56 protein-coding genes and 4 pseudogenes (2 of these 60 only partly in view) are annotated in these 56579 nt (G+C 53.9%); 28 read left to right on the top strand and 32 right to left on the bottom strand.

Translation table 11 applies throughout. The annotated features are described in order from the left end of the window. Window positions 1-434, top strand: partial view of an SDR family oxidoreductase gene (locus D8767_RS11750; protein WP_016711376.1) — the 3' portion only. Its footprint begins 892 nt before the window's first position; the window shows 434 of its 1326 coding nt (coding positions 893-1326); its start codon lies beyond the left edge, outside the window; the stop codon is at window positions 432-434. A 56-nt stretch (window positions 435-490) separates the two neighbouring features. On the opposite strand, the gene D8767_RS11745 is transcribed toward D8767_RS11750, so the two are convergent. Next, entirely contained in the window at window positions 491-769 is a 279-nt protein-coding gene (locus D8767_RS11745; protein ID WP_004573953.1) for a hypothetical protein, read from the bottom strand. A gap of 266 nt (window positions 770-1035) precedes the next feature. Here D8767_RS11745 and D8767_RS11740 point away from each other — a divergent pair, with 266 nt between their 5' ends. Further along, window positions 1036-1434: a response regulator gene (locus D8767_RS11740; RefSeq protein WP_004573952.1), complete on the top strand. Its 399-nt coding sequence runs from the start codon at window positions 1036-1038 to the stop codon at window positions 1432-1434. 201 nt (window positions 1435-1635) lie between these two features. Next, window positions 1636-1854 carry a general stress protein gene (locus tag D8767_RS11735; protein WP_004573951.1) on the top strand — a complete coding sequence of 73 codons (219 nt, stop codon included), beginning with the start codon at window positions 1636-1638 and terminating at the stop codon, window positions 1852-1854. A 376-nt stretch (window positions 1855-2230) separates the two neighbouring features. On the opposite strand, the gene D8767_RS11730 is transcribed toward D8767_RS11735, so the two are convergent. Beyond that, entirely contained in the window at window positions 2231-3778 is a 1548-nt protein-coding gene (locus D8767_RS11730; protein ID WP_016711377.1) for a sensor histidine kinase, read from the bottom strand. A 183-nt stretch (window positions 3779-3961) separates the two neighbouring features. Here D8767_RS11730 and D8767_RS11725 point away from each other — a divergent pair, with 183 nt between their 5' ends. After that, the gene (locus D8767_RS11725) at window positions 3962-4342 is read left to right on the top strand and encodes a response regulator (RefSeq protein WP_004573949.1); all 381 of its coding nucleotides are present in this window, start codon (window positions 3962-3964) and stop codon (window positions 4340-4342) included. A gap of 15 nt (window positions 4343-4357) precedes the next feature. On the opposite strand, the gene D8767_RS11720 is transcribed toward D8767_RS11725, so the two are convergent. Further along, window positions 4358-5692 (bottom strand): sodium:proton antiporter, encoded by a 1335-nt coding sequence (locus D8767_RS11720; protein WP_004573948.1) that lies wholly within the window; start codon window positions 5690-5692, stop codon window positions 4358-4360. Between the two features lie 166 nt (window positions 5693-5858). Here D8767_RS11720 and D8767_RS11715 point away from each other — a divergent pair, with 166 nt between their 5' ends. Beyond that, window positions 5859-6275, top strand: a complete 417-nt coding sequence (locus D8767_RS11715) for a low affinity iron permease family protein (RefSeq protein ID WP_004573947.1) — start codon at window positions 5859-5861, stop codon at window positions 6273-6275. On the opposite strand, the gene D8767_RS11710 is transcribed toward D8767_RS11715, so the two are convergent. The 7 genes from D8767_RS11710 to D8767_RS11685 all read right to left on the bottom strand — a co-directional run bounded on the left by D8767_RS11710 (window position 6272) and on the right by D8767_RS11685 (window position 9664). Then, entirely contained in the window at window positions 6272-6706 is a 435-nt protein-coding gene (locus D8767_RS11710; RefSeq protein ID WP_004573946.1) for a response regulator, read from the bottom strand. The two genes, D8767_RS11715 and D8767_RS11710, sit on opposite strands and share 4 nt — an antisense overlap. Window positions 6707-6796: 90 nt before the next feature. Then, window positions 6797-7222, bottom strand: coding sequence for a hypothetical protein (locus D8767_RS11705; RefSeq protein ID WP_004573945.1), 426 nt, complete (start codon window positions 7220-7222; stop codon window positions 6797-6799). After that, window positions 7219-7443 carry a DUF2188 domain-containing protein gene (locus tag D8767_RS11700; protein ID WP_004573944.1) on the bottom strand — a complete coding sequence of 75 codons (225 nt, stop codon included), beginning with the start codon at window positions 7441-7443 and terminating at the stop codon, window positions 7219-7221. Before D8767_RS11700 ends, D8767_RS11705 begins: the two co-directional genes overlap by 4 nt. Before the next feature lie 16 nt (window positions 7444-7459). Next, on the bottom strand, window positions 7460-7618 hold the full coding sequence (locus D8767_RS28715; protein WP_004573942.1) for a hypothetical protein: 159 nt from the start codon (window positions 7616-7618) through the stop codon (window positions 7460-7462). 45 nt (window positions 7619-7663) lie between these two features. Next, window positions 7664-7948, bottom strand: coding sequence for a DUF6555 family protein (locus D8767_RS11695; protein WP_029380192.1), 285 nt, complete (start codon window positions 7946-7948; stop codon window positions 7664-7666). A gap of 103 nt (window positions 7949-8051) precedes the next feature. Then, on the bottom strand, window positions 8052-9107 hold the full coding sequence (locus tag D8767_RS11690; RefSeq protein ID WP_016711381.1) for a peptidase M42: 1056 nt from the start codon (window positions 9105-9107) through the stop codon (window positions 8052-8054). A 32-nt stretch (window positions 9108-9139) separates the two neighbouring features. After that, entirely contained in the window at window positions 9140-9664 is a 525-nt protein-coding gene (locus D8767_RS11685; protein ID WP_016711382.1) for a hypothetical protein, read from the bottom strand. Between the two features lie 196 nt (window positions 9665-9860). On the opposite strand from D8767_RS11685, the gene D8767_RS11680 reads away from it, so the two are divergent. Beyond that, window positions 9861-10718, top strand: a complete 858-nt coding sequence (locus D8767_RS11680; protein ID WP_016711383.1) for an SDR family oxidoreductase — start codon at window positions 9861-9863, stop codon at window positions 10716-10718. A 53-nt stretch (window positions 10719-10771) separates the two neighbouring features. On the opposite strand, the gene D8767_RS28710 is transcribed toward D8767_RS11680, so the two are convergent. Beyond that, window positions 10772-10933, bottom strand: coding sequence for a hypothetical protein (locus D8767_RS28710; RefSeq protein WP_162998278.1), 162 nt, complete (start codon window positions 10931-10933; stop codon window positions 10772-10774). A gap of 153 nt (window positions 10934-11086) precedes the next feature. On the opposite strand from D8767_RS28710, the gene D8767_RS11675 reads away from it, so the two are divergent. The 3 genes from D8767_RS11675 to D8767_RS11665 are packed head-to-tail and all read left to right on the top strand — an operon-like array spanning window position 11087 to window position 12560. After that, window positions 11087-11590: a CinA family protein gene (locus tag D8767_RS11675; protein ID WP_016711384.1), complete on the top strand. Its 504-nt coding sequence runs from the start codon at window positions 11087-11089 to the stop codon at window positions 11588-11590. A 10-nt stretch (window positions 11591-11600) separates the two neighbouring features. Further along, window positions 11601-12107, top strand: coding sequence for a hypothetical protein (locus D8767_RS11670; RefSeq protein ID WP_029380193.1), 507 nt, complete (start codon window positions 11601-11603; stop codon window positions 12105-12107). A gap of 9 nt (window positions 12108-12116) precedes the next feature. Continuing rightward, on the top strand, window positions 12117-12560 hold the full coding sequence (locus tag D8767_RS11665; protein WP_016711386.1) for a DUF421 domain-containing protein: 444 nt from the start codon (window positions 12117-12119) through the stop codon (window positions 12558-12560). 27 nt (window positions 12561-12587) lie between these two features. Here D8767_RS11665 and D8767_RS28705 read toward each other — a convergent pair whose 3' ends face one another. Then, window positions 12588-12728, bottom strand: a complete 141-nt coding sequence (locus tag D8767_RS28705; RefSeq protein WP_016711387.1) for a hypothetical protein — start codon at window positions 12726-12728, stop codon at window positions 12588-12590. A 340-nt stretch (window positions 12729-13068) separates the two neighbouring features. Between D8767_RS28705 and D8767_RS29450 the strand changes: the two are divergent. The 3 genes and pseudogenes from D8767_RS29450 to D8767_RS11650 all read left to right on the top strand — a co-directional run bounded on the left by D8767_RS29450 (window position 13069) and on the right by D8767_RS11650 (window position 15704). Then, window positions 13069-14823, top strand: a pseudogene (locus D8767_RS29450) (glycoside hydrolase family 15 protein). 90 nt (window positions 14824-14913) lie between these two features. Beyond that, window positions 14914-15378 carry a hemerythrin domain-containing protein gene (locus D8767_RS11655; protein WP_016711390.1) on the top strand — a complete coding sequence of 155 codons (465 nt, stop codon included), beginning with the start codon at window positions 14914-14916 and terminating at the stop codon, window positions 15376-15378. A 77-nt stretch (window positions 15379-15455) separates the two neighbouring features. Next, complete coding sequence (locus D8767_RS11650) at window positions 15456-15704, top strand: hypothetical protein (RefSeq protein ID WP_016711391.1); 249 nt, start codon at window positions 15456-15458, stop codon at window positions 15702-15704. 91 nt (window positions 15705-15795) lie between these two features. Here the strand turns inward: D8767_RS11650 and D8767_RS11645 are convergent, their stop codons facing one another. Further along, window positions 15796-16935, bottom strand: coding sequence for a glutathione-independent formaldehyde dehydrogenase (locus D8767_RS11645; RefSeq protein WP_016711392.1), 1140 nt, complete (start codon window positions 16933-16935; stop codon window positions 15796-15798). 283 nt (window positions 16936-17218) lie between these two features. Between D8767_RS11645 and D8767_RS11640 the strand changes: the two are divergent. Together D8767_RS11640 and D8767_RS11635 are read left to right on the top strand one after the other, a co-directional pair. After that, window positions 17219-18048, top strand: a pseudogene (locus D8767_RS11640) (IS3 family transposase); the annotation flags it as partial. Between the two features lie 106 nt (window positions 18049-18154). Continuing rightward, a complete protein-coding gene (locus tag D8767_RS11635) occupies window positions 18155-18841 on the top strand; it encodes a DUF2971 domain-containing protein (protein WP_023048447.1) in 687 nt (228 codons plus the stop codon). Between the two features lie 52 nt (window positions 18842-18893). Here the strand turns inward: D8767_RS11635 and D8767_RS11630 are convergent. The 4 genes and pseudogenes from D8767_RS11630 to doeB all read right to left on the bottom strand — a co-directional run. Next, window positions 18894-19395 (bottom strand): annotated as a pseudogene (locus D8767_RS11630) (DUF4113 domain-containing protein); the annotation flags it as partial. Window positions 19396-19621: 226 nt separating this feature from the next. Beyond that, window positions 19622-21013: an aspartate aminotransferase family protein gene (locus D8767_RS11625; protein WP_010955129.1), complete on the bottom strand. Its 1392-nt coding sequence runs from the start codon at window positions 21011-21013 to the stop codon at window positions 19622-19624. Between the two features lie 21 nt (window positions 21014-21034). Continuing rightward, a complete protein-coding gene (locus tag D8767_RS11620) occupies window positions 21035-22507 on the bottom strand; it encodes an NAD-dependent succinate-semialdehyde dehydrogenase (protein ID WP_010955130.1) in 1473 nt (490 codons plus the stop codon). A 259-nt stretch (window positions 22508-22766) separates the two neighbouring features. Then, complete coding sequence (gene doeB / locus D8767_RS11615) at window positions 22767-23762, bottom strand: N(2)-acetyl-L-2,4-diaminobutanoate deacetylase DoeB (protein ID WP_010955131.1); 996 nt, start codon at window positions 23760-23762, stop codon at window positions 22767-22769. 202 nt (window positions 23763-23964) lie between these two features. Between doeB and D8767_RS11610 the strand changes: the two genes are divergently transcribed. Continuing rightward, window positions 23965-24432, top strand: coding sequence for an Lrp/AsnC family transcriptional regulator (locus D8767_RS11610; protein ID WP_010955132.1), 468 nt, complete (start codon window positions 23965-23967; stop codon window positions 24430-24432). A gap of 50 nt (window positions 24433-24482) precedes the next feature. Here D8767_RS11610 and ehuA read toward each other — a convergent pair whose 3' ends face one another. From ehuA to ehuB, 4 genes are all read right to left on the bottom strand, one after another. Next, window positions 24483-25250 carry an ectoine/hydroxyectoine ABC transporter ATP-binding protein EhuA gene (gene ehuA / locus D8767_RS11605; RefSeq protein ID WP_010955133.1) on the bottom strand — a complete coding sequence of 256 codons (768 nt, stop codon included), beginning with the start codon at window positions 25248-25250 and terminating at the stop codon, window positions 24483-24485. Window positions 25251-25348: 98 nt separating this feature from the next. Continuing rightward, window positions 25349-26005 carry an ectoine/hydroxyectoine ABC transporter permease subunit EhuD gene (gene ehuD / locus D8767_RS11600; RefSeq protein ID WP_023048450.1) on the bottom strand — a complete coding sequence of 219 codons (657 nt, stop codon included), beginning with the start codon at window positions 26003-26005 and terminating at the stop codon, window positions 25349-25351. Beyond that, entirely contained in the window at window positions 26005-26661 is a 657-nt protein-coding gene (gene ehuC / locus D8767_RS11595) for an ectoine/hydroxyectoine ABC transporter permease subunit EhuC (protein ID WP_023048451.1), read from the bottom strand. The genes ehuD and ehuC overlap by 1 nt, the downstream gene beginning before the upstream one ends. A gap of 70 nt (window positions 26662-26731) precedes the next feature. After that, window positions 26732-27586 (bottom strand): ectoine/hydroxyectoine ABC transporter substrate-binding protein EhuB, encoded by an 855-nt coding sequence (gene ehuB, locus D8767_RS11590; RefSeq protein WP_010955136.1) that lies wholly within the window; start codon window positions 27584-27586, stop codon window positions 26732-26734. A gap of 246 nt (window positions 27587-27832) precedes the next feature. Between ehuB and D8767_RS11585 the strand changes: the two genes are divergently transcribed. From D8767_RS11585 to D8767_RS11550, 8 genes are all read left to right on the top strand, one after another. After that, entirely contained in the window at window positions 27833-29230 is a 1398-nt protein-coding gene (locus D8767_RS11585; protein ID WP_029886623.1) for a PLP-dependent aminotransferase family protein, read from the top strand. Between the two features lie 106 nt (window positions 29231-29336). Further along, on the top strand, window positions 29337-30329 hold the full coding sequence (eutB, locus tag D8767_RS11580) for a hydroxyectoine utilization dehydratase EutB (RefSeq protein WP_010955138.1): 993 nt from the start codon (window positions 29337-29339) through the stop codon (window positions 30327-30329). 11 nt (window positions 30330-30340) lie between these two features. Further along, window positions 30341-31333: an ectoine utilization protein EutC gene (gene eutC, locus D8767_RS11575; RefSeq protein WP_029886622.1), complete on the top strand. Its 993-nt coding sequence runs from the start codon at window positions 30341-30343 to the stop codon at window positions 31331-31333. Between the two features lie 49 nt (window positions 31334-31382). Continuing rightward, window positions 31383-32573 (top strand): ectoine hydrolase DoeA, encoded by a 1191-nt coding sequence (doeA, locus tag D8767_RS11570; RefSeq protein ID WP_023048454.1) that lies wholly within the window; start codon window positions 31383-31385, stop codon window positions 32571-32573. 498 nt (window positions 32574-33071) lie between these two features. Beyond that, entirely contained in the window at window positions 33072-34364 is a 1293-nt protein-coding gene (locus D8767_RS11565; RefSeq protein ID WP_104148364.1) for an MFS transporter, read from the top strand. 494 nt (window positions 34365-34858) lie between these two features. Further along, window positions 34859-36157 (top strand): D-amino acid dehydrogenase, encoded by a 1299-nt coding sequence (locus D8767_RS11560; RefSeq protein ID WP_023048456.1) that lies wholly within the window; start codon window positions 34859-34861, stop codon window positions 36155-36157. Then, the gene (locus D8767_RS11555; RefSeq protein ID WP_010955143.1) at window positions 36132-36485 is read left to right on the top strand and encodes a RidA family protein; all 354 of its coding nucleotides are present in this window, start codon (window positions 36132-36134) and stop codon (window positions 36483-36485) included. Before D8767_RS11560 ends, D8767_RS11555 begins: the two co-directional genes overlap by 26 nt. A 93-nt stretch (window positions 36486-36578) precedes the next feature. After that, window positions 36579-37754 carry a M20 aminoacylase family protein gene (locus tag D8767_RS11550; RefSeq protein ID WP_023048457.1) on the top strand — a complete coding sequence of 392 codons (1176 nt, stop codon included), beginning with the start codon at window positions 36579-36581 and terminating at the stop codon, window positions 37752-37754. A 29-nt stretch (window positions 37755-37783) separates the two neighbouring features. On the opposite strand, the gene D8767_RS11545 is transcribed toward D8767_RS11550, so the two are convergent. Beyond that, complete coding sequence (locus tag D8767_RS11545; protein ID WP_023048458.1) at window positions 37784-38308, bottom strand: GNAT family N-acetyltransferase; 525 nt, start codon at window positions 38306-38308, stop codon at window positions 37784-37786. A gap of 68 nt (window positions 38309-38376) precedes the next feature. Here D8767_RS11545 and D8767_RS11540 point away from each other — a divergent pair, with 68 nt between their 5' ends. Together D8767_RS11540 and D8767_RS11535 are read left to right on the top strand one after the other, a co-directional pair. Then, window positions 38377-38937 (top strand): XRE family transcriptional regulator, encoded by a 561-nt coding sequence (locus D8767_RS11540; RefSeq protein ID WP_029886620.1) that lies wholly within the window; start codon window positions 38377-38379, stop codon window positions 38935-38937. A gap of 178 nt (window positions 38938-39115) precedes the next feature. Continuing rightward, window positions 39116-39580, top strand: coding sequence for a hypothetical protein (locus D8767_RS11535; protein ID WP_029886619.1), 465 nt, complete (start codon window positions 39116-39118; stop codon window positions 39578-39580). Window positions 39581-39724: 144 nt separating this feature from the next. Here D8767_RS11535 and D8767_RS11530 read toward each other — a convergent pair. From D8767_RS11530 to D8767_RS11505, 6 genes and pseudogenes are all read right to left on the bottom strand, one after another. Beyond that, a pseudogene (locus D8767_RS11530) lies at window positions 39725-40042 on the bottom strand (DUF4113 domain-containing protein); the annotation flags it as partial. 119 nt (window positions 40043-40161) lie between these two features. Next, on the bottom strand, window positions 40162-41145 hold the full coding sequence (locus tag D8767_RS11525; RefSeq protein ID WP_121757667.1) for an IS5-like element IS2000 family transposase: 984 nt from the start codon (window positions 41143-41145) through the stop codon (window positions 40162-40164). A gap of 687 nt (window positions 41146-41832) precedes the next feature. Further along, window positions 41833-42258, bottom strand: a complete 426-nt coding sequence (locus D8767_RS28700; protein WP_134792786.1) for a hypothetical protein — start codon at window positions 42256-42258, stop codon at window positions 41833-41835. Window positions 42259-42343: 85 nt separating this feature from the next. After that, window positions 42344-44098 (bottom strand): bifunctional diguanylate cyclase/phosphodiesterase, encoded by a 1755-nt coding sequence (locus tag D8767_RS11515; protein ID WP_122048299.1) that lies wholly within the window; start codon window positions 44096-44098, stop codon window positions 42344-42346. Between the two features lie 9 nt (window positions 44099-44107). Then, a complete protein-coding gene (locus D8767_RS11510; RefSeq protein ID WP_031312112.1) occupies window positions 44108-45673 on the bottom strand; it encodes a PAS domain-containing methyl-accepting chemotaxis protein in 1566 nt (521 codons plus the stop codon). Window positions 45674-45709: 36 nt separating this feature from the next. Then, window positions 45710-46591 (bottom strand): LysR family transcriptional regulator, encoded by an 882-nt coding sequence (locus D8767_RS11505; protein ID WP_063977457.1) that lies wholly within the window; start codon window positions 46589-46591, stop codon window positions 45710-45712. Between the two features lie 1646 nt (window positions 46592-48237). Here D8767_RS11505 and D8767_RS11500 point away from each other — a divergent pair. Then, the gene (locus D8767_RS11500) at window positions 48238-49218 is read left to right on the top strand and encodes an IS5-like element ISPa41 family transposase (RefSeq protein ID WP_003117291.1); all 981 of its coding nucleotides are present in this window, start codon (window positions 48238-48240) and stop codon (window positions 49216-49218) included. Between the two features lie 1041 nt (window positions 49219-50259). Here the strand turns inward: D8767_RS11500 and ltrA are convergent. Continuing rightward, on the bottom strand, window positions 50260-51546 hold the full coding sequence (gene ltrA, locus D8767_RS11495; protein ID WP_023048465.1) for a group II intron reverse transcriptase/maturase: 1287 nt from the start codon (window positions 51544-51546) through the stop codon (window positions 50260-50262). Between the two features lie 665 nt (window positions 51547-52211). Between ltrA and D8767_RS29600 the strand changes: the two genes are divergently transcribed. Next, a complete protein-coding gene (locus D8767_RS29600; protein WP_081259055.1) occupies window positions 52212-52457 on the top strand; it encodes a transposase in 246 nt (81 codons plus the stop codon). 165 nt (window positions 52458-52622) lie between these two features. Here D8767_RS29600 and D8767_RS29595 read toward each other — a convergent pair whose 3' ends face one another. Continuing rightward, window positions 52623-53060 carry an ABC transporter substrate-binding protein gene (locus tag D8767_RS29595; protein WP_023048466.1) on the bottom strand — a complete coding sequence of 146 codons (438 nt, stop codon included), beginning with the start codon at window positions 53058-53060 and terminating at the stop codon, window positions 52623-52625. Continuing rightward, the gene (locus D8767_RS11480; protein ID WP_063977458.1) at window positions 53042-53440 is read right to left on the bottom strand and encodes a hypothetical protein; all 399 of its coding nucleotides are present in this window, start codon (window positions 53438-53440) and stop codon (window positions 53042-53044) included. Before D8767_RS11480 ends, D8767_RS29595 begins: the two co-directional genes overlap by 19 nt. A 1147-nt stretch (window positions 53441-54587) precedes the next feature. On the opposite strand from D8767_RS11480, the gene D8767_RS11470 reads away from it, so the two are divergent. Next, window positions 54588-55826 carry an SH3 domain-containing protein gene (locus tag D8767_RS11470; RefSeq protein ID WP_031312115.1) on the top strand — a complete coding sequence of 413 codons (1239 nt, stop codon included), beginning with the start codon at window positions 54588-54590 and terminating at the stop codon, window positions 55824-55826. Between the two features lie 108 nt (window positions 55827-55934). Here the strand turns inward: D8767_RS11470 and D8767_RS11465 are convergent, their stop codons facing one another. Beyond that, a protein-coding gene (locus tag D8767_RS11465; RefSeq protein WP_016711397.1) for a UvrD-helicase domain-containing protein crosses the window boundary here: on the bottom strand, window positions 55935-56579 show its 3' end. Its footprint extends 1020 nt past the window's final position; the window shows 645 of its 1665 coding nt (coding positions 1021-1665); its start codon lies off the right edge, out of view; it ends in the stop codon at window positions 55935-55937.

Below are 56579 nucleotides of genomic sequence, written 5' to 3'. Positions count from 1 at the left end.
TCCATGTCTGCGATATCTATCCAGCAGTCATGGACACACCTGGCTTCCGAGACGGTGGCAACTACACCGGACATACGCTGACACCGCCAGGCCCCGTATACGATCCCGAGATGGTGGCAAAGGCTATGGTGGCCTGCGCAATCTTGCCTCGTGCTCACACCACGGTTGGCGCTGCGGCGCGCCTCGCGCATTTGGCCAGCTACCTGATACCAGGCCTGCCTCTGTTGTCAGGAAGGCTGACGCGCTGGGGGATAAATCGCAGCCCCATAGCCGAAGCATCATCAGGCAACCTCTTTGATCCTCCAAGTGGCCGGAGGGGTATCGACGGAGGCTGGAGAAAGCCGAAAGACAAAACGCCGCTGCTGATCGGCGCAGCGGCGCTGGGAATCCTTGTAGGTTTTACACTCACACATTCACGACGCAGGGATAGCTAGAGGAGGTCTGCGTACCGAGAATGAGCATGGTTTCATTGCGAGATCACGTTCGATCCCTACTTTGCTGACGAGCTCGTGGGATTAACCGGGCGATAGTCCTCCCCTGCTACCGCTCTCAAGTAAGCAGCGTCAGCCTCCAGACGAAGATCGCGCCATTCCTGCCAGCAGATAATCCCTCGACGATCCATCTCATCGGCCTGGCGAAGCAATTCGTCATGATATTCGTCTGGCGAATCCATTCGGAAGGCCCTGCTTTTCAGCACGCGGTACCAGTCTGCCAGACAGTTGAGCTTCAGCAATTGGGCGGCAGAGAGGTTTTTCTCGAACGTTCGCATCAGGAGGCCTCACACGCTGATGGAGGGTTGAGTCACGAAGATTCCAGAGGTTCAGTAAAGCGGTGTCAGCGGCGTCGATGTGTCCAGAAGGTCGCCCCGTTATGGTTCCGCTCACGGATGGGTATGGACGGCACTGACTCAAGTTGGAGTGAATTTCTTGAACGCTGGCGATGTCGTAGTGATGGCGCGCTGCTACGTCTTGCTGGAAGAAAGCAAGCAGACCTGGATGTCCCTCCCTTCCTGCAGCCGCATGTCCGAGTACCCATATGAAAGAGCTGCTTTCCGCTGCGAAGATAATTCGCCCAACTGTTCTCATCGTTGAGGACGAACCCATGATTCGAGAGCTTTTGACCCTGTACCTGGAAGAATGGGGGGCCATGGTGACAGCGGTGGCGACTGCCGATGACGGCAATGAGGCGTTGAGGAAGCAAAATTGGACGCTGCTGATAACGGATGTGCAAACGCCTGGTTCACTCAATGGGGTCGATCTTGCCTGGATGGCAAGCCAGCAAAAACCTCAGACGCGCATCATTGTCATGAGCGGATACTACGAATTTGCAGGGAGAGTGTTGCCGCCAGGTGCCCGGTTCCTTCCTAAGCCGTGGCCAATAACCCAGCTCCAGGAACTGCTCTGCGCTCAGCTTAACCACGCCGGCGGAGGCTGAAAATTCGGCGTCTGCAGACGGGATGCGAGCTTGATCCTTCCCAAACGTTCGCGAACAAAGCTTAAGGACGCCACACACGCCTGCACCAGTTCTTTCGCGCAACCCGTCGGCCTCGGCAAGAACCCACGGAGTAAACACCCCACGCCCCGACGTCCGAGTTGAACACAGACTTTCCTGTGTGACGACATGAGGTGAAAGATCATGGCTAACAACCAAACCAATCGTGGCCATCAAGGTGGTACTGCTCAGAACAATCCTGGCAATTTTGCCAATGATCGCGAGAAAGCGTCGGAGGCAGGTCGCAAAGGCGGGCAGAGTTCAGGCGGCAATTTTGCCAACGACCGTGAGCGCGCCTCAGAGGCAGGCCGTAAAGGCGGTCAAAACAGCCACGGCGGCGGGCGCGGTAGCGAAAACCGGTAACTTGAAATGAGGCTGGCCGGGGTGCCTGGCACTCTGGCCACTTTTTGAGAAAATGAAAGCGGTCTTAAGGAGACAGCGAAATGGGCAACAAGGGTTTGCTTCTCGCTCGAAGACGACCACCAACAAGCACCAGCGCCAATGACGCTGCCGCTAGCAATAGGCTCACCCCTAGCATCTGGCTAGTGAGGTTATGAAACCCTGAAACCGCAGCGCCGATTATGGCTAACATTCCTGAAAGCCCAGCGTAGCCTACCGCAGTCATCAGCCATCCCCAGTTACGCATCCCCTACTCCTCCAATGATGATTCCAGGTCTCGAATCAGCCTGATTACGACTATACGCATTTGGCTAAGTGCCATCGGTGTGCGCAGGCGCGCCTAGAGTTTGAAGCGTACATGGATACAACTTTTACTATCCTGCCGATCAACCACCACTGCCGCGCTACCGTAGCCGGAATAGCTTTTGACCAATCGCATGCCAAGCCCCGTACCTGTCGGCTTAGGATAATTATCAGGAAAGCCGTCGCCCTCATCCCTGACGGTGAGCTGAGCATGATCGCCGGCATGCTTGACGATCACTTCTATGGATCCTTTGCCGTACTTAAGGGAGTTGGTGATCAACTCAGAGATCACTAACCCCAAGGGAGCCATTCTTTCAGGTGGCAGGACGAAGTCGTCAGCCTCCAACAGAATTTGCCGGTCGGCCAAAGCCTTGCCCAGATCACCCAACAGGGCACTTAGGTAATCGCGAGCGCGTACTTCTTGGTCTTCGGCGGCCTGGTATAGTCTCTCGTGAACACTGGCAATGGTCACCACTCGCCCTGCGGCAGTTTCGAGCTGCAACTTAACAGCCGCATCTGGCGTGAGATTGGCTTGAAGTAACAGCAGGGTGTTTACAAGGTGGAGGCTATTTTTGACGCGATGATGGATTTCTTCGAGATAAAGGTCGCTTCGATTTTGCCTGCTGTTCTGCGCCTCAATGAGAGAGAGCAGCTGAGCTTCGTACTGGTGCCGTTCAGTGATATCCCGTGATACCGCTATGATCCGTTCGACCTGACCATCCGTGCCCATGATTGGCGCCACAGTCACGTCCCACCATTTGGGTTCATCGGGAGCGATTGGGCAGTACGATTCGAACCTCATGGTTTCGCCAGCGCTAACTTTAGCTACCGCCTCCCAAACAAGTGATCGCGACTCCTCAGGCCACAAGTCATACCATCGCTGACCTTTAACACTGGTCAGTTGGGTATCCAGGAATTTCAGCCCGGCTTCATTCATGAACTCGATCTCGCCGCTCGGGGCCAGGATATCCACCCAGTCAGGGCTTGCGTTCAGAATGGTCTCGGAATAAGGGTCGGGAACTGGAACATCCACGCCTGCAGATATTCTTTCGACAGCCATGGAAATGACGTTCGAGATGCCTTCCAGAAATACCAGATCGCTCTCTACGAAATCGTCCCCGTTGCTGCTGTCGGCTTCCAGTACACCAAACGGGCTGAGCACACCCCGGATCGGGACATTGATGGCCCGCTCGATTCCATATTTTTTGAGCAGTTCCGGCGTTCGAAAGCGATTTTCCATACCCAAATGATTCGAGAGTACGGGCCTATAGGTGGCCAATGCATAGCCTGCGGGACTAGCCACATCGCCGCCCACGGTTGCCCGCACGATGTCAGAAGCATCCCAGCCAACGCCATGGGTCAGAACAAACCCTTCCCCGTCCTCTGCTGGCTGGAGCACCTTGGAAAAACGAGTGCACATTCCTTCAGCGACTACTTCACATGCACGGGTCAGCAACAGATCCAAGTCCGCAGCCTTCAGGGACATTACGCCAAACTCGACCACGAGCTCATGTTGGCGGTGCAAGCGCGTATGAGTCTTTTTCAAGGCCGCTCGGATTGTTTCGTCCACTGGTAGCTGCTGCATAGTCTTCCCTTCCGGATTAACGGGAAACGCCCAGAATCCTTTCAGGGCGTACAGGCGGTTCGCTTACCGCTTTCCTACCATAGCCGCTAATCCATGACGGCGCCTAGCGCACCACTCATCGCCCAGTAGCAACGGCGTAGAGGCCCAGAGCCCTAATGCATATGACCCGCGAGCAAACCCTACATGCCGAAAACCATCCTCATTGTGGAAGACGACGACCTCCTAAGAGACCTAACTGCCGAGAGCCTCTCGTCACTCTACGCCGTTGCTATGACGTGCTGCGCAAATGCTGACGAGGCGTTGCATTACCTTTGCAATAAGGAAGTCCCTAGCTTGGTGATGACCGATATCCATATGCCTGGAAGCATGGACGGTTTAGGCCTTGCACACGAGATTTGGCGTCGATGGCCTACCCTGCCAGTGATTCTGACTTCGGGCGACGCAATAATCGACACCGGTTTGCTGCCTGCTCGGACAGCATTTCTCCCCAAACCTTGGGAGATTTCTGATCTCGCCTCGCTGATCAACAAATTAGTAACGCTCCCGCCGCAAGTTGAAACCTGATCCAAAGAACACTGCCTATCCCTTCCATGCTTCGTATTTGGCTAGCAGCGGTTGAACGCTCAACCCATGCAGCAGAATGCTCAACGCCACCACGGACAGCACCAGGTTGATGCTTTGCGCGGCCAAGGTGGGAAGCAGCCCATGATTGAGGGCATAGAACAGGTAGTAGAAGCTGCCGATACCTCGGATGCCAAACCACCCTAAAAGTCCACGCTGGCGGATATCCAGCATTCCTCGAGCCGGGAACAGCAGGATGCTGATGGGGCGAATGACAAAAAACAAAGCACCGGCAACAAGCACTGCCCGCCAGTCCCAATGCTCAATGAGCACTACCCCGAGCAGGGTCACCAGAAATACTTCCATTGCCCGTTCGATCAGGCTACCGAACGCCAACATGTCACCCAACATGATCCCCGCTGCTACCTGCGAGTCGTCGAGCCCTTTCAGATCGCCTTTGACTGCTAGCTCCGGTGCCACGTGCTGGTGACCTACCACAGGCTGTACCAAATGTTCAGCAGCCGGCGCTTCAGGGCTATTGGCGGTCTGCACCTCCGCCTGACGTAAACCAAGTCCCGCAGCGAACACCGCGAGGAACCCATAAGCCTGTATCGACTCGGCGCTCACGTATGCCAACGCAATCAGGGCAAGGGCCAGATAGTCATTGGGCGAGACGGTGCTGTCGTCGTTGCGCAGACGCAAGAACAGCGTGAGCTTGCCCAGGCCGCGCCCCATCCAGTAGCCAAGCACTAGACCTGCGGTTACTGCCCACAGCATGTCCTTGAGCAACCAGTCACTGAACCAAGTCTGGCCATTGTCCTGTTGCAGGAACAGTCCGAGCATGACGAAGGGAAACGCCACGCCGTCGTTGAGCCCTGCCTCACCCGACAAGCTGAAACGGACAAGATCATCGTCCCGGGCATCAACCACCTGCACCAGGGTTGCGAGCACGGGGTCAGTGGGTGCGAGGATCGCTCCGATCAGTAGCGAGACGCCCCACCCCAAGTTCAGGCCGTAGTGCAGCACCAGCGTTACCCCACCGATGCAGAGCAACATCACCGGCCCGGCTAGAAAAAAGGCGCTGCACCAACGGCGGTTGTGCAAGGGCAGGCGCAATTTCAAACCACTGAAGAACAGCGAAAACAACACCGCGACTTCTGTGAGGTGCTCCATCCACTCGCTCGACTTGCTCACGTCCAGTTGAAGAAAACCCAGCCCCGATGTCCCCAGGACGATGCCCAGGGCAAGGCACACTACAGACGAGGTCACAGGGATCCAGCGTAGGTAGGAGGATGAGAGTGCGAGCAGCAGCAAGACTGCGCCCAGCATGGCGAACCAGACGATGAAGGTCATCTGTGCAGAAGCCTTGGGAAAGTTTTCGAGTATTTTTTTGACTTTCCGGCAGGCCACGTCGTTCCGCTGCGCTTGGTGGGCTCACCCAATACCTCGGTGAAATGTAAAAAAAGATTTCAGCGCTCCACTGCGGTCAAACCCTATAGATCGCAGTGGAGATTACGTCATGAAATTCGCCCAGTTCTGCCAATGGCTCGCCAACCACGCCGGTAAGCCGAGCACCTTCTTGATCGCCGTGGTGTTGATTGCCATTTGGGCGGCCTCTGGGCCCTGGTTTCACTACAATGATACCTGGCAACTTATCGTCAACACGTCGACCACCATCATCACATTTCTGATGGTTTTCCTGATCCAGAACACCCAGAACCGGGATAACGACATCATCCACGTGAAGCTCGACGAACTGATTCGCGCTACGAAATCTGCGGAGCAGTCGGTATTGGATCTCGAAGCGCTCGATAACCGGGAAATCCATAAACTTCGCAAGCAATATCAGGCGATGGGCAGCGAATGTGATCCCCAACATCAGGCGCCTGCTGAGCATCAGACGGACGATGTGGCTCGGGATAACCTACAGCGCTAGAGACCTTGTTGGTGGCCCAGCAGAAGAGTTGAAGGTACGTCTGCAGGGGGAAGCGCTTGGTCAATAGCTTGAGCGAGCTCCTCTATCGACCACGGCTTGAAGAGGTAGGTAACAGGTGGTGTGACCTGAGAAGCATCCAGCTGATAGCCCGAGGTCAGAATGGCGGGTAGCCCAGGCCACCTTTCGTGTGCCATGGAGATGAATTCCATACCTTTGATGCTTCCCGGAACACCGTGATCGACAACGATCAACGAGCAGTCGCTCTTGAGTCCCATCAAGTGAATCAAAGCATCTTCTGAGTTATCGAACGCATCGCAGGTGGCGCCCAACTCGATCAGGATTTCCACCAGAAGGGCTTGAAGCGTTGGATCATCCTCTACGACAACTACTGTCTTCCCTGACAGCGACAAACCCTCAATGTCGAGCTTCATCACCCTCTCCAGTACGTAATCCAATGGTCGAGTGTTTCACTCTTCCGGACATGCGTCGATGGGGGCTAAAGGCCACCAAACTCAATGGCCTTACAACTTCGTCAAATGGGACAAGCCTTCACGCATGAAAATCTCCACGGTCTTTGGGCCTACGCCCTCTAAACTCAGTAGCCAGCGCTTAAATCCCTCAGCATCTGACCCCTCCTGCAGTGCCTCAAGTTGGGCAACCAGTTCCACTTCTACCTTGTTGCCAAGATCATGCAGTCGTCGGGCAGTGGATTCATCGTAGCGCGCATAGCCGGCCTGGCCGAGGAGTTTGACCAGCGTGGAATGAGAAGTCTGGGCAAGCTTAATCGGCGTATCCAGGCCCTGCTGATCGACAAGCGTCCGGTACGCCTGCACTGCTACGGTGGCGCGGATGCGCTTCCCCATGAGAAAGCTGGCCAACAACCATCTGAACACGCCAAGGGCATCCGTGACCTCAATGTCGAGGTCACAGGCAGTTATAGTCTTCAACCTTTGCTACGGCGCGGGTCAGCTGAACGTGGATAGGTGCGTTCCTCCTCGAGAGTGCCGTCCGCTTTGTGGATCTTCACGGACGCCGTCTTATCCTCGAAGACATCTGCAAGGACACTGACAAGCTCCTGCTTCGTGGCGGCTCGTTTTGAGGCTCGCTCAGCACCGACTTTCTTCAATTCCCAGCCATCCGAAGTCGGGCTGAGGTGATAACTATCCATCAGCTGGTTCTCCTCTCTAAAGGGATTGGCCATCGTCCTGAAGGTCTTCTTCAGGCTCAGCCGCATCCGTGGCATCAGCGTCATTCAGTGGCGGCGACGTGGGCTTTTCCGGATCGTTAATGAAAGGCACGTCGCTTGGGCCTTTTTCTTCAGAGCCTTCGGTTTTAGGCTGCATGGCAACACCTCCAGGCACGTTGATGGAATACCGGTCTCAGGCCCCTTAGGTAGCACCTGAGAATTTGCCGACATCGATAGGTTGCGGAACGAATTCGGGGCCCTCTCCAGCCAGCCTCCACTTCACCTTGGCAATGCCATACCGCTCAGCCATCGGGCGACTTACCAGTTTGATGTTCTGCTGACTGAAACGCGGAATGATGCCCACGCCGGCATCACAGCTGGCCCAGTGCCATGCGGCGCCGTTGTCCATTTTCTCCAGACGGATAATGAATGTCCGAGGCTCACTGTGAAGCTCGTACTCAATTACATAGAGTTGCTGTCCGATCACCAGAATTCCCTCCCTAGTCATGCGTTATTGAGCAAACCAAGGAAGAAATAATTCCATCGAAATGGCAGGTGGTAAGCCACTGCGCATAGTCGACGCGCCGGGGCTATGTGTCCTGACTACCTGTAAGAAATTCGAACAAGGTCTCAGCGCAGGCCGTAATCCCCTCCAGAAGCACCATTTCGAAGCCATGGGTATTCTCGGTGGGTATCGCAATGCAACCAGCCCGGGCATCGATCCCGGCGCTCATCACCGCGCTTGCATCGGATGCAAAATCGACGAGCAATGCCGACTGGGGCTTAAAACCGGCCTTTAGGCCAGCGGCGATCAGGCCCTGCACCACGGTGCGGCTGTAGTATCCCTTCTGGTCGCCGGTATTGATGATCGGATTGGCCGAAAGCTCCGTGCCATATTCCTCAAGTACAGGGCCGACCTCGACAGCGATTGTGGTGTCGCCGGGCAGCCGGGAAGCTGCGTACATGGCGCCGGCATTCGACTCTTCCTCCAGCGTCGTAAGCACGAACCAAACGTCTTGCTTCAGTTTCTCTCGCCGTTCACTCAGTAGCTTCGCACAGAGAATGACAGCGCTCAGCGGAGCTCGGTCGTCGAGGAAGTGAGCGGCAATACAGTCATGTACCTTGAAGGGCTTACGCCAGTGCTGACTCAGCACGACTCGAGTACCAGGCCGAACGCCAAGCTTCTGGAGCTCTGACTTGCTCTTGCGCGTGACGATATAGACATCTTTCCACTGAACATTTCCTGCCAACACGTCTCTTCCATTCGAAGTACGACCGCTGTTGTGCATTGAACCGTAGGACAAAACACCCGGCAGGATGTGTTCATCGCCCAGGATATCGACAGGGCACACGCCGAAGCTTATCGGTTGCGCCCCCCCTAGAGCGAGCACCTCCAGGGTGCCGTTCTCCAGCACATTTTTGACGATCATCGCGATCTCATCGAGATGGGCCATAACGCGTATGGCTGCCTCTGGGCTACCAGCGCGGCCCCCACGAATTACCCCCACCACATTGCCAGCAGGGTCGATGTGCGTGTCATCACAGAATAGGCGCAGCTCGCGCAGACAAATGGCCCGTACTTCATCTTCTTGTCCGCCCGGCCCTCGGGCGTTGAGGAGCTCGGTCAGTAATGCCTCAGTCTTCAAAATGTTACCCCCATGTTCGCACGCAGACGTGTTCAGGCCAGCTGGATGTAAACCGAGTAGCTACCCAGTAACACCCAGAACACCAGAAAGATCCACGGCGTCCGTAGCGAGAACAGCAATGACTTTCGATGCCCTGCACGCGAGGTTTCCGCCTCACAGAAAAGCGGCGGCTCGTCGTAAGCCAACCCCATCAACGGCTCGCTGCGCAGTAGGTGGCTCTGTTTGAGCTGCCAGTGATCGATGATGTTGTAGGCCGCCCGAATGCCAGGCCAGGCGTTGAGCGAGCTCAGTACCCCGAGCAAGGCGAGGAAAGCGGGCACGATCAGTGTGAACATCTCGCCCCATCCTTGATTGAGGTTCCCCATGGAGGAAACGAAGGCGATGACCAGGAATGACTGAGCCGCCAGGTAGGCATCCGTGCGGTTGGCCAGGATGCTGGTTTCGTACTGGATCTCACGCCGGTAAAAATCCAGACGCTCCTTAGGAGAGCCAAACATCCTGGCATTGTGCTCGCTGATCTCGTGCTCAGGGGTCGTTGGGGTAATGATTCGAGGCACTCGCTACTCCGGATATTGGGCTCCGAGCGAAGAGATGAGACTGGAGCTGAGTCCGGTAGAACAGGCGATGGGGCATGGAATTCAATTGGATTGATATCCCGCACCGCTCGTCGTACCAACCGCAGATTGAAACCAACACGAGGAGGCAGGGCCTTTCGAACCGGTATGAACGTTCTCAACTGCAGGAGCTTCTACCATGCGAGACTTCCCTACCCCGCCCTTCCCTTCGCAGCCTCAAAATGTCCCTGGCTCACAGCGCAAGATGGAGCCCTACCCGGATTGTGGTGAGCAGTCGTATACCGGCCACAATCGCCTCGAAGGCAAGGTTGCACTCATCACCGGAGCAGACAGCGGCATCGGGCGGGCAGTGGCGATTGCCTATGCCCGTGAAGGCGCCGACGTCGCCATCGCTTATCTGAATGAGCATGAAGACGCGCAAGAAACCGCGCGCTGGGTTGAGTCCGCAGGCCGTCAATGCCTGCTGTTGCCCGGAGACCTGGCGCAGAAACAGCACTGCTACGACATCGTCGAAAAGACCGTTAGCCAGTTCGGGCGTATCGACATCCTGGTCAACAACGCGGCGTTCCAGATGTCCCACGAAACCCTGGAGGAAATCGACGATGACGAATGGGTGAAGACTTTCGATACCAACATCACCGCCATCTTCCGTATTTGCCAGGCGGCCCTGCCTTCCATGCCCAAGGGCAGTTCGATTATCAATACGAGCTCGGTCAATTCCGACGATCCATCCCCCAGCCTGCTGGCTTATGCCACGACCAAGGGGGCCATTGCCAACTTCACTGCTGGCCTGGCTCAGTTGCTAGGCAAGAAAGGTATTCGGGTCAACAGCGTTGCGCCAGGGCCTATCTGGACGCCTCTAATTCCTTCCACCATGCCAGAGGAAGCGGTTACACACTTTGGTTCCAAAACACCATTGGGTCGTCCCGGACAACCGGTGGAGGTCGCTCCGATCTACGTGCTGCTGGGCTCCGACGAAGCCAGTTACATCAGTGGCTCACGTTACGCAGTGACTGGCGGCAAACCGATCCTCTAGTGAAAAGAGGCTCGCCGTGCTGGCGAGCCTGACTCTCTTTTTGCGTGGCAGTTTCAGCGTTTGTGCTGATCGTGATCACGGGCCGTTTTTTGCGCTGTCGAGTCATGTGATGTGCCGGTGGATCCATCCGGACGATGAGCATCGTTATCTCGCTCCTCTTCCCCATGCGGCCTTGTCTGCGCACCTTCTTTTTGGCTGACGCTCACTTTCTTCATGTTGCTCTCCTCCCATTGCCTTTGAACAAGGGAAGCCAATCTACGGGGCAAAGTTCAGGTCAGTGACACTTCAGGAGATGGGCGGGCAACACGGGCGATGAACCAATTACCCCAGGCTCGCGTCCACCGCAAAACAAGCGAGTCGATTCTGGAATGGAAAACGACCCTGTACTGTCCGCCCTCGGCTATCTCAAAAACAACAAACTGATTTTGAGCACAGCAGAATCGTGCACTGCAGGCTGCCTTGTGGCGTTGTTGGCGGCGGTACCGGGTACCGGAAAGGTGCTGGAAAGCGGCTATGTCGTCTACTCACCCAGCGCCAAGAAGCGGCTGCTGGGGGTCAGCGCCGAAACCATCGAACGATACGGCCTGACCAGCGAAGCAGTAGCTTGGGAAATGGCCTTGGGCGCCTTGAGGGACAGCGATGCGAATGTGGTGATCGCCACCACCGGTATAGCCGGGCCGGCGCCCGAATCCGGGATACCACCGGGGACGATGTGCTTTGCGTGGGCCTTCGCCGGCGAGCCAATTGCCGTTTTCACGCGCACTCAACGCTTCTTCGGCGAGCGGCCTGAAGTCATGCGCCAAGGTGCCCTGTTCGGGTTGACCCGGCTTTCCCACTATCACCAGCGCTGGCTACGCGGTGAGCGCGCCTGAGGGGGTGATCATGTCGGAAGATGAACTGCTATCCAGGCGTCATCCTGTTAAAGAAGACATGCCGATGCAGCAGCGTGTTTGGCGCTTCGAGCGCGTGGGGTGGTACGTGCTCGTGGCCATCGTATTGCTTGCCTTGGCAGGCCTGTTCGGTAATGGCCCATTGAGCGATGCGGAGGTGGTGAGCCCGAATGGACGGGTACGGGTTGAGTACCAGCGCCTCAGCCGAAGCGGCACGACGGACAGCCTTTTCATCACCGTTCAGGGTATCCCTGGTCAGCCGGTGGAGGTGCAACTCGAGGGATCATTGCTCCGTGACGCCAGTATCGAGACGTTGCAACCGGAGCCACAACAGTCGATGTCGCATGGCCAGGCCATGCTGTTCCAATTGGGTACTAAGCAAGATGGGGTCGCCACCTTGTACTTGACCCTTCGAAATGAGCACGTAGGCACTCTAGAGGGCAGCGTCAGGGCTGGCCCTGAAAGCGCCGTTCACTTCTCCACATTCCTTTACCCCTAGGAGTGCGTCATGGATTCGATCCTCCGCGCAGCCGGGATGTACGTCGCACTTATGCTGCTGTTTCGCGTAGCCGGACGGCGCTCACTGGCCGACCTGACGACCTTTGACTTCGTCTTGTTGCTGATCATTGGGGAAGCCACCCAGCAGGCACTTCTGGGCGAGGATTTTTCATTCACCAATGCCATGCTGGTAATTGCCACGCTGATCGTTTTGGACGTCGGCCTTTCACTCGCGAAGCTCAACTCCAAGTCCTTGGCCAGGTTTCTGGATGGGCACGCTACCCTGGTTGTTGAAAATGGGCGCTTCCTGCATCACCGCATGCGTCGCGCACGACTCACGGAGGACGATATCCTTGAGTCAGCGCGGGACAGCCAAGGCATCGAGAACATTGAGCAGGTAAAGTTCGCTATCGTCGAACGCAATGGAAAGATTTCGATCATTCCTGCCGAATAAGGCACGGAGCTCCACCTCTCAGGCCTTTTAGAGTGCAAATATCGCCTGGCTATGGTCGATGGTAGGGATGGGCATCAGTTCGCGCCGGGATACCAGCCAGGCCCGCATCCGCTCGGTATCAAAAATCTGACCCTCTTCCATCATCACCAGAATGAGCGCTTGGGACATTCGGTAACAGCCGCATTTAGAACAGCGTCGCTCTTCCCATCCACCGGTGCATTCGACGGACTCAGCTTGCCCAGCGCAAATCAGACAACTCATGTAAGCCCCCTTTTGTTCTTGTTCCTTGCAGGGTAATGCGAGGGCACAAAGCTCCCTTGTGTCCCGCTTTACATGAGATATTCATGCCAATCCTAAATTCCCTCTATTTGCGCAACGCTCACATAAGACGAACCAGACGCCAGATAGCCATGTCGGAATCAGAACACATGATCTCGAAGGCACACCGATGGAAAGAGAACCGGTAGAAGCTCAACAGGGTGCACCTGAGCGAGATGAGGGTGGCTGGTTGCCCCTGGAGCAGTATGGTGCACTCGGGGATGGGCGTTCCGTGGCACTGATTGGTCTGGACGGTTCCATCGACTGGTGGTGTGTGCCGCACATGGATTCACCTCCCCTGTTCGACAAGCTGCTGGCTCCGCAAACAGGAGGCTACTTTTCCATTACCCCCAACGAGCCGTTCGTTGCTGAGCGGCGCTACCTGCCAGGCAGCAACGTCCTCGAGACACTCTTCATCACCCACGAGGGTCGTGCGCGGCTGACCGAGTCCTTGAACAGTGGCCCCGCTGGGCGTTTACCTTGGGCCGAACTTGCCAGGCGCCTCGAATGTGTCGAGGGTACGGTCGATTTCGAGTTAGCCATCGACTTCGGAACCCAAGCCGACACGGTAAGCCCCTACGTGGCGCCGAATGACAATGCCTGCGTTTTTCATGCGGGCCGAATACTCGGCATGTTCCTGCACGACCATCAGGTGCACATCGAACGCAAGGATGACATGGGCGTGCGTGCTGTCCTTAGCCTTGCAGCAGGACAACGCTCAGTGGTCGCAATCATCGCAGGACGAGATGAGCCCCTGGTGGTGCCCCCATTGGCCTTGATCGATGAACGCATCGACGGCTCGCACAGTGAGTGGTGCCAATGGTCGAAGGGGCTGGTCTACGACGGCCCGTACCAAAACCATGTAGTCCGTAATGCGCTGGCCCTCAAGCTTCTGTTGTCCTCTCCAAGTGGCTCGATCATGGCGGCAGCGACCTCATCCCTTCCCGAGCGGATTGGTGGCAGCAAAAACTACGATTACCGCTTCGCCTGGATACGCGACGCCAGCTACACCATCGAAGCGTTTCTGGGCATCGGCGCACAGCCGGAAGCCAAGGCTGCCTTCACCTGGTTGCTGCGCCGCCTGAGTGAACATGGGCCACGGGTGTTTTATACCTTGGACGGGGCCATTGGTGATTGCGTGCGCCAGGTTGATCTCCCTGGTTACAAAAACTCGCCTCCAGTCGTTGGCAACGACGCGCGCGACCAGCTGCAGCATGGCGTGTTCGGCGACATTTTCGAAACCGCCCGTTGCTTCATCGACAGCGGCAACATTCTTGATTCCCCGAGCGCCATGCTCCTCTCAGGCCTTGCCGACCAGTGCGCCGACTGTTGACGTCAGCAGGACGCCGGTATCTGGGAGTTGCCGGAAAAGCAGCACTACACGATGTCCAAGATCAGTTGCTGGCAAGCCTTGAGCCGGGCCATCGAACTGGCAGATGGCGGCCACCTTCCCACCACCTGCCGGGAACGCTGGGATCGCGAGCGCCAGCGCATCCAGGCATGGATCGAGGCGCACTGCTGGAGCGAGGAGCGCCAAGCCTACCTGTTCTATCCAGACAGCGACCGGCTGGACGCCTCACTGGCACTGGCGGTCAGGTTCGGTTACCCCAGCAAACAACGTATGCGCAGCACACTGCAAGCCATTGACCATGATCTGGGGGCGGGCGCTTTCCATTATCGCTACACCGATGCACAGGAAGAGGAAGGTTGCTTCCTGGCCTGCACATTCTGGTTGATCGAAGCCTCGGCAATCCTCGGCCAGCAAGAACATGCCGTAGCCGCCTATGCAGATGCTTTGCAAGGGCTATCACACGGGGTAGGCATCTACTCGGAGATGATCGATCCGCAGACTGGACAGTATCTGGGCAACCTTCCTCCGGGCTTGACTCACCTGGCAGCCCTCAAAGCCGCAATGGCTATTGGAGGTTGCCATCCTGAACGATGACGCCAGCCATCATCTGCGTTGAACCGTCTCGCTTAGCGGCTACTCAACCAGAGGCAAGTTCTTACATCCAATCCGTGATGAGGTAACGCCATGAACGCTATCGACTTACTGATTCAAGACCACAAGTTGGTAAAGAAGCTGCTCGAAGAGCTGTCGACCACCACCGAGCGAGCAGTGAAAAAACGGGCCGATCTACTCCACAGGATCGAGCAGGAGCTGCAGATTCACACCGCGCTCGAAGAAGAAATTCTATATCCGGCCATCAAGGAAGCGGGTGGCAAGGAAGAAGCGAAAATGTACTACGAGGCCAAGGAAGAACACCGGACTGTTGACTCCCTCGTCCTACCCGACCTGCTGCATACCGAAACCGGCACCGTCGAATTCGCCGGGAGAGTCAAGGTCATGAAAGAGCTGTTGGAGCATCACATCGAGGAAGAAGAAGGCGAGCTCTTCCCCACCGCGAAGAAGCTGCTCAGCAAGGATATCCTCGAGGAGCTTGGGCAAACCATGGAAATGCAGAAAAAGATGCTCAAGGGCGAGCGCCGAGCCGCTTAGTGGAGCCATCACCTGCCAGCTCTCTGGAAGCTGGCAGGTGATTAGCTTCAGATACCCATCATCATTTGGAAGGTTTCATGGAATATTGGATTGGGTTACTTGAATGGCCTGCCATGGTGATGACCGTGCTGGCAGCCTGGTGCATCGGTTCGCGCCGTCCGGGTAGAAGAAAGATTGGATTCTGCTGTTTCATCGCAAGCAACGTGCTGTGGGCTGTGTGGGGCTGGCAAGCACAAGCCTGGGCTCTGATCATCTTACAGTTCTGCCTCTGCGCGATGAATCTGCGAGGGTGGCGGAAGAACACGCAACTGGAAATTGCCGGGTGATAACGCCCTGACAAGCCGGTGAAGGGTTGCTTTAAAACATGCAGGTTGCCCTTCTCACCAAGCTTCCGTCCCTGGAAGCAGTGAGAGCGGATCACGCAGCAGGCTTGAGCACCACTTTCGTCCAGCCATCATCCCGCGCATCGAAGTGCTTGTAGGCATCTGGGCCTTCGGCCAATTTCAAACGATGGGAAATGATATGCGAGGGCTTGGCGCGCCCATGATGGATAAGCTCTGCCAGGCGGCGATTGTAGGCCTTTACATTCGCCTGACCTGTCCGGATCTGTTGGCCCTTGAACCAGAACGCACCGAAGTCGAAGGCCATCTTGCCCTCCTTCGCCAGTTCGTTTTTCGCTCCAGGATCTTCTGGCACAAACACCCCAACCACGCCGATGCCGCCAGTGGCCTTGGTTGAAGCGACCAAGTTGTTCATGGTGAGGTAGTTCGCTTCATGGCCATGCTTGTCGCAGCACTGGTAACCGACGCACTCACAGCCCCGGTCGGTGCCTTTGCCGTGGGTAAGGTTCATGATCTCTTCCACTGCTCTTTGCTCGACTGCGTTGATGGGAGTTGCCCCAAGCTGCGCGGCAAGCTGTAGGCGATCCGGCTGGTTGTCGATGACGAAAACCTGGGACGCGCCTTTGATGATTGCCGAATGCGCCGCCATCAGGCCAACAGGCCCTGCGCCGTAAATCGCAATGCTCTCACCAGGAAGCAGTCCGGCCAGCTCAGTTGCATGCCAACCAGTAGGGAAAATATCCGAGAGCATGACGTAGTCATCTTCTCGTTCCTGGGCGTCCTCAGGCAGCACCAGGCAGTTGAAATCCGCATACGGAACGCGGAGCAGTTCCGCCTGACCGCCTTGGTAGGGCCCCATCTCAGCAAAGCCGTAAGCGGCGCCGGCAGAACCGGGATTGGCTGTCAGGCAGAATCCCGTGAGCCCTTTTTCGCAGTTCTCACAGAACCCGCAGCCGATGTTGAATGGCAGGCAGACGCGATCACCAATTTTGACCCGGTCGACTCCGGCGCCCACCTCAATCACTTCGCCGAGGTTTTCATGGCCAAAAACTCGACCTGTCTCGAAAGACGTGCGGCCTTCGTACATGTGCAGGTCAGAACCGCAGATGTTGGTCGTGGTGATACGCACCAGTACGTCGGTGGGCTTCTCGATTTTTGCGTCAGAAACATCCTTGACCGCGACGTCACGTGGGCCGTTGTACACGATGGCTTTCATGTTGAACTCCCAAAGTCAGGGGCGACGGAAAAGCGCCCTACTCTGTTCAGGTGAATCCAACGTCAGTACGTTCATCGTGTTGATTGTAGAGGCAGACCGGTGGCGCTAAATGCTGTCGCTCCCACCGGAACAGGGATCGCGTGAGCTATGAGGTTGGAAGCGAGACTCTGAATACAGTGCCAGATTGCACACTGGATTTGACATCGATGGACCCACCATCTGAATCGCCCCTGGTTTCGTAGACACCTCCAAGCCTCATAATGAGGCCCAAATAGGAGGTGCCATGAGTCGTCAGCGTTACCCTGAAGAATTCAAGATCGAAGCGGTCAAGCAAGTGACCGAGAAAGGCAAGCCTGTCGCTGAGGTCGCCCAGCGCCTGGGCATGTCCGTGCACAGCCTTTACGCCTGGATCAAGGTCTACAGCAAGCCCCAAGAGCAGCGTCAGCAAGACAATGATCAGCAGGCTGAACTGCGCAAGCTGCGCGCTGAACTCAAGCGCGTGACGGAAGAGCGAGACATCTTAAAGAAGGCCGCCGCGTACTTTGCCAAGGAGTGCGGCTGAAGTACGCCTTCATCAAGAAGCACTCGACGGATTACCCGGTGCGGCGTCTTTGCCAAACCCTCAAGGTGCATCCCAGCGGCTACTACGCTTGGTTGGCGGAGCCTCAATCTGCCCGAGCAAAAGAAGATCATCGTCTGCTTGGTTTGATCAAACATGCTTGGCTCGAAAGCGGAGGTGTGTACGGCTATCGCAAAATTCATGGTGACCTGCGTGAGCTGGGAGAGACATGCGGGCGAAATCGAGTCGGTCGTTTGATGCAAGCAGAGGGGTTGCGTTCGCAAACGGGTTATCGCCGTCGTCCTGGGTTTTATGGCGGAAAACCAACCGTGGCCTCGCCCAACCACCTTGCCCGGCAGTTCAAGGTCAGCGAGCCGAACAAGGTCTGGGTGACCGATATCACTTACATCCGCACCTATGAAGGATGGCTTTATCTGGCGGTAGTGCTGGATCTCTTCTCACGCCAAGTAATTGGTTGGTCAATGAAGCCAAGGATGTGCAGCGACCTTGCTATCGACGCGATGCTGATGGCCGTTTGGCGACGCAAACCCAAAACGTCGACACAGCAGTGCTATGCAGCTGTCTCCAGTAGAGTATGAGAAACGCTATTTCCTGAGCTTGGAGAGTGTCTAGGAAACCAGGGGCGATTCACTGCAGTCCTTGGCCGACAACAAAGTCTGGCTGTCCACCCCGGTCTCCTTCAATGATCCGTTTGACTGCGCCATCAACCTCGACCGCAGCAAGCTGGCAGAGTCCGTAGCCCACGCGGTCGAAAAAGCCACACAAAATGCTGAGGTGGAGGACTCACTTAAGGTGCCGAGCGAGGAGGACGAGCTTGCCTATGAGCGGCTTCGCGACGGACTCGGCTCGCTCATGCAGAACATTGGTGTGTTCTGCCTCAGCGAGGCACCCGATGAAATTCTGATGTGGTCTCACTACGCCGAGAACCACAAGGGCTTCTGCATCGAGTACAAAATCGATGAGACCTCCCCGCTGACGACCATGGCCAGACCGGTGAAGTACACCGATGTATACCCGTCACTGTCCGTGAAGAACCTGCATGCCGGCGCCACGGAGGCTTTTCTGGAGGCCTGCCTGTTCACCAAGGCCAAGCAATGGAGCTACGAGAAGGAATGGCGAGCAATCATGGATGTTGGCGGGAAGCTTTATCAAGCTCCAGCCCCCGTCTCCGCCATCATCTTCGGCGCGCGTATGCCTGAGGCCGATAAGCGAGATGTCTACGAGATTCTTCGCCTTACACCCGGAATCGAATTCCGGGAAGCGTTCCTCCTTGATAGCTTCTTTGGACTCGGTTTCCGTCCGTACGTAACTGAAGACAACCGATAAGGTCGTTCAGGGCTAGGGGAGCTGGAAGCTTTGGCCTTGCTCATACCCCGCTCTATTTGCAGTACACCGTCCAGAGCTCATCAACTCGCGTGGTAAAGCTCTGGCTCATCATCTCCCGGCGCATCCAGCTGGGATCGACATGTACGCTCGCCAACCGCATTGTCCCCTACCCCACCTAGCACTCAACGCATCAAGCACGCCCATGAGTTTTGTACTCGCTACCGGCTGGGCAACTGCAAAAAGGTCACCGGTGATCTCGTTCCGCTGACTCAGGTCGAGCAGCAATACCTCTCCTTGCTGTAGCGGAAGCCCTCCCGGTAAACCAGCTCTACCCCCTCCTATGCAGCCTTTGTCAGCAAACGCGTGTCGTCCGTAGCGTATGGCAGGTCGACGAGGATTCCGTTGGCATACTTGGCCTCATTTGGGTTGAACTGGCCCGTGCGGATACTCACCCGTAGCCGCTTGCAGAGTGACTGCTGGGCACGAAGCTTCTCGGCAGCCCTGGACGTATAGGTAGCCACTGCTTCTTTGATCGGAGCCAGCTCGGTCATCCTAGCGCTCTCGTTTGAGTCCACGATGAGATGAATAAGCCCGCACCGGTCTCCGGCGCGGGCTTTTACTTTCCGGGCCTTGGACAGTATCTGACCCGAAAGTACGTCCTTGTGAACTGATGACAGCGTCTTGGCTTTGATTGTGATAGCACTACAAAAAAAGCCCGCCTAAAGGCGGGCTTAAAACGAAGGGGGTAATTCAGCTGGCATCATTGCCAACGTTGATGGCTCAGACCTTCAGCTCATCAAGGACGCTCAGCACAGCTTCGTGTGCGATGCTGATGATGCGATCCACTTCCTGTTCGGTCGTGACAAGAGGAGGAGCAAAGCCCAGGATTTCACCGTGAGGCATAGCACGAGCGATCAAGTTGCGATCACGGGCTGCTTTCGAGATCCGTGCACCAACCTTGAGGGCTGGGTCGAAACGCTTCTTGGTGGCCGGATCCGCTACGAACTCAATGGCGGCCATCATGCCCACACCACGCACTTCGCCGACGATTGGCAGCGAGGAGAAGGTCTCCTGCATCGACTTTTGGAAATACTGGCCAACCTTGTCGACGTGCGCTGGAATGTTCTCACCCTCGACGATGTCGAGCACAGCGTTTGCTGCCGCGACACCGATAGGGTGGCCCGAGTAGGTGTAGCCGTGGGAGAAGGCACCAACGCGATCAGCGCCTTCCTCCATCACCTTGTACACCTTCTCACCAACAATCGAAGCCGACAGCGGTGCGTAGGCAGAAGTCAGGCCTTTAGCTACGGTGATCAGATCAGGCTCGATACCGTACTTGTCGCAGCCGAACATGGCACCAGTACGGCCAAAGCCGGTGATCACTTCGTCAGCGATCAGCAGGATGTCGTACTTTTTCAATACAGGCTGAACAGCAGCCCAGTAGCCTTCTGGCGGAGGGGTAATACCACCGGTTCCGAGCACAGGCTCAGCAATGAATGCGCCGATGGTGTCTGGGCCTTCACGCAGGATGAGCTCTTCGAGTTCACGTGCACGGCGGGCAGAGAATTCCAGCTCAGTCTCACCTGGCTCGGCGCCCCAGTAGTAGTGAGGAGCACCAGTACGCAGGATGCCTGCAATCGGCAGATCCATGTGGTCATGGTAGAACGACATGCCGGTCATGGAACCAGAAACTACGGAGCAACCGTGGTAGCCGCGCTCACGAGCAATGATCTTCTTCTTGTTCGGCTTACCGCGCAGGTTGTTGTAGTACCAGACCAGTTTGGCTTGGGTCTCGTTGGCATCCGAACCGGACATGCCGTAGAAGACCTTGCTCATTTTGCCCGGAGCCATCTTCACCAGGCGGTCAGACAGGCGAGCGAGCTCTTCCGTGGTGTGCGCAGCATAGGTGTGGTAGTACGCCAGCTTGTGGGCTTGCTTGGAGATCGCCTCGGCGACTTCGGTACGGCCATAGCCGACGTTCATGCAGTACAGGCCAGCGAAGCCATCGATGTACTCACGCCCAGTCGCGTCAGTGATAGTGATCCCTTTCGCGGTTTCGATGATTGTTGGATCACCTGCCTTGCCAGAGGCAAAGTCTTTCAGCTGGGTGAACGGGTGGAGCACTGCACCGCGATCTTGTTGGGAGATCAAATCTTGCTTTTGCTTATCCATTTTTCAATCCTCTTGTGATTTTTACAGACCGCCGATGCAGACGTATTTCAGTTCCATGTACTCAGCCAAACCGTGCTTCGAGCCTTCACGGCCCAAGCCCGATTGCTTCCAGCCGCCAAACGGGATTGGTGCGCCGGTGAACTTCGGAGTGTTGAGTGCGACCATGCCGTACTCGAGTCGGTCAGATACTCGGCAGGCACGACGAAGGTCGTTGGTGTACACGTAGGCAGCGAGGCCGAACTCGGTGTTGTTGGCCCTGGTCACTACTTCATCTTCGGAATCGAAGGGCAGGATTGCCGCCACGGGGCCGAAGGTCTCTTCGAAAGCGATGTCCATTTTGTCCGTGACGTCAGCCAGAACAGTCGGAAGGACGAAGCTGCTACCCAAGTGATTGTCGATACCGCCGCAGGTGAGTTTTGCACCCAGCGAGAGAGCATTCGAAATCTGCTCTCGGCACTTGTTGGCAACCGTTACCCTAGTCATTGGGCCGATATCGACGCCCTCTTCAAGGCCATGGCCAACGCGTAACTTCTCGGTGGCCTTGGTGAATTCCTCTACGAATTGACCGTAGATGTTGCGATGCACATAGATGCGATTCGCGCCCAGGCAATCTTGACCTGAGGTTGCGAACTTGGCGCCAATGCAGCCTTCGACAGCCTCAGCAATCGAGGCATCATCGAAGACAATGAACGGAGCATGGCCACCCAGTTCAAGGGATACTTTCTTGACCGTATCCGCAGACTGACGCAGCAGAATCCGACCAACCTCTGTGGAACCGGTGAAACTGAACGCACGGACTGCGGAGGCGGCCAAGAGACGAGCCGACATCTTCGGTGCATCCCCGGTCAGCACCTGGAACACACCACCAGGAATACCAGCTTCTTCAGCCAACCGGGCGAGAGCCAGGGCAGACAGCGGAGTTTCAGGCGCCGGCTTGACGATCATCGGGCATCCAGCCGCCAGTGCAGCAGCAGCCTTGCGGGTGATCATGGCGCTGGGGAAGTTCCAGGGCGTGATGGCCACGGTTACACCAATCGGCTGCAGCTTAGTGACCAACTGGCTGTTCGGGAGATGACTTGGAATTGTCTCGCCGTAGCAACGCTCACCTTCTGCCGCAAACCACTCGACAAAGTTCGCGCCGTAATTGATCTCTCCGCGTGATTCGCTGAGCGGCTTACCTTGCTCGCAGGTCATGATGACCGCCAAATCTTCTTGGTTCTCACGCATCAGTGCTGCCCATTTACGAAGGACTGCACCACGCTGTGTCGGCAAGGTGTTCCGCCAACCATCGAAGGCACGCGAAGCGGCTTCGACGGCCAGATCTACCCAGGACTCGTCGCAATGGGCTACCTGCGCGATCACCTGGTCATTAGCTGGATCAGTGACGTCGAGCGAGCCCTCGCCAGTAACCCAGCGCCCATCAATGTAAGCCCGAGTTTCAAGCAGGTCATTTCGACGAAGCTTATTGAGGGCGGAGGGCGCAAGATCTTTCATTTTTATATGCCTCGAAGAGATAAAGCTGATGTTCGATGAGGATCATTCTATGTCTGGCTTGACGCTGGAAATATGAGTAATCCAGCCCGTGTGCGCAGTAATACTGTGATGTTTTCACAGTTGCGCAGCTTTCCTGCGTCATTTATCAGAGATGCGATTTCAGGTCTGTAGGTGCATAAGAAATGATTGGAACAAAACCAATTAGGTGTAGAAAAACAAAAAAGGCTGCACTTGGCAGCCTTGTTGAAGGGGCAGATGTTTAAGAGATTTTCTCAGCCAGAACTGCGATTGTGTCACCGCACTGCACAAGCCCCGGGAAGTGACGGCAGGCAAGAAGGCCGTCACGTTGGGCCTTGTATTCGGTAGGTGCCACACCTGTTCTTGTGACGTCGTACACTCGAGCAATCACATCGCCTTTGGAGACCTGATCGCCCAGATTGAAGCAGTATTCAATGAGCCCGGCATGCTCGCTTGCAATGAAGCAATTGTCGTCAGGCATATCCAAGAAGATGCTGTCCTGTGCAATATCAAGATCACCCATGACCGCCCCTGCATGAACCAGGAAATTTCGTACCCCGCGCTCTGCAATTTTAATAGTGGTGGAGCTGGCTGTACCCCCACCACCAAGCTCGGTAGTCACAAAGATTTTACCGGCTTCTTCGACAGCCGTATCAAACATGCCCACGCTATCGATTTCCAGCATTTTCATGCTGTAGGGAGCCGCGAAAGCATCCATTGCCCGTTCGCCTTTCTGCTGTTGCAGCTTGTCCGGCAGAATATGAACAGCGGCAAATGGAATGAAGTCCAGAGTCTTGCCGCCAGAGTGGATATCAAGGACGTAATCCGCCAATGGCAACAAGTGTCGCTGGATATAATCAGCAATTTTTTCCGTAACTGTCCCGTCAGCCTTACCTGGGAAGGTACGATTCAGATTCCCGCGATCAATCGGAGAGGTTCTGGAGGCGTTTTTAAAAGCAGGATAGTTCATGAAGGGCAAAATAATGATTCGCCCTCTGACTGTTTCGATGTCCAGTTGATTGGCCAGCTTGGTGAGTGCAATCGGGCCTTCATACTCGTCTCCATGATTGCCGCCAGTGAGGAGCACAGTCGGGCCGATCCCGTTTTTCATGACGGTGATAGGAATCATGATCGCACCCCACGCAGAGTCATCACGTGAGTAAGGCAGCTTCAAGAACCCGTGCGACACCCCTTGTTGGTCGAAATCGATAGTTGGCTTGATGGGACTAGGTTTCATTGCATATTCCTTATTTGTTTGTCGTTCAAGTAGGCTAAGGCTCAGCGCAGCGGCTATGACTCGACCCAACAGGTGTAACCAGTGCGTAGGGGTGGTGCACTACTAGCATTGGCATTTAGCTTTGTTGGCTGACGTATCTGATGTACACTCAGCTAACGCAACTGACACATTTTCATCAAGTATTAGTAGGGGTGAGAAACTCATGGAGCTTGATAGGATTGACTTACGAATTTTAAGTGCCTTGCAAGTCAACAATAGGCTCACCTCTGAAGAGCTTGGTGATTTGGTCGGTTTATCTTCCACGGCCTGCCAGCGCAGGCTTAAGCGCCTGCGCAGTGAAGGGGTCATCGAGAGCGACATCTCCATCATCAACCCTAAAGCGGTTGGAAGGCATGTCACCATGCTGGTGCTGGTCACTTTGGAACGAGAGCGCTCAGACATTATCGATAAGTTCAAGCAGGCCATTAAAAATACTCCTGAGGTCATGAGCGGATCCTATGTCACGGGTGATGCTGACTTTGTACTCCTCGTAACCTCAAAGGATATGGAGGACTACGAGAACTTCACCCGAAGGTTCTTCTACGAAAACAATGACATCAAGAGTTTCAAAACAATGGTCGTGATGGATCGGGTAAAGGCCGGATTCACACTTCCAATTGATGATGCTTAGCACCTCTTGGCTCATCAGGAGGGCTACTCCTGAAGAGCTAGCAGAAATCCTTAATTTGCCTCTCTAACGGCGCTCAGAAAACTGCGGGTACGCTCTTCCTGGGGGGTCTCGAACAGTTGGCCTGGAGCACCTTGTTCATGAATTCGACCCTTGTAGAAGAAGCAAACGCGATCCGCAAACTCCCGAGCAAAGCCCATTTGGTGAGTAACCATAAGCATGGTCAGCTTATGCTCGCTTCCAAGTCGACGGATGACGTTAAGGACTTCACCGCAGAGTTCCGGGTCGAGCGCCGAGGTGACCTCGTCGAAAAGCATGACCTTTGGTCTCATGGCTAGGGCCCGTGCTATCGCGACCCGCTGCTGCTGGCCACCAGACAGTTGCGAAGGGTAATGATCGAGCTTGGCACCCAGTCCAACCATTTCCAGCAACTGCACGGCGCGATCCCTGGCTTCGGCTGGTTTTACACCCAGGACATGGACGGGGGCCTCAGTGACATTTTGCAGCGCAGTACGGTGGGGAAAGAGGTTGAACCCTTGGAATACCATTCCTATTTTGCCCCGGACAGCACGCACGTGCTTCGCGTCGGCTGGAACCAGCTTTCCATTCCTTCCTTGCATGTGAGTCAGCGACTCGCCTTCGACCAGAATGCTCCCCTCATCGATTCCCTCAAGGGTCATCAGCACTCGGAGCAACGTCGATTTACCTGATCCGCTGGGGCCAATGATGGCGACTTTTTCGCCTGCCGAAACATCCAGTTCCAGGCCGTCCAAAACAGTGAAGTTGCCATATCGCTTAGTTACGCTGCGGAAGCTAACCATGGGCTTGCCGATGGCCGGGGACGAAATGGCGCCTGAACTGACACCTGTCAAAATTTCGCTTGGAGCTATCTGAATGTTGGAAACTGGAGAGGTGGTCATTATTTTTGCTCCAAGCGCGCTTCAACGCGGCGTACCAAATAAGCCAGAACAATACTCAGAACAAGGAAGAACACGCCTACCATGGTGATGGGCTCAAGATATCGGAACGTCTCAGAGCCGATGTTCTTTGCTTGCTGCATGATCTCAACGACAGTGATAGCTGAAAGCACAGGTGTATCTTTCAGCATCGCAACCAGGTAGTTGCCAACCGGTGGCAAAATCGGACGGAGAGCTTGGGGTAAAATGATGTTTCGATAGGCAAGCGAAGGACTCATGTTGAGTGCTGTCACTGCTTCCCATTGGCCTCGCGGAACCGCATCAAGGCCGCTTCGATATACCTCTGCCAGATAGCAGGCGTAGTGTAGACCAATGCCTAGCACGCCTACTTGCATTGCTGTCAGGCTAACGCCGTAGTTAGGCAGAACGTAATAAAGAAAATAAACTTGGATCAGTAAAGGTGTACTGCGGATAAATTCGATCACCCCACCTATTGGCCAAGAGATCCATATTCTTGCGCTGCGTCTGCCAATGGCGAGGAACAGTCCAAGAACGATAGCGATTGCAAAGCCCAGCAACGTGACGCCGATTGTGTTAAGAGCTGCCCGGAACAATTCGGGCAAGAGCTGTATTGCATAGTTCCAGTCGAAGAAATTCATCACAGGCTCCCTTGGACACGACCACGGGCCAGATGTCGCTCTAAACGCCGCATTGCCAAGTTAATCGCTTGGGCCATTACGAAGTACATGAGCAGCGCTAGGGCGAAGACCTTGAGAGTCTCGAATGTAGCCTGATCGAGTTGGCGCGCCCTGAAGCTCAAATCTGCAAGCGTTATAAGGGAAACAAGGGATGTGTTTTTCAACAGCTCGATCAGCAGATTAGTTCCAGGCCCCATCGCTGCGAGCAGGGCTTGCGGCAAAATGATGCGACGAAAGCGTGTGAATGGGCCAAAGTTAAGTGCTGTGCAAGCTTCATATTGACCTTTAGCTACCGAATTAATCGCGCCGCGCATTATCTCTGCACCATAAGCGCCAATATGTAGCCCAAGGCCAACGATTGCGACGGTGTAGGGGCTCAGCTCGAGATTGAATGGAGGAAGCGGAAGGACGAAGAAGAGCCAGAACAATTGAACGAGCAGCGACGTACCCCGAAAGATCTCAATGTAGACGACGCAAAACCAGCGGAGCGGTCTCCATGTCGACATTTTGCCGAGTGCCGCCAGGGTCGCTGCAACGATGGCCAGGAGAGATCCGAAGAAGGTGATCTGCAGGGTAACCCATGCGCCCTGGAGCATAAGTGGTAGTAAATCTGCCATTTGACTCTACCTCACGTTAAATCAGCCAAAGGCGCGGCAGTGGGTTTGACGCGCCGATTTGGATGCAGTGTTACTGCCCGCAGAGCTCCGCAGCTGTTTTCGTAGTGAGGTTGCTCTTGTCGAATCCGAATGGCGCCACTGTTTTCAGGTGTTCTTCACTACCGAGCCATTTCTTGAGCTGGGCATTGACCTGGTCACGAAGCTCCTTGTCTTCCGGTCTGAAGGCCAAGGCACCGTAGCCGATATGGGAAGGGTCATCTTTGAAGTCGGTCATGGCCTCTACCGAATCACCGCCTTTGGCCGCGAGCCCTTTCATCGTGAGCTGTGTGCCTACAGCAGCATCTGCCCGCTTGGCACGAACTGCCTGCAGCTGAGCCGTGGTATCTGGAACCTGGAGGATTTGTTCGTCTTTCACGCCAGAGTCACGGGCGTACTGGAGCTCCACGGTGCCCGCCATAATGGCCAGCTTCACTTCTGGGTTCTTTGCGACATCTTCGTAGCTGAACAGCTCCTTGGGATTGCCTTTCGGCACCAGGAGCGCGTCAGGGAGCTGGTAGTGAGGGTCGGTGAACAAGACCTGCTTGCAGCGGGCTGGAGTGATGTACATGCCGGCTGCGATAGCATCGAAACGACCAGCTCGCAGGCCAGGAATCAGCGATCCCCATTCGGTGAGTACACCATTGACGTCCTTGATCCCCAACTGCTTGAAAATCGCGGTGGCGATTTCAGGCGACTCGCCCGTGACTTTTCCATCGGTTCCGGTATAGGCGAAAGGCGTTTCGTTGGCATAGCCAATCCGAACACTGCCCTGCTCTTTGAGAGAGTCGAGGGTTGTAGCTGCGTGTGCGGATACGGCGATGCTCGCAATGGCACACGCCAGGGTCAGGCGTTGAGCGACTGCGGAAAGCGAAGTGACCAAGTTCATCAAAAATCTCCCTCTATTGTAATTGGCCCGCGTGGCGCGGAGTTTTGGGCAGATAGAAGATCACGCTGCAGCGCCGCTATTTTTGGAATTGATAGCGGTAGCTTGAAGAAGACCCAAGCCTTCCTCGGAAGCGTGAGATGAGCATACAAAAGGCTTTCCGTGACGAGCATTGCACTAGGACAATTGATCTCAACATGTTGTAACGTCCATGCTGTAGGCCGTGGCTTAGGAGCAAGCATAGCGATGATGGAAAAATGGCGGGAAGCGGTTGAGCACGCCCGTGGCGGCGAGTCCAAGTACAAGATTCTTGTCCAAGCGATCAGCTCGGACATCGAGCAGCATAAGCTGGCGGATGATCAGCGCCTGCCACCTCAACGGCAGGTTGCCGATGCCTTGGGGATCAGTGTCCAAACCGTGACAAACGCCTACAAGGAACTCGAGCGCCAAGGGCTAGTAAGGTGCGAAGTGGGTCGCGGGAGTTTCGTTTCTCGGCGAATGAGTGACCGTGTAGCAAGCTACATTCTCGATGCTCCCGAGCGCGCACTCGTCGATCTATCCACCGCCCGAATCATTCACACCCCAGAGCATGACAGGTACTGGCGAGAAACATGCGCCGAGCTTGCTAATGAGGTCGATCAAAGCTGGATCCGACTGTGCCGACCTGTAGCGGGCTTCGATGCTCATCGTGATGCCGCCTGTCATTGGCTTGGGCGTCTTGGCTTGCCAGGGCTGGCTCGAGAAGATGTGTTGATCACAAATGGGGCGGCCCACGGGCTATTCCTGGCGCTGGCCTCCCTTGCAGGCCCTGATGACCTGGTGCTCTGTGAAGGCATGACCGATCACGGTGTCATTGGGAACTCTCAAGTCCTCGGCTTCAATCTGAAAGGCCTAGACACTGATCGTGACGGGATTGATCCCGAGCACTTTGAGGACATCTGCAGCAACGAGCGCGTTACGGCCCTGGTATGCACGCCGAACCTTAATAACCCGACCAGCGCGTTGATGCCCAATAGCCGCAGGAAAGAGATAGCCTCCATCGCTCGTCGCTTCGGTGTCCACATTATTGAGGATGACGTCTACGGCCCCCTGCTTAACCAATACGAAGGCCCTCCAATCAGCTCATATGCCCCCGAGCTCTCGTTTTACTGCACCAGCATGACGAAGTCAGTTCTGACTGGGCTACGAATCGGGTTCCTCAAAGTACCTAAACGACTGGCGCTGCGAACAGAAAGCATCCTTCGCGTGACGAGCTGGATGGCAGCCCCCATGCTTGCCGAGGTTGCCGCACGGTGGATTATGGATGGGAGGGCCGACACATTGATCCAATTGCAGCGAAGGCTCCTAGAGACACGCCAGAAGCTGGTAGCAGACGAGATGGGGCGCTACCTCTATTGCCATCGCCCTCATTCGTTAAACGCTTGGCTGAATGTGCCAGCACATTGGGATGTTTCCAGCCTGGTGCGCACACTACGACAACAGCATATTGCGGTTACGTCACCGGAGCCGTTCACCGTTCGGGGGGTGACCCCAGCACGCGGCATCCGGCTTTGCATCGGCGCTGAAACGAGTGAAAGCGAGCTATCCCAGGCCCTGAAAACCATGCGGATGACTTTTGAACAATACCCAGGAGTCCATGACTTCTGACCGTTTGACACAAATCTGAAAAAACGCCACCGGATTGCCCTAGTACATTCATTATGACAATCAGCGGCTCGTAGACTCCGAAAAAACAATCGTTCGGTGGTCTACCATGCCGGCAGTGACAGTTCGAGAGGCCCTCATCGCCCGGGATCGCATTAAGCACCTGGTGCGCGAAACGCGAATGGAGCTCTCTCCAAGCCTCTCCGACTTCATGAAAGTGCCCGTGTACCTCAAGCTGGAATGCCACCAGGCGACTGGTAGCTTCAAGCTGAGAGGGGCCACGAACGCGATTGCGGGCCTTACCTCTCAACAGCGTGCTCTGGGAGTAGTAACCGCTTCAACGGGCAATCATGGTCGTGCCCTTTCCTATGCCGCAGCTGCCGCCGGCGTTCGCGCTACCGTGTGCCTTTCAAGGCTTGTCCCATCCAACAAGGTGGCTGCGATTCGTGCGCTGGGCGCCGCCGTGCAGGTGGTTGGTAACTCTCAAGACGATGCTCAGTTCGAAGCTGCCCGTCTTGCTCAAGAAGAGGGCCTTACCTTCATCCCTCCTTTCGATCACCAGGACGTAATTGCAGGCCAAGCCACTTTGGGTCTGGAGATCGCTGAGCAACTCCCTTCCGTTTCGCAGGTACTCATACCGCTTTCGGGTGGAGGACTTTTCTCCGGCGTGTCCTTGGCGCTCAAAGCACTACTTCCTCAGGTGAAAACCCATGGTGTGAGCATGAGGCTTGGCGCAGCAATGGCACAGAGCCTCGAGGCTGGAAAGCCCGTGAATGTTGAGGAAGTAGCCACGCTGGCCGACTCGCTCGGTGGCGGAATTGGTCTGCGAAACCAATACACATTTGAACTCACCCGTCGATTCATCGACCGAGTGATTTTGCTCAATGAAGACTCAATCGCGGATGCGATGCTCCATGCCTACTTAGAAGAACGGCTCGTCATTGAGGGAGCGGGAGCGGTAGGTATCGCAGCTCTGCTTACCAGGCAGGTTGAAGCTCAAGGGCCAATCGTGATCGTCGTGAGCGGTGGGAATGTCGACATGGCTCAACACCAACGCATCATCCTGGAAGCTGTGCGCGACCGCCGCCCAGCACGTGCTTAAAGAGGTGCCATGTGAGCGAAGTCCTTCTGCTTAACCAACGCGAAATCCGTGAGTGCGTAACGCTCGATACAGACAGTATCGATGTAGTGGAAAACGCATTTGCATCGCTGGCCAGAGGCAAAGTGGTCATGCCGCCAATCCTCCGGTTAGACATCTCCGAGCACAATGGCGAGGTGGACGTCAAAACCGCTTACCTGCCAGACCTTGAGAATTTCGCTATCAAGGTCAGTCCAGGCTTCTTCAACAATCCTGGTCTAGGCCTACCAAGTCTGAACGGCATGATGATGCTGCTCTCTGGACGCACTGGACTTCTCCAGGCGCTCCTACTCGACAACGGATACCTCACTGCCGTTAGGACAGCAGCTGCTGGGGCTGTGGCTGCACGTTGGCTCGCCCGCCAGGACAGTGAAGAGGTTGCCCTTCTTGGTGCAGGAGAACAGGCCGAGCTTCAACTCAAAGCGCTCCTTCTTGTGCGGGATATCAAGCGAGTTCGGGTATGGGCTAGGAGTTCCGCAAAAGCGCAGCAACTGGCCTTGCAGCTATCGAGCCTCTACGGCCTGGAAGCCACTGCCGCAGAGTCGGTCGATGAAGCAATGTCGAGCGCTGACATTGCAGTCACCTGCACGCCAAGCAATCAACCAATTTTACATCGCAGGCACTTGCGGCCCGGTCTCCATATCACGGCTATGGGGGCAGACACTGAACACAAAAACGAGGTTGCTCCTGAGGTAGTAGCAGCAGTCGATCACTACGTTGCGGATCGAGTCAGCCAGACGGCAACACTTGGAGAACTCCATCACGCGATCAACGCTGGTGTTGCACAAGACCTTCGTGTGTACGCCGAACTGGGTCAGGTGATCCTTGGAGATCGCGTCGGAAGGTTGACTCCAACCGACGTAACTCTTTGCGATCTCACCGGCACAGGCGTTCAGGACACAGCGATTGCGAACCTGGCTTTTTCCAGAGCAATCAGCACAGGCAAAGGCTTGCTCTACAACAACTGAATCACCAGGCAACACAATAAAACCATACCCCAATCATGAGGGATCGATCATGTCTGAAATTGTTGTGAACCTTCCGTTTACACGGGAGGAGTACGCCCAGCGTATCGCCAAAGTCCGTGCAGAAATGCAGGCTAGGAACATTGAGCTGCTGCTGGTTACTGACCCTTCGAACATGGCTTGGCTGACCGGCTACGACGGTTGGTCGTTCTACGTCCACCAGTGCGTACTGCTGGCCATGGAAGGTGAGCCTGTTTGGTATGGCCGCAACCAAGACGCTAACGGCGCTCGACGTACTGTCTTCATGAAGCAAGACAACATTGTCGGCTACCCCGATATCTACGTTCAGTCGACTGAACGGCACCCAATGGACTACCTCTGCAAAGAGGTGATCCAGGCGCGTGGCTGGGATTCGCTCACTATCGGCGTTGAGCTGGACAACTACTACTTCAGCGCTGCTGCATACCTGGCACTGCAGCAGCATCTGCCCAAGGCCAAGTTCGTCAACGCGAACGCGCTCGTAAACTGGCAGCGTGCGGTGAAGTCCCAGCAAGAAATTTCCTACATGCGTGTGGCTGCTCGAATCGTCGAAAAGATGCATGACCGCATCTTGGAACGCATTGAGCCCGGCATGCGGAAGAACGAGCTGGTTGCTGACATCTATGCCAGTGGCATTCTCGGTGTCGATGGCTATGGCGGGGACTACCCGGCCATCGTGCCGCTGCTTCCTACCGGAGCAGACGCTAGCGCCCCACACCTGACCTGGGATGACTCTCCATTCAAGGTCGGCGCCGGCACCTTCTTCGAAATCGCCGGCTGCTACAAGCGCTATCACTGCCCGCTGTCCCGAACTGTTTACCTGGGCAAGCCACCGCAGCATTTCATCGACGGCGAGAAAGCAGTCGTCGAAGGTATCGCTGCCGGCCTCGAGGCCGCCAAGCCTGGCAACACCACTGGTGATATCGCACGTGCCTTCTTCGGCGTGCTTGAGAAGTTCGATATCCACAAGGACAGCCGTTGCGGTTACCCAATCGGTATCAGCTATCCACCAGATTGGGGCGAGCGCACCATGAGCCTGCGCCCGAGCGACAACAGCGTGCTCAAACCTGGTATGACCTTCCACTTCATGCCTGGCCTATGGATGGATGATTGGGGGCTCGAGATTACCGAGAGCATCCTGATCACTGATACTGGGGTCGAGACGTTCTGCTCGACTCCTCGCAAGCTTTTCGTCAAGGACTGACGAAAAGTTTGCAAGTCGCTGGAGTTATAGTGCCACGGCTATCTTCAGCGACAATGTGATGGTGCCTTAAAGCACCATCACTCCAGCCACTCCTTTGTTTTACAAAATAAGCACGCAGCCTTGAAGAGGTTGAAAGTTGATTGTTCCCCAGGGAGCGAGTCAACCTGTGCCTAACGCCTGAAACTTATCAAGGACGACGCTGAATAGAAGTAATACCCCAGACTGGGCTGGTGGCGTAGACCTCCTGCTCAAGCGCTAAAAGACAGATAACAAAAAAAGGTGACAACATGCCCTACAGCGACTTCTTGCATAACTGCCAACTATTATCGAAATCAAAAATCGGCTTCGCGATAAAGCGCAGATCAGCAGTTGGTCATTTGGCCATGTGCATTCAAGCCTGACTAGCCAGTTCGTCTTACCTAAGAAAAGTGGTAAATTATGTCTATTAGTACGCATCCAGCTTCAACCATTTCTTCGAGCACAATAAAAAGCTTGAACATGAGCATGCCTCGCAAAGCCGTGGTCGCAGCTGCATTAGGCAACGCGACGGAATGGTTCGATTACGGAATCTATGCTTACGGGCTCACCTTCATCTCAGCCGCCTTGTTTCCTGGCTCTCAATCTGAAGCCCTTTACTTCGGCCTGGCAACATTCGCTATCTCGTTCCTCATTCGACCACTTGGCGGTATGTTTTGGGGGCCGCTAGGTGACCGAATTGGCCGCAAGCGTGTGCTGGCCATGACTGTCCTAATGATGTCTGTAGCAACATTTATTATTGGCATCCTGCCTACTTATCAATCGGTAGGCTGGATAGCACCTGTAGCGCTTATCGCGCTGAGGCTCATCCAAGGTTTCTCAACTGGCGGTGAGTACGGTGGAGCAGCTACTTTTCTAGCGGAATACGCGCCTGACAAGCGGCGAGGTTTTTACGGTAGCTTCCTGGAGTTTGGCTCCCTCGCAGGTTTTTCACTCGGCGCTTTGGTGACCTTGAGCGTATCGGTCGTCATTGGAGATGCCGCCATGTACGAGTGGGGGTGGCGCGTTCCATTCCTGATCGCAGCTCCTCTGGGCGTCATCGCGGTCTATTTGCGCACCAGGATCGAAGACACCCCTGTGTTTCTAGAGCTCGAAAAGAAGATGGCAAGCGAGCCTGTTCGACCGAAGACTTCTATTGCTGAAATTTTTGGGAAATACAAAAAGGCAGCATTGTCGCTAGGGGTTTTGGTAGCAGCACTGAACATAACTTATTATATCCTGCTGGCATACATGCCGACCTACATGCACAAGGAAGTTGGGGCGAGCGAGAACATGTCATTGCTTGCGCCTCTGGTTGGAATGTTGGCCATGATGATGTTCATACCATTTGCGGGGCGAATCTCAGATGTGGTCGGCTTCAAAAAAATGTGGTTCTTCTCGCTTATAGGTCTTTTCATTTTAGCGATTCCAATGTTCAAGCTCATGTCTACAGGGCTGACGGGGTCAATGATAGGATTTGCAGTGCTAGGAGCGTTTTTTGTCCCTCAGCTTGCCACCATTTCCGCTATGTTCCCGGCAATGTTTCCAACCCAAATCCGGTATGCGGCGCTGGCCATCGTTTACAACATTTCGGCATCTATTTTTGGCGGAACAACACCACTGGTATGCGATCAATTTATTAAATTCCTCGGTTCACCTGACGCACCTGCCTACTACATCATGGTTGCATCAGCACTTGGGATTATTGCGTTGTTCTTTGTGATCGAGACTAAAGGTTGCTCGATTCGCGGGGATGGAATACCTGGGGCAAAATAACCTAATAGGCAGATGGTATAGAGCCTGGGTGCTAATCAGCACCCAGGCTGTTGCGAAGCTCCATTCCTCCGGGCAAGCCGACCGGCTACGTCGATATAAGCAGCAGCGCTCCACCCTTCCTTTTTATTCTTATCTCACCTCTTGGCATCTGGCCCTGATAACAGTGTCTTCGCTATCTCTTGCCCTTAATCAAAGCTGTGCGGTAAAGCGCAGTTTACCAACGGAAAAAGCTCAAGGCGCGCAGGGATTAAACGTTATTGCCCTCTCTTTCGCGTCATAACGCAGTATTTCATCAATCATATAGTTGCCGGCAACATAATCCACTGGGGGCGGCAAAATACATCCGAAAGATTGCTTGTGATTTTCAGTGATTCTAAGCGTTTTAGCTGAGCTACGTTATTTATTCAGCGAAATTCACTTTTGGCATCTGGTTACACTGGCCGCATCGCGCACTGCGAGAAGAACAAAGAATTTTAAATTACGAGGTGCCTGGAATGCGTGTACTGATACTTGGTAGCGGCGTCGTCGGAACTGTCAGTGCCTACTACCTCGCTCGAGAAGGGTTTGAAGTCGTCGTGGTAGATCGCCAAGACGGCCCCGCGATGGAAACAAGCTTCGCAAACGCAGGGCAGGTTTCTCCGGGGTATGCCTCACCTTGGGCAGCCCCTGGAGTGCCATTGAAGGCCATTAGATGGATGCTTCAGCAACACGCACCTTTAGCGATCAAGCCAACGTCTAGCCTGGATCAGTATCGTTGGATGATCCAGATGTTGCGTAACTGTAATCCGGCAAGCTATGCAGTCAACAAAGAACGGATGGTTCGAATTTCCGAATATAGCCGAGACTGCCTGGATGAACTCAGGGCTGAGACTGGTATATCTTACGAGGCTCGCCAACTCGGAACTACGCAACTGTTCCGCACTCAAGCTCAAGTAGATAATGCTGCTAAGGACATAGCTATCCTGAAACAGTCAGGCGTGCCTTTCGAGTTACTTGATCGCGACGGAATTGCTAAAGCTGAGCCGGCGCTCGCAAGTGTTCGCGATAAGCTAGCAGGGGCTCTTCGCTTGCCAAATGATCAGACCGGTGACTGCCAAATGTTCACGCGGAAGTTGGCAAAGATGGCCGAAGAGCTTGGCGTGGAGTTTCGTTTTGGATGTAATATTGACCGCCTCGAATGCTCTGGAGATACTATTTCCGGCGTATGGATCGACGGAAAACTCGAAGTAGCCGACCAATATGTGCTGGCGCTGGGAAGTTACAGCCCCCATATGTTAAAGCCGCTGGGCATCCAAGCACCTATCTACCCGCTGAAGGGATACTCCCTTACGATTCCCATCACCGATGCAAGTATGGCCCCCTCATCAACCATTCTTGATGAAACCTACAAGGTCGCTATCACACGCTTCGATGATCGAATCCGTGTTGGTGGCATGGCTGAAATAGCGGGCTTCGATCTGTCACTGAACGCTCGCCGCCGAGACACGCTTGAGCTTGTTGTAGGCGACCTTTATCCAAAAGGTGGGGATCTCACCAAAGCTACGTTTTGGACAGGGCTACGCCCAGCAACGCCTGACGGTACTCCGATTGTAGGTAAAACAAAATACCGCAACCTGTTCCTCAATACCGGCCACGGGACTCTAGGCTGGACGATGTCTTGCGGCTCAGGTCGATTGCTGGCCGATTTGATGGCAGGAAAAAAGCCAAAGATCAGCGCCAAAGGCCTTGATATCTCCCGTTACTCCAACCAAAAGGAAGCCCATAATCATGGCAATCCAGCGACTGCACTCTAATAAGCGCCTGAGCAACACCGTTATTCACAATGGCATCGTCTATCTCGCAGGCCAGTTGGCGAACAACCACGATGCCGACATTCGCACTCAAACTGCCGAGACCCTGGCGAACATTGACAGGCTTCTTGAGGAGGCCGGTAGTCACAAGTCGAAAATCCTCACAGTGACTATCTATCTGAACGACATCACCACCGACTTCGCTGCCATGAACGAGGTTTGGGAAGAGTGGGTCGCGGAAGGTCAGGCTCCTGCGCGAGCCTGTGTTGAGGCGGCTATGTTCAAGCCAAGCCTGCTCGTTGAGATGTCCGTAGTAGCAGCAATCGCCTGACGCTTAAAAGCGCACCCGGCAGGCGCCTATCCAGCCTGGTAACAGGTCAGAGGCGCTCGCCGGGCACCGCTAAATCGATCCAGGAACAAACTCATGAACCACGTGCTTGCCGACATTAAAGAGTTTCAACAAGAGCTCATCGCTATCAGGCGCGACATCCACAAACATCCCGAAACCGCTTTCGAAGAACATCGCACCTCACAGCTGATCGCCGACCGGCTCACTCAGTGGGGCTTGGAGATTCACCGTGGACTGGCAAAAACCGGGGTCGTTGGAACGCTCGTTGGACGCTCGCCAGGAATCACCATCGGCCTGCGTGCCGATCTCGATGCACTCAACATCGAGGAGCACTCCCTGCGTGACCACAAATCAATTCACGAAGGGAAAATGCATGCGTGCGGGCATGATGGCCACACTGCAATGCTCCTAGGGGCGGCACGCTACTTTTCTCTAAATCGAGATTTTCCAGGCATCATCCATTTCATCTTCCAACCTGCCGAGGAGGGCCAGGGGGGCGGACGAGTGATGATAGAAGAAGGCCTATTCAAGCTTTTCCCCTGCGATATGGTGTTCGGCATGCATAACATGCCTGGCATTGCTGCTGGCGACTTTGCGATCTGCCCAGGCCCCATAATGGCTGCCAGCGACACATGGACGGTTACCTTCTCAGGTTCAGGTGGCCATGGCTCTATGCCGCACCTGGCCACCGATGCAACGCTCGCAGGAGCGAACTTCATCACCGGCATCCAGTCGATCATCTCTCGCAATGTGGCTCCATCCGACTCTGCCGTGCTCAGCGTCGGATACGTGCACGGCGGCCACTACAACTCAGCGAACGTGATTCCATCGTCGGTTGTTGTCCGAGGTACTGCTCGAAGCTTTTTGCCAGAAACCCGTGACCTGCTTGAGAGACGTATGACCGAGATCTCTCAGGCATGTGCAGCAGCGAACGGGTGCGAAGTCGAATTCGAATACCTGCGGCGATATCCGCCCGTGATCAATGCAGCAGTCCAAACCGAGCTGGCTGTCAGCGCGGCAGGCCTAACTGTTGGCGAGGGGCGTGTGAACACTGAACTTAAGCCACTGACCGCAGGCGAGGATTTTTCCTTCATGCTTCATGAGGTGCCAGGGGCCTACATTTTGATCGGGAATGGCCGAGATGATGGGTACGCTGCCAACATTCACACGCCTGAATTTGACTTCAACGACTCGATTCTGGCAACCGGCTCGGCCTACTGGGTCAACCTGGTCAAGGTTGCTAATTGCTAGCAGTTCATCACATGTCTTGAAGCCAGGATTTAGTCCTCGGTTGGTGAAGCTGGTGTTTCCAAGATCCTTTGGTAAAAACCCAGATCCAGCCACTGACCGAACTTGAAAGCAGCCTGCTTGATCACCCCAGCCTCAACGAAGCCGAGCCGTTCATGCAGTATGATGCTGCCTCGGTTGGTGGTATCGATCCCTCCTATCATCGTGTGAACGTCACGTGCGATAGCCTCGTCTATGAGTTTCTGCATTAGAAGCTTCCCTAGCCCTTTGCCACGGGATTCATGGTGGATGTAGACCGAGTGCTCGACGCTGTATTTGGAGGCGGGCCAGGCGCGGAACGTCCCATAACTGGCGAAACCGAGAAGCTTCCCGGCATCGTCTTCAACGCCAACCACCGGGAAGTCGTTCCGTCGCTTTACCTCAAACCACCCGATCATGGATTCGGCAGTCCTATGCTTGTAATCGTACAGGGCCGTGGAGGTCAAAATCGCGTGGTTGAAAATCTCCAGTATCGCGGCTGAATGCCGCTCTTCGGTACAACGCACCAGGTTGTTCATATGCTCTCCAGTAATCCACTATATGATACGATTCGTATCGTATAGGTGATTTCCGCAAAAGAGAAGACATGAAGACGATTGATCAGATCATCGCAAAACAGCTCTCATCGCTCCGTCAGGAACAGCGCCTGAGCTTGGCCGAGCTTGGCGAGAAGGCAGGCGTGAGCAAGGCCATGATCTCGAAAATCGAACGACTTGAAAGCAGTCCAACAGCTGCAGTTCTGGGTCGACTGGCAGCGGGCTTAGGGGTTTCGCTGACCGAGCTACTCACAGAGGAAACTGCGCTTCCTTACTCAATTCTGCGACGTCAGGCAGACCAGCCAACCTGGCAGGACAGCCAAAGCGGCTACATCCACAGGCAGGTCGCGGAACGGAAGGATTCTAGCAGTAGCGAGCTCATCGAAATCGACCTGCCACCGGCTACTCGAGTCGATTACCCTCAATGGCACAGCAATCCCTACCATCAGCGAGTTTGGTTGCTCGAGGGAGCGCTAGAGGTGCTGTACGGTGACGACAGATATTCGATGCAGCCTGGTGATGTGCTTGAATTTGCGGTCGATAGGTCAGTGAGCTACATCGCTGACCAGGACGAAGGCTGCCGCTACCTACTGAACCTTTTGTATCAATGAACTCAGGCTACTCCAGCCACACTGACGTGAGCTCCAGCGCCAACCCACGACCTTCGTAAATTGCTCGCATGGTCACTACTGGCTCCCATAGTACCCACGAGCAATATGGGGCGATACTTTAGCCACTTGGCCCAGTCTTCCGATCAGCGATCCGACTTTGTGTAAGGAATTTCCTCCTATGCTCCACTCCATCAAGGCCGGTCGCTATCAGGCCACGTTTTCTCGAAGTGCTTGCGCCTGGTTGATGGTCGATGGCATAGGCGTGGAGCAGTGGGTCGCCCAGCACTTGGATTACGAACAGGCGGCAACGCTTGGGCTGTCGCTGATTTGGCTGCTCGATGAGGATGAAGAAAAGCTAGCGAAGCGCCGATTCATTCCAGGTGAAGACGGCACCTCGACACTTGTGTCACTACTGGTTTGCTCGGACGACATGGATTTCGACTGCACGGTGCTCATGGTTGAGCAGGTCGTAGCCGATGGCGTCGTCACCTGGGCACGGTTCGGGATGAGTGTCTCGGGCGGGCTTGAGGTAGGAGCGCAAACGAGATGGATGACAGGCTTCCAACCTGTGTCTTTTGCCGTTTCTGACTTCCAGCAAGCGCTGCAGGACTTCGAAACGATCCTTGTCACTCCGACCACCTGACTTGATCTTTGGCTCGTCAATAGACGGGAGACGAAGCTACATCACGCTTGGAATTTCTCAGTATCCAGCTTACCAATACAGCGGCGCTGCTTTCCCAGTGGTCACTCCCACTGATCATTCGCGCTTCGTACTTGGGAGAACGCTTCATTTACGGTAAACCGTCCAGAGCTCGTCGATACGCGTTGAGAAGCCTTGACTCATCATCTCCCGGCGCATGCCCCAGCTAGGATCGACTGGCACACTCGCCAACCGCATCGTTCCCCTACCCCACCGGCCATTCACCGCGTCAAGCACGCCCATAAGCCTCTCACTGACGACTGGCTGAGCAACCGCAAACAGATCACCTGTGATCTCGTTACGCTGGCTAAGGTCGAGCAGAAGGACTTCAGCCTTGCTGTAGCGGAAACTATCTCGGTAAACCCGCTCCACACCTTCCTGCGCAGCTTTTGTCAGCAAACGCGTTAGGGAAACTCCGAGCAAGTTGCCCATCAGCCGGAAATGGACGGCTTGGGGATGCCGAAAAACCCGATTTTCAGCCGCTGATTATTGGATAACCAAGGCAAAGCCTTGGTTATCTGGACTCACGGGCGCACCTCTCCCGCAGCAGGCAATAATTGCCGGCGCACCATCCACAGATTCGACAGGGCAAACAGCGTGGTCAGTTGCGCCGTGTTCTTGGCCAAGCCGCGAAAACGAGTCTTTACATAGCCGAACTGGCGTTTGATCACCCGGAACGGGTGCTCCACCTTCGCACGCACTTGCGCCTTGGCCTTTTCGATCTTGCGCTTGGTTTGGTAGAGCACGCTGCGTTTGTTCAAGTGTTTGTAGGTGCTGCGGCGGGCAGCGACCTGCCATATCACCTGCCGTCCCTCGTGTTCTGGCCGCTTTTCCACGCCTGTGTAACCCGCATCCGCACACACGACATTCTCGTCGCCATGCAATAGCTGAGCGACCTCCGTCACGTCAGCTACGTTCGCGGCGGTGCCATGAACGTGATGCACCAGACCCGATTCAGCATCCGCGCCGATGTGGGCCTTCATGCCGAAATAGTACTGGTTGCCCTTCTTCGTTTGATGCATTTCAGGATCGCGCTTGCCTTCCTTGTTCTTGGTCGAACTGGGCGCGTGGATGATGGTCGCGTCGACAATGGTGCCCTGGCGCAACGACAGGCCCTTGTCTTGCAGGTAATTGTTGATGGTTTCCAGAATGCCGGCTGCCAACTGATGCTTCTCCAGCAGGTGCCGGAAGTTCATGATCGTCGTGTCTTCGGGGATCGGAGCGCTGAGCGTCAGACGAGCGAACTGGCGCATCGAAGTGATCTCGTACAGCGCCTCTTCCATGGCGGGATCGCTCAAAGAGAACCAATTCTGCAGCAGGTGAATGCGCAGCATGGTTTCCAGAGGATAAGGCTTGCGGCCACCGCCAGCCTTTGGGTAGTGAGGCTCGATCAACGCCACCAGTCCACTCCACGGAACCACCTGCTCCATCTCGGCCAGGAAACGCTCGCGACGGGTTTGCTTGCGCTTGCCGGCGTACTCGAAATCGGAAAAGCTCATCTGACTCATGGGATGGCGGACTTGTAGAAGGCAGTTGGACGGAGGGCTATTTCAGCACAGGTCAGACGGCCTGTGCTGACTTGATCGGAGAATCCTTAGTAACTCGCGTTCATAGCGTTGGATCTTTCTAGGCTCAATGAGTACAAGGTGTAAGCGGCTCGAACAGAATTTCATGAGTAGGCGCGGCCAAGAACGCGTGTGCCGCCTTATAGGCGAACAGCTTGCGGTGAGTCTCATTGCTCCAGGTATTATAGGCCTCTAATGCCCGGCGAAAGATGGTGCGCAAACGAAGGAGCATCCGTGTCTCCAAGCAGGCTGACGGCTATGAAGTATTCATCTACCGAAGACTGAACGATCGATCTCGGGTCTGGGGGGAAGGTGAACTTCCGGTGAGCCTAATACGAGGATTTAGATGATAGCTCACGACCATCTTCGCCTGCGAACGATTTATCCACCATGTAGGAGCTTCGCTTTGCTGTCGATCTGTGGTTCAGCAACTTGGATTACGTAGCCTGGCTACCGTCGCTCCACTGCACTGGCCCCATCTGTCACACCAACTCTGGTTCATGATTTGGATGCCGGAAAAGCCTCCGGTAGTCACCTGATTGTACCCTCGTGCGATGCATCAGCTTGCCAATAACCTGAGTACGTTCAGCTGGCAGGCCATAAAATCGTTCTGAGGAAATTTTCTCAGCATTAGATTTTTTGGCCTGAGTCATATATAGACAGAGCTCTATTTAGCAGATCTATAAGATCGGCTAAAGAGTTTGCTTCCAGTTCAGCCTCTCCGATTTTTACTCGCAGTGATCGCTGACTACCCGCCGCCAGCCAAGTAGCAATTATCTTCCAGATCTCGGGCGCCACTGCTTGGGCAAACGGCAGAAATATTTGGCGTTCGCCTGAGGAGAGAAAGGCCACATCACTATCAGTTATCGATCCATCAAAGCAGGAATAATTTGAACTTTGAGCATTGAAAAAATTGAGCCAATCCACCGAGCCACTCTCTTCTATGCTTGGACTCAGTAAGGCCAGATGAATACCATTTAATCCTTCCAAAACCGCACCACCCCATAAAGCTATCGAACTAAGGTATAAAAAACAAACACCTACCACGCAGCTCATTATGCCTATCAAGCAAAACTACTAGCATACCGCACACACAATGGAAACACAGAACAATTCATATAAACAAGAAAATTAGGCAACATTAATTTTTAAATAATAGATTTTTTCCATGAATCTCTTCCTTGGAAGCCAGTAAGTTTTTTAATTTTGATAGCGGCAAGGGTCTTGCATACCAATAGCCTTGACCATAACTGCAACCATTCTGCTGTAAAAAACATAGTTGCTCTTCATTCTCAATCCCCTCAGCCACCACCTGCATGCCGATACTCTTTGCAAGTATAAGCGTAGCTTGCACAATTGCACGGTCAAATTCATTTTGCGGTAATTCGCTAATGAATGCCCTGTCAATTTTCAAACGATCTATGGGTAGCCTTTTTAGGGTTCCCGGTGAAGAGTAACCAGTACCAAAATCATCCATGGAGACTTCGACACCGATATCATGCAGGGCCAATATTGTCTTAACCGCAAGGGAAATATCGTGAATTGCAATGCTTTCGGTTATCTCGATTTCCAAGCGACTAGCTGGGAGCCCAACTCTTCTTAGAGTAGCGCTTACTTGGCCAATAAAGTCACTCTGCAAGAATGAGTTGCTACAAATATTGACTGCCACCGGCACATCTAGTAAGCCCTCAGCAATCAACTCCTTGTTGTCGCTACATGCACGTTCAAGAACCAGACGGCTGATCGCCGGCATTAATCCATACTCCTCGGCCAGCGGAATGAAATTGGCTGGCGATATTGTGCCATAACTGCCATCATGCCATCTAATTAACGCTTCGAGACCAGAGGGGCGATAGGGTGGAGCCAATTCAAACTGTAGCTGATAATGCAACTCAAATTGATTTAGCTCAATAGCTTTTCTTAATCTCCCTACAGTGCGAAAAGTGCTTTCCATTTTATCGCGTAGGTCAAGACGAAAGAATCGTATGCAGTTTCCACCTTCTGCCTTTGCCTGATACATGGCAATGTCCGCATCATTGACCAGTTGATCGCTGTTTTGACTGTGCCCTGGATGTAGGCTGATACCGATGCTTGCGCGAACTCTAATTTCAATACCTTTAATATCAAAAGGCTTTGAAAGAGAGTCAAGAAGTCGTTGACCTAACCTACGAGGCGCATTACGCTCACGCGACTGAATCGAGGCTACGAGGAACTCATCACCCCCCATACGTGCTAGCAGGTCGCTCTTAGTCAAATTTTCTTGAAGTCGCTGCGCTAAGTTGCTAAGCAAGCGATCACCGACATCATGATCATAATGGTCGTTGATCTGCTTGAATCCATCTAAATCAATGAAAAGCATGACCAGTTGCCACTCACCATTCTCACAAGAAAGCATTAGATCTTGCAACTTTTCATGAAGATTGTTCCGGTTCACGCAACCGGTTAGACTGTCATGAGTTGCCATATATGTGATTTGTTCAATCATTTGCTTGCGAGCGGTTATATCGTGACAGATCCCAACATATAACTGCTGCTCGCCGACACTTAGCTCACCAATACTCAAGTGCATTGGGAATAAGCTACCCTCCTTTCGCTTACCTACTACTTCTCGCCCTTTTCCAATAATTTTCTTTTCACCAGTCTTAGTGTAGGCGCGCAGGTAGTCATCGTGCTTGCTAGAGTCTGGATCTGGCATAAGGATCGAGACATTACTCCCGATAAGCTCTGTGCGGGCAAAACCAAAAATTTCTTCTGCCGCCGGATTAAGAGCATGAATTATACCGGTGTTATCGATGACTATCATCGCATCCACGGCCGCTTCGAAAATTGCAGAAGATAAGTCCCCCAGCGAGAGCTCTTGAGGCTTAGATTCACTTGTTGTGATGAAGGTTTTCATTGATGCAATCTATCCGTTGAAGCGCTCAACCAAGACATGTAAAGCATGCGCTGTGTGTTCTAATTCTTTGCCAGTGTTTGAGGACTGCTTAACAATGTCAGCATTTTGGTCGGATACTTGTGCGATTGATGTGATCTGGCGCGATATATCTTCAGCAACATGAGCTTGTTCCTCGGAAGCGGATGCCATCTGCTCGCTCATCTGATGAATGTTATTGACAGCCAAGCTGATTCCATACAACGCACGCTGCGTATCAATAACCTGCTCGACTCCTGTCTGCGCCTCTTTACTCCCCTGGTGGGCAATACTTACTGCTTGGCTGGCGACTTGCTGGAGTGAGCTAATTATCTGCTGGATAGTCTGTGTTGATTCTTGTGTCTTTGATGCAAGTGCTCGCACCTCGTCTGCCACAACAGCAAATCCTCTACCTTGTTCGCCGGCTCTTGCAGCCTCAATGGCAGCATTCAGTGCCAATAGATTAGTCTGATCGGCGATTGCTCGAATCATATCGGCGGCCTGCTGGATTGAGGAAGTTTCTGAGGCTAAGCGCTCTACCGATTGGCTAATCGCCTGTACGGTAGATGCAAGCTTCTCAATTATTTCTCTTGTTTTCTGTGCCTGATCTGCTCCAGTCTGACTAAGAATATTGACTTGGTTGGCCTCCTGTGCAGTATTGTGTATGTGCACTGATACTTCACTGATGGAGGCTGCCATTTCATTCATCGCGGTTGCAGCCATATCTGCTTCATCTCGTTGAAGCTGCAAAGCCGTGTCAGCCTGTTGAGCTAAATTTCCACTTTCCGACGCTAAATTAGCAGTTTGATTGGCATAATCGCTGAGGCGGTTTAATGCTGTGCGAATCCTAGCACTCTCGCTGATCAAAACCATGTGGAGTTGAGCAACAGCACCAATCTTGTCAGTGTAGGTACGCGCAATCAATTCGCTGTCAAAACTGCCATCTGCGATATCACGAAGGCCGTCAAGCGTTTTCTTTTCGTGACGAGTAGCCATCGCTTGAAAGGCAAAAAATAACAGACTGATGCCACCTAAATTAAGCCAATAGTTGTCACCATACAAAATAGCAGCGGTTAATCCAGTAGCCAGGATTGGCATACTAAAGTAACCACCAATAAGATGAAGCCTATCACTTATAGTGACATTAGACTGACCTGCACTTAGGCGCTGGTAAAGATTAATAGCACGCCCGACCTGCTCTCTATCAGGTTTTACACGAACCGATTCAAAGCCAACTGTTACTCCATTTTCCAGAATTGGGGTAACATAAGCATTGACCCAGTAATAATCGCCGCTCTTGCATCTATTTTTAACGATACCCATCCAGCTTTTACCGGACTTAAGGTATGACCACATGTGCGCAAAGACGGCCTCGGGCATGTCGGGGTGACGGACAATATTATGTGGACTACCTATTAACTCGCTACGACTGAACCCGCTCACAGCAGTGAACTCGTCATTGCAATAGGTCAGATTCCCATTACTGTCCGTCGCGGATATAAGACGCTGTTCTGCCGGAAACTCTCGCTCCCGATTGGTTACTGGTAGATTTTTCCTCACGAGCACACCCTAGAAAAGTTTGAGACTTTTTGATTATCAATATTTAACTAGCTCTGCGATCCTAACAACCAAATAGTCCATTACCACCCTGGCGCAGTTGGATAACGCATGATGATTCGAGTAGGCTGCAATTAGCGGCTCCCCAATTGAAACGTAATCTGGCAACACCCTTACTAACAATGATCCTTTGACTGAAGTGCATACCGTATTTATAAGCGCGATACCCACCCCCTGCTCTGCAGCATTAGTCAAAGCTGGAATGGATTTGCTAGAAAACCTGGTACGCATTTCAATGACATGGGGATCGCTGCCGTCGACCCGATGAATGGATAAATAATTTTTAAGCGTGCTGTGCATGCAAGTATGCATACTCAAGTCATCGGGGTGCTCCGGAACCCCATTGCGAGATAGGTACTCGGCACTTGCAAAGAGTCCTTGAGTTGAACCGCATAGCTTTCTAACAATGTAAGTCCCCCTCTTTAATTCTCCAAAATACAAAAGAAGATCAATTCCATCCTTCACAAGGTCGGGCTCTTCGTCAGACACAACAATCTCAACTTCAAGCTTTTGGTGGATTGCTAGTAGCTTGTAGAAAAAATCATTCGCTGGACAGTCAAAAAAACCCGATGGCACTTGGACTCTAACCTTGCCGACAACACCACTAATGGCGGACTGCAGTGAGTCAATGGAAAAATTCAAGCTATCTATACAAGTGCTGCATTGCTCAAACAAGCGCTCGCCGTCGGCCGTGCAGCGTAGCGATTGAGTTGAGCGAAGAATTAGAGAGGTTCCGAGCTGTTTTTCGAGGCTTATCAGTCTCCGGCTCAACGTGTTTGCTGGTATCGATAGTTTCTTACTTGCCTTTGAAAGGCTTCCAGAGCGAACGATCTGAACGAAAAGCGATATGTCATTGAGCATCAAATCGCGCTCTCCGGACGGTTGCTCTCATGCCTAAAAGGGGGCAGGCCGACATTGTGTGACTCCGTTCGCAAAACTTATTATCAGTTGGGTTATATCGCGCTAATGTTAGTATGATATCGCGCGATCATTTTTAGCGGAACACGCACCTGTGGATAGGCGACGTCCATTTATGGACGACCGGTACTAGGGAGGGCAGTAGCTAGTATTTATTGGATCCAAGTTTGTCTCGGCGACGCAATAATTGCAATTTTCTCTTGCAAACAATTACTATTTAATTCTTGACTGGAATCGCCTGAGCGAATTTTTGCTGCTCATTAGAATTGAAACTCCCACTCTTCTGCAGGCAAGTAAAATAGTTATTATATTTTCTTTGAATACCCTGCACCGAGCAGATATATTAGACATAATATCCATCTTGGATTCACAGCAGCGATTAGTCAGAGCTTTATTGTTGCGCAGACCGCCCTAAAAACACCAAGCATATTAGTGCAGTAGAAATTATCAGCCGAGAAGAAACTGATTGCGGGATTGTGACCGACGGATTTTGAACCATGTTGCTTCTAAAACAATAAGACCTCTTGACAAAAAACTTAAGGACTTTCGGCAAGCCGCTGTCAAGGTGGGGCTTACTAGAATTAGTATTATATCTCGGTCACGGGGAGACGATAATTGCGGGCTGCACATAGCCCGAAAAATATATGTCTGTAGCATTTTGTCGTTTTTGGAGACGAAGCGCCTGCTGGCAAAATATGTATCATTAATTTCCAGCTGATTTAGATTTTTTTAAATAGCAAGTGAGAGGGCTCGCTCGTAGTTCTATCGCGTGTCAAATCGAGAGAGCACGACAAACCGGTATAAATTACTCTTAGCGCTTAGCTTAACGGTCACTTTTTGCGCTCACATAACCTCCGACTGCTGGCAGAGCCGTGGCGCTTCGCGTATTTAACTGGCATTTCAGAAAGCCACCTTATTGCGATATAAAATTTAATAATAGCCGAATCCTGGCGATTGATTACCGAGTATGGTTTTGTGTTTTTCGCGACTCTATTACACCCATTAACAATCTCAACGTGCATCAATATCTATCATGACAGAACTGGCCCAGTTGAAGATGTAGCCTGCAGCTATTTATTATAGATAGAAAAAACACTAGCTATAGGCACTCCCTAGAAGCAGCCGCACTTGCAGGTAAGACTGTATCCGCTTGGGGTTGTTGTGCCGGCAATGGCCAAATTTCCTTCGCTTAAATTACGCCGAGTAATCCAACAATCAATCTTGAGGGGTCACCTCCAATTACCAAGCCTTAGGTCGTCGAATACTCTCACCTTAGGACATTAAAGTCGTCTCCGTGGATGCGTTTGTGAGCCTTACCACGCATCGGCAGATCTGAAGCTTGGTTTCGGAATCTCGTCAACCGCTATTCTGTATTTTCCAAAAAGCACTCAACTTTCACTTTTCTCGGCTGCTATAGCACTGATCCCTCTTTTGGATCGCGCCCTTTACCTGTGCTTAGCATGCGTTTGAAAAAAGTCTAATCAGTTGACTTGGATCAAGGCTTTAATCTCTTTTTTGACAACCTAGGGAATCTCCGAACAAGCCTTCAGTTATGCGAGAATCCCCGCAACACCTGATCCGAGCCGCCCATGAGCCAGATGAGCTTTTCCGACTTTGAGTACGCCGGCAAGCGCAAGCAAACCCGCCGAGAGCGCTTCCTCGCCGAAATGGATCAGGTGGTGCCCTGGGCAGGCCTGCTGGAGCTGATCGAACCGTTCTACCCCAAGGCCGGCGGCGGTAGAAAACCCTATCCTCTGGAAACCATGCTGCGCATCCATCTGTTGCAGAACTGGTTCTCCCTGAGCGACCCGGCCATGGAGGAAGCGCTCTACGAAATCACGCCCATGCGCCAGTTCGCACGCCTGACGCTGAGCGCGCCAATCCCCGAAGACACCACGATCATGAACTTCCGGCACTTGCTGGAGAAGCATCAGCTCGCACCGGCAATCCTTGCGGTCATCAATGGTTATCTGCAGGAAAAAGGCCTGTCGCTGCGCCAAGGCACCATCGTCGATGCCACCATTATTCATGCCCCCAGCTCGACCAAAAATAAAGAAGGCAAGCGTGATCCCGAGATGCACCAGACCAAGAAAGGCGGTCAGTATTTCTTCGGGATGAAGGCGCACATCGGTGCCGATGTCGAGTCCGGCCTGGTGCATCACGTCCATGGCACCGCTGCCAATGTGGCCGATGTCACGCAGGTGGCTGAACTGCTGCATGGCGAAGAAAACGCCGTGTATGCAGATGCCGGTTACACCGGTGTCGAAAGGCGCGAAGAGCATGAAAATCGGGGGGTGATCTGGCAGATTGCAGCGCGTCGCAGCACCTATTCCAAGCTGAACCAGCGCAGCGTACTGTACAAAGCCAAGCGCAAGATCGAGTTCTGCAAGGCTCAGACACGGGCCAAGGTCGAGCATCCGTTTCGCGTGATCAAGCGGCAGTTTGGTTACGTGAAAATACGTTTTCGTGGGCTGATGAAAAACACGGCTCAGTTGACCACGCTGTTCGCCCTGGCAAACCTGTGGAGGGTTCGAAAACAGCTCATGGGTATGGGTGAGGTTCGCGTTTAACACGGAGAACCGGTCGAAAAAGCTCTCCGTACATGATTTTTCGGTCACTTTTCGTCCAATGACGCTGTAGGTGCCTGGAAAATTGCAACTTGCCGCGGCTGCACGACAAGTTGATCGGAGCATCCCTAGCTACCGTACGTCGTTCCGCCCTAAATGGCGTGCCCACTCCTCGATTGGATCTGCACATGTACACATAAATCACATCGTACCAACCGAACTAGCGACAGCGTCCATTGTCTGCTTGCTCAATCAGCCAACCTTTACGAGACGATGAGGCATGTCGACTGCGAACAGTGTCATCACCCAGATTGATTTACACAGTGCCGGCACGCTTTCATTCAGCGAGATTGATCCAAGCTTCCTCCCTTGGGTTAGCTCCTCGTATACGGGAGCCACCGTAGCGTATGAACTCAAACGCCTAACATACTACCGGGCCAAGAGGTGGCTTCTTTTTTTATACCCGCTCTAGGCTTTGGGTTGTTTACCTATCGCGACACGGCATCTCTCCAATCCCTGTGGATAGGCGACCACAGCTTTGCCCACAAAACTCCACCGGGAACAAAATAGGAGAAAAGGTAGTCACAATGTCAGCCAAGCGTTGACCAAGCCATGGCTGCGCAGCGCATGTAAGACCATCGATTTGATTCAAAATCGCTGGGAGCCCCCCTAAAGGCCTGCGTTAGGAAGATGGTCGTCGCGCCATCGCATCGGTCGCAGAAGTAGTCCATATGAGCGTGAACCAGGATAGCGGTATCAGGATCCATCATCCGACACAGCCAGCAGGTGCTGAAACGCGAGATTAATACTCCTGCATTTGGTCAGGGAGGGAGTAGTTGATGGGGTCGACCCTTCAATTCTGAATGCTGTAGAAGACATCGTTGAGCTCTTGCCATGTCAATGTGCCACTATCATCGCCGAAGGCTTCAGCGTCTTTCAAGCCCAGGATCATTTTTTTGACAAAATGGCTAGTAGCGCCATGAATCGGTCGCGGTAGGGATGGCAGTTACCTGCCACCCCCCGCACAGATCCGTACGCGCGGAACTACAGCATACGGCTCCTGCCTTGGGTGCGTGACGCGAAGCGATCCTCAGGATACGGGTGTGCATTCTTTGGGCTCGGTATGTAGTGATCTGTGAGCAACCCGAAGCGAGACCATTGCAGCCGATTTCGCTGGCTGCGTCGCCCGAGAGTCTGACGCCAATATCGGCATATGGCCTTCCTGAAGCCACTCAATAGCTTCAAGTTTCCTGGCACCGCGTGGTAATTGAAGTAACCACTCACCACCCGAGTGAGCCATTGCCCTTGAGCCCGGATGGGTTCATGACGTCGGCGCTTCAGCTCATCCCGAATAGCCAGCAGCGTCGCACGCATTCGCTTCTTGACCGTCAGGCGCAGTATTTGAAACCCACCGCTTCTGTTGGTACTACAACAGTGCGTGAAGCCCAGGAAGTCAAATGTCTCCGGTTTACCTAAGCCTCGCTTCCTACGATTTCTCGCAGCAAAACGACCAAACTCAATCAGTCGTGTTTTCGAGGCATTGAGGGACAATCCGAACTTGGCCAAGCGCTCCTGCAACTGCACCAGAAACTGCTGAGCCTGCCATTGCGTCCTGAAACCCACCACGCTGTCATCCGCGTAGCGCACAACGATCACATCGCCACGGGCATGTCGCTCGCGCCACTGCCTTGTCCACAGATCCAGCACGTAGTGAAGATAGATATTCGCCAGCAACGGCGAGATCACCGCGCCTTGGGGAGTCCCCTTGGTCGCAGCCACCCTACGGCCATCCTCCATAACACCCGCTTGAAGCCATTTGCAGATAAGCCCGAGCAGGCGCCGGTCTGCAATCCGGTGTCCCAGAAACATCAGCATCCATTCATGGTCGATCTCATCAAAGAACGACGTGATATCCGCATCCAATATCCAGTTCACCTTCTGGCCCTTGAGCGCGACCGTCAACGCGTCCAGCGCATCGTGCTGGCTACGTCCCGGCCGAAACCCATACGAGAATCCTAGAAAGTCTTCTTCATAGATCGCATTCAAAACGGTAACCACCGCCTGCTGTACGATCTTATCCTCCAGAGAGGCAATGCCCAGCGGACGCTGCCTGCCGTCGGCTTTGGGAATATAGACCCGCCGCGACGGCGTTGCCCGATAGGCTCCACTGTGAAGCCTTGCGTGCAAATCGGTCACCCGCTGGAGAAGATCCTCCTCATATTCTCGCCACGACATGCCGTCCACGCCCACTGCTGCATCGCGGCGAAGTGCATAGAAGCTCTGCGCCAATAACTGCGGTGTGATGTGGTGCAGCAATGCCGTGAACTGCATGCCCTTGTTCCTTCGGGCGGCTTCACGTACACCTTCAAGTCCCGTCGACGCGCAACTGATCCGGCTCAGTGTCCGGGGCGCGGGAGGCCTGTCGGTGTTTCCCTTGGCTACGTCCCTTTCCTCCACTATCTCCGCAGGGCTTGGCCCTACGTTCGATGGCTTCTCAGGTACTACGGACGTATCCGACTTCTCAGCGGCGTGGACAGCAGGGTTACGGCTTTTGGCCTTTCCTGCTCCGCCCGGTGCTTGCGCACCGGGCACCGCTGAGATCTCCCAGTTTCTGTGCGAAGGACTTCCCGACGTGCACAGGGTCTCCGACCGCGCGGGATCAGAGCATGACTGGCGTATAACGCCATGCTCCGTATTGCCTTCTGCTTCGCTTAACAGCATCGGCATCCCGGATTCCTGATTACGCGGCTCAATGGCTGGCCCATCGGTTTCCCCTGTCAACGCTTCACCCTGCACCTCACGGTGCAACATGCATGACTCGGGGTCTGGTTGATTCGCCATTTCTTACCAGTATCGAACTTTCATCGACTATCCTCCGCCAGCTTTAACTGGCGCACTAAGCGTCCGGCGAACTCACCTTCCGAACTCCAGCTTTAAGGGCGATGGTGTCAGCGTATTTTTAAGCAGACGCGATCACCCTTATCGCCAGGATTTCCATGCGCCAACGAAGCTCTTATCCGAAACCGTTCAAAGCCCAGGTCGTTCAGGAATGCCTGCAACCTGGCGCAACCGTGTCCAGTGTCGCCCTCAGCCCCGGTATCAACGCCAACGTCATCTGCAAATGGCTTCCGCTCTATCGAGACCAAACCGCGACAACTTCGCTACCGGCCTTTGTGCCACTGAAGGCTGCCCCTAAACGGCTAGTTGAAGCGTCAGTGATCAGAAAGCGTGGAGCCTCTTAACTCGGAGTAACAGATCAAACTGGACGCTACTTTGAAAAATCGATCACTGAGCTTTCGACATCCGGCTTGCTCCTAATGATTTTCTTCTCCGCATACCAAGCTGCCACGTTCTCGATATGTTTGGTTTGATCAGCCCCGACAGCAATCAGCTCTGAGGTGCTGGTTTCACCCAGCTGCCGAGCAACTTCCTATTTGTTTGGCCCAAATGCGACCCGCTTCCTGAGGGTGCTCTCGAGCCCAAGCATTGGTCGATTTGAGCACATCGAATACCGACCTGACCACGCCCGGGTGACCAGTGATGAACTGCCGGCTGATGAAGTAGCCTGCCGCATTCTCCGACCCGAGCTCCTTCCCATTGACCAGTATCCTGCCGTTGTAATTCTTCACAGCAATCGAGAGATACGGATCCCAGGTCGCCCAAGCGTCAATGTGTCCAGAGGAAAAAGCAGAACTGCTGTCCGTTGGCGTGAGGTACTGCTTGCTTACTGCGTTTTCATCCACGCCAGCAGTCTGAAGCGCCCGGGATAACAAATACTCCCCGGTACCACCCCGATTGGCTGCGACGGTCTTGCCTTTCAGGTCGCTTACCGTCCGAATACCCATCCGAACTGAAGCATAATCAAGTTCTCATAGGGCCTCATGGACAGGTCGTAAATGGCCTGTGCCTCGTCGGCAAAACGAACGACAGGGTCAGGATCTCTCAGCGTACCAACTGCGACAAAATCTACGCCATGCCCCTGGCTGTGGATTTTATCAATGCCAGCTTGAGGCTTTGACAAATGGGGCATGATCAATTGAGTCCAAAAATCGATGGTGTCGTACACTTTCGCGGAGTTTAGGTCGTAGGAATTTGTCATTGACAAACGAAGATTAATTACTGCTTGGACTAAGCTGGCGGCGATTTGATGAGCCTGGCAGGGCGTATACGCTAGTCGAAAGTCATGAAGCCACGTATCAATCAGGCCGGCGCTGGTAAGACTCACGGAGGTCTTGTATCTTTCATCAGTATTTGGAAAATTGAAGGCCGAGGTAGCTTGGAATGAAGCGGTGGCTTTGCGCTTGCTTTGATTTATGATGCACTCAAAAAATACGCTTACCTACCAAAACGGTTCGTTCTGAGAAATCTTGAGGATAAACTTGAAATTTCTTCGAAAAAATTCAGAGCCTGTGGCACACATTGCATGGCCGACAGGAGGGATGGCTCGCCCCACAAAACGCAGACGAAAAAAGCCCCATTTAAGGGGCTTTTTTACACGCCTCTAGATATCCAATATCTTTGATAGCGCCTCTCCATGGAGATCGGAGGTCTTACACACAAGCAGTGTCCGTGAGCGCCCCACTTCGAGATGACGAGAGTATATTGGAAATTTTATCCATTCGTCAAATTTATTATTACTTACAAATACTTATAAGAAGTTCACCTCCTCCCTCAGGACAGAGATGCCGGTCTCCAGGATAACCTGGCAGCCTGCACTCTGATCCGGCCACGTGCTCTCCAACGATCACTGACAGGGGATATGTTCAAGGATCAGCTCTGTATTTGCTATGATACCTCTGCCAATGGCGCTCACCCCTTCGAAGTATTCAGGCACGATCATGACGCTTACAGATGCAGTAATTGTCCTCCTTCTAGCCGAGAGAGTTCATGGCACAGATGAGGCCATACGAAAGTCAGCGAAGAATGTGGCCAAGAAGCTACCGCGTAGCAAGCGCGACCTTATGTACCACATTGCTGAAAGCCAAAGGCCTTCAGAAATGATACGGCACATAGCCCTAGGCTTGGACGACTAGCAGCTTCCGGCCAAAACTCCCCCAAGGAAAGACTGAATCCGCTAGGATCTCATCCGGCGCACACGATTTTGTCCGACTGGCACACACCTCTCAAGGCAAGCGGAGCGCGCAGGCCAGGAGGGCCGAAGGCGAAAAGGATGGACGCCCGCAAGGGGCGAGACTGGGCGGAACGCCAAGGCTCGGTTTACGACAGCCTGGCCGCGAGGCGGCGCGCCCGAGCCCTTAGCGTGGCTTAAAAAGTACATCCATGTCTTCACTCATTCCCCCGGAAAACCCATCGCCCATGCGGAACCGGAACGGGTATCCTTTTGATCTGAACCGAAGACTTGGGGTGGGACGGTGTCGAATCAAGACGAACGACTTCAGCAGGTAGCTGATTACATAGAAGCCATCAACCAGGCTGAAGCGGAAAGAATGCCCCAAGAATTGGCGGCCCTCCAAAAAATGGCGAACGAGACGCTCTCTCCTCCACCTCCTATCGACAGCTCAACCATCGAAGCCATCAAGTCTTTCCAGGCAAGCTATGTCGGCACCCAAGCTCTGTTAGATAAGGCCCGAGTGACTAGCTCTCTGCTTGATGAATCCTATGGACGTTCCCTAAGCCAAATTCGGGAATTTGCGGACAAGGCCATGGCGCCTGCGGCTGCAGCGATGCGTGCGATGGAAGGCCTTTATCCAAGCAAGCAGATTGAAGCCATCACGCGACTAACCTCCGGCCCATTATTTCAGCCGTTGGGTGGCATTTCAGGATTGCATCTCCCCAGCTTCGAGAGCGCGGCTACCCAAGCGATGGAGAGAATCTCAAGCCAGATTCGAGCCCTAGACGGACTGAAATCATTCCGGAGTATTTGGGCAGAAAATGAAGCATCCCAAGCAAGATTGGCGAGCTTCGCACAGATGCACAGCTTCACTGAAGGATTAGCAAAGCTGCACGCTACGCCGAAGTACAGCGAAATGATGAAGCAGGTGGCCATGCTTGCAGAATCTCCGTTGTTCGAGGCACTCGAGCGTACGTCTGCAAGCAAGCTGGCCAAACTCTTTGAAGAATACGAAATAGTCGAGCAGACAGCCCTGGTTCGGGAGCCGGCAGCGCGCTATGACGTCAAGCCCGTCCAGGAAGCTTCGCTACAGACAGAGATTATCGATGCTCTCGAAGGCAAGGAGGATCGCAAGCCGCTTACTCCTGCCGCGTTCCTCCTGCTCTGCTACATTCTGGGCTTCCTTTCCGGCACAATGGCACTTGTAAGTCAGTGGAAAGACTTCAAAGAGGGTCTGTGTGATCTCAACGATCTCACCCTTCAGTCAGAGTCTACCGCAGAGGCCCAAAAGTGGGTTCGTTCCACCATGTGCCATATGCCCAAAAGCGCCAAAGCACGTGTGAGGCTCGTGGCCAGGGACAACGTAAACCTTCGCTACTCGCCAAGCATGAAGGCCGAGGTAATCATGCCTTTGAAGCAGTATGCCGTGCTGGAGGTTGTAGACTCGAGCGACAAAACCTGGCTGGAGGTCATTTACAAGCACGAAGGCATTGAGATCCAGGGATGGGTATCTAGGAGCATGGTTAAGACAATCCAGTAGCCATAAAAGCGCCGCGACTAACGCGGCGTTTTCATTACTGGACAAAGGAGACCTTGAAGAAAATCTTTCGTCGTGTCGCCCGCAATAGATTCGATCTGCGCTCACGCTTCATGTGGACAGGAACGGGACAACGTAACTCATGAACTCGGCATGCTGGCTACGTGACTCATTCCACCTTGCTGGGTGTGTCGGCGGCTTAAAACGCCTCTCGCAGTTCGTCAGCAGCAACCGGTCTTTCGCTCGAGAAATGCCGACAAAGAAAGAACATCGCTCCTCGTAGGGTTGTCCCCAGAACGTCTGGGTTTCAATCGCAGGCATGATGACCGAGTGGAACTCCAATCCCTTACTTTTGTGAACCGTAAGCAGCCTGATTGCCTGGTCATTGGAAAATCGATCCAATGCACTCAACAGATCTGAACCTTGCTCATACAACACGTTGAGCTGTTGATGGGTCTGAATCACAATTTCTCCGAGCCTGGCATGCGCTTCGTAGTCTGGCGACAGAGACGTCAACATTGGCAGCCCCACTCGCTCAAGGAATTCTTGAGCCATATCCCACCAGAAGTCATACGGCTGAACAGACCGAGCTACTGCCTTGACGCGCTTACGGTGAGCTCCATACATCATTTCAAAGGCTGCCTGCACAGTGGACTCATTATCTTCTGAGTCAACCACGGAGAACTGCTCCATCAACCGCATCCATCCCTTTGGCTCTCTCGGCCTGTAAAGGCAAGCGAGGTAGTCAATGATCAG

This window comes from Pseudomonas sp. LTGT-11-2Z (assembly GCF_003691445.1).
In the GTDB taxonomy this organism is placed as follows: Bacteria; Pseudomonadota; Gammaproteobacteria; order Pseudomonadales; family Pseudomonadaceae; genus Aquipseudomonas; species Aquipseudomonas monteilii.
The sequence above is the reverse complement of the archived record's forward strand: the minus strand, read 5'-3'. Positions and strand labels throughout refer to the sequence as shown.

Excerpts from the sequence above, each read along its gene's own strand:
- D8767_RS11620 (WP_010955130.1), bottom strand. The coding sequence starts at position 22,507 with ATGAAAGATCTTGCGCCCTCCGCCCTCAATAAGCTTCGTCGAAATGAC.
- D8767_RS11560 (WP_023048456.1), top strand. The coding sequence starts at position 34,859 with ATGCGTGTACTGATACTTGGTAGCGGCGTCGTCGGAACTGTCAGTGCC.
- D8767_RS11710 (WP_004573946.1), bottom strand. The coding sequence starts at position 6,706 with ATGAAGCTCGACATTGAGGGTTTGTCGCTGTCAGGGAAGACAGTAGTT.
- D8767_RS11740 (WP_004573952.1), top strand. The coding sequence starts at position 1,036 with ATGAAAGAGCTGCTTTCCGCTGCGAAGATAATTCGCCCAACTGTTCTC.
- ehuA (WP_010955133.1), bottom strand. The coding sequence starts at position 25,250 with ATGGTTAGCTTCCGCAGCGTAACTAAGCGATATGGCAACTTCACTGTT.
- D8767_RS28710 (WP_162998278.1), bottom strand. The coding sequence starts at position 10,933 with ATGAAGAAAGTGAGCGTCAGCCAAAAAGAAGGTGCGCAGACAAGGCCG.
- ehuB (WP_010955136.1), bottom strand. The coding sequence starts at position 27,586 with ATGAACTTGGTCACTTCGCTTTCCGCAGTCGCTCAACGCCTGACCCTG.
- D8767_RS28705 (WP_016711387.1), bottom strand. The coding sequence starts at position 12,728 with ATGTCCCAAGCGCTCATTCTGGTGATGATGGAAGAGGGTCAGATTTTT.
- ehuD (WP_023048450.1), bottom strand. The coding sequence starts at position 26,005 with ATGAATTTCTTCGACTGGAACTATGCAATACAGCTCTTGCCCGAATTG.
- D8767_RS11525 (WP_121757667.1), bottom strand. The coding sequence starts at position 41,145 with ATGAGTCAGATGAGCTTTTCCGATTTCGAGTACGCCGGCAAGCGCAAG.
- D8767_RS11555 (WP_010955143.1), top strand. The coding sequence starts at position 36,132 with ATGGCAATCCAGCGACTGCACTCTAATAAGCGCCTGAGCAACACCGTT.
- D8767_RS11670 (WP_029380193.1), top strand. The coding sequence starts at position 11,601 with ATGTCGGAAGATGAACTGCTATCCAGGCGTCATCCTGTTAAAGAAGAC.
- eutB (WP_010955138.1), top strand. The coding sequence starts at position 29,337 with ATGCCGGCAGTGACAGTTCGAGAGGCCCTCATCGCCCGGGATCGCATT.
- D8767_RS11650 (WP_016711391.1), top strand. The coding sequence starts at position 15,456 with ATGGAATATTGGATTGGGTTACTTGAATGGCCTGCCATGGTGATGACC.
- D8767_RS11720 (WP_004573948.1), bottom strand. The coding sequence starts at position 5,692 with ATGACCTTCATCGTCTGGTTCGCCATGCTGGGCGCAGTCTTGCTGCTG.
- D8767_RS11675 (WP_016711384.1), top strand. The coding sequence starts at position 11,087 with ATGGAAAACGACCCTGTACTGTCCGCCCTCGGCTATCTCAAAAACAAC.
- D8767_RS11645 (WP_016711392.1), bottom strand. The coding sequence starts at position 16,935 with ATGAAAGCCATCGTGTACAACGGCCCACGTGACGTCGCGGTCAAGGAT.
- D8767_RS28700 (WP_134792786.1), bottom strand. The coding sequence starts at position 42,258 with ATGAGCTGCGTGGTAGGTGTTTGTTTTTTATACCTTAGTTCGATAGCT.
- D8767_RS11610 (WP_010955132.1), top strand. The coding sequence starts at position 23,965 with ATGGAGCTTGATAGGATTGACTTACGAATTTTAAGTGCCTTGCAAGTC.
- D8767_RS11500 (WP_003117291.1), top strand. The coding sequence starts at position 48,238 with ATGAGCCAGATGAGCTTTTCCGACTTTGAGTACGCCGGCAAGCGCAAG.
- D8767_RS11725 (WP_004573949.1), top strand. The coding sequence starts at position 3,962 with ATGCCGAAAACCATCCTCATTGTGGAAGACGACGACCTCCTAAGAGAC.
- D8767_RS11715 (WP_004573947.1), top strand. The coding sequence starts at position 5,859 with ATGAAATTCGCCCAGTTCTGCCAATGGCTCGCCAACCACGCCGGTAAG.
- D8767_RS11665 (WP_016711386.1), top strand. The coding sequence starts at position 12,117 with ATGGATTCGATCCTCCGCGCAGCCGGGATGTACGTCGCACTTATGCTG.
- D8767_RS29600 (WP_081259055.1), top strand. The coding sequence starts at position 52,212 with ATGCGCCAACGAAGCTCTTATCCGAAACCGTTCAAAGCCCAGGTCGTT.
- doeA (WP_023048454.1), top strand. The coding sequence starts at position 31,383 with ATGTCTGAAATTGTTGTGAACCTTCCGTTTACACGGGAGGAGTACGCC.
- D8767_RS11655 (WP_016711390.1), top strand. The coding sequence starts at position 14,914 with ATGAACGCTATCGACTTACTGATTCAAGACCACAAGTTGGTAAAGAAG.
- D8767_RS11550 (WP_023048457.1), top strand. The coding sequence starts at position 36,579 with ATGAACCACGTGCTTGCCGACATTAAAGAGTTTCAACAAGAGCTCATC.
- D8767_RS11735 (WP_004573951.1), top strand. The coding sequence starts at position 1,636 with ATGGCTAACAACCAAACCAATCGTGGCCATCAAGGTGGTACTGCTCAG.
- D8767_RS11625 (WP_010955129.1), bottom strand. The coding sequence starts at position 21,013 with ATGGATAAGCAAAAGCAAGATTTGATCTCCCAACAAGATCGCGGTGCA.
- D8767_RS11535 (WP_029886619.1), top strand. The coding sequence starts at position 39,116 with ATGCTCCACTCCATCAAGGCCGGTCGCTATCAGGCCACGTTTTCTCGA.
- D8767_RS11565 (WP_104148364.1), top strand. The coding sequence starts at position 33,072 with ATGAGCATGCCTCGCAAAGCCGTGGTCGCAGCTGCATTAGGCAACGCG.
- D8767_RS11745 (WP_004573953.1), bottom strand. The coding sequence starts at position 769 with ATGCGAACGTTCGAGAAAAACCTCTCTGCCGCCCAATTGCTGAAGCTC.
- ehuC (WP_023048451.1), bottom strand. The coding sequence starts at position 26,661 with ATGGCAGATTTACTACCACTTATGCTCCAGGGCGCATGGGTTACCCTG.
- D8767_RS11730 (WP_016711377.1), bottom strand. The coding sequence starts at position 3,778 with ATGCAGCAGCTACCAGTGGACGAAACAATCCGAGCGGCCTTGAAAAAG.
- D8767_RS11505 (WP_063977457.1), bottom strand. The coding sequence starts at position 46,591 with ATGCTCAATGACATATCGCTTTTCGTTCAGATCGTTCGCTCTGGAAGC.
- D8767_RS11680 (WP_016711383.1), top strand. The coding sequence starts at position 9,861 with ATGCGAGACTTCCCTACCCCGCCCTTCCCTTCGCAGCCTCAAAATGTC.
- D8767_RS11700 (WP_004573944.1), bottom strand. The coding sequence starts at position 7,443 with ATGGATAGTTATCACCTCAGCCCGACTTCGGATGGCTGGGAATTGAAG.
- D8767_RS29595 (WP_023048466.1), bottom strand. The coding sequence starts at position 53,060 with ATGGGTATTCGGACGGTAAGCGACCTGAAAGGCAAGACCGTCGCAGCC.
- D8767_RS11515 (WP_122048299.1), bottom strand. The coding sequence starts at position 44,098 with ATGAAAACCTTCATCACAACAAGTGAATCTAAGCCTCAAGAGCTCTCG.
- ltrA (WP_023048465.1), bottom strand. The coding sequence starts at position 51,546 with ATGCAGTTCACGGCATTGCTGCACCACATCACACCGCAGTTATTGGCG.
- D8767_RS11585 (WP_029886623.1), top strand. The coding sequence starts at position 27,833 with ATGGAAAAATGGCGGGAAGCGGTTGAGCACGCCCGTGGCGGCGAGTCC.
- doeB (WP_010955131.1), bottom strand. The coding sequence starts at position 23,762 with ATGAAACCTAGTCCCATCAAGCCAACTATCGATTTCGACCAACAAGGG.
- D8767_RS28715 (WP_004573942.1), bottom strand. The coding sequence starts at position 7,618 with ATGCAGCCTAAAACCGAAGGCTCTGAAGAAAAAGGCCCAAGCGACGTG.
- D8767_RS11540 (WP_029886620.1), top strand. The coding sequence starts at position 38,377 with ATGAAGACGATTGATCAGATCATCGCAAAACAGCTCTCATCGCTCCGT.
- D8767_RS11545 (WP_023048458.1), bottom strand. The coding sequence starts at position 38,308 with ATGAACAACCTGGTGCGTTGTACCGAAGAGCGGCATTCAGCCGCGATA.